General features: G+C 74.5%; 58 protein-coding genes, 2 tRNA genes and 1 pseudogene (2 of these 61 cut by a window edge). 35 read left to right on the top strand and 26 right to left on the bottom strand.

All coding sequences use genetic code 11. The annotated features are described in order from the left end of the window. From ACL02T_RS24755 to ACL02T_RS24765, 3 genes are all read right to left on the bottom strand, one after another. Positions 1-388 carry the 5' portion of a DsbA family protein gene (locus ACL02T_RS24755; protein ID WP_412833155.1) on the bottom strand. It extends 308 nt beyond the left edge of the window, so the window shows 388 of its 696 coding nt (coding positions 1-388); its start codon is at positions 386-388; the stop codon falls past the left edge of the window. After that, on the bottom strand, positions 388-912 hold the full coding sequence (locus tag ACL02T_RS24760; protein ID WP_412833156.1) for a MauE/DoxX family redox-associated membrane protein: 525 nt from the start codon (positions 910-912) through the stop codon (positions 388-390). Before ACL02T_RS24760 ends, ACL02T_RS24755 begins: the two co-directional genes overlap by 1 nt. 179 nt (positions 913-1,091) lie before the next feature. After that, a complete protein-coding gene (locus ACL02T_RS24765; RefSeq protein WP_412833157.1) occupies positions 1,092-1,934 on the bottom strand; it encodes a zf-HC2 domain-containing protein in 843 nt (280 codons plus the stop codon). Between the two features lie 66 nt (positions 1,935-2,000). Between ACL02T_RS24765 and ACL02T_RS24770 the strand changes: the two genes are divergently transcribed. Both ACL02T_RS24770 and ACL02T_RS24775 read left to right on the top strand, forming a co-directional pair. Beyond that, positions 2,001-2,567, top strand: a complete 567-nt coding sequence (locus ACL02T_RS24770) for a sigma-70 family RNA polymerase sigma factor (RefSeq protein ID WP_412833158.1) — start codon at positions 2,001-2,003, stop codon at positions 2,565-2,567. Between the two features lie 100 nt (positions 2,568-2,667). Then, positions 2,668-4,908, top strand: a complete 2,241-nt coding sequence (locus ACL02T_RS24775; RefSeq protein WP_412833159.1) for a heavy metal translocating P-type ATPase — start codon at positions 2,668-2,670, stop codon at positions 4,906-4,908. 41 nt (positions 4,909-4,949) lie between these two features. Here the strand turns inward: ACL02T_RS24775 and ACL02T_RS24780 are convergent, their stop codons facing one another. Then, the gene (locus tag ACL02T_RS24780) at positions 4,950-6,965 is read right to left on the bottom strand and encodes a cytochrome c oxidase assembly protein (protein ID WP_412833160.1); all 2,016 of its coding nucleotides are present in this window, start codon (positions 6,963-6,965) and stop codon (positions 4,950-4,952) included. A 257-nt stretch (positions 6,966-7,222) separates the two neighbouring features. On the opposite strand from ACL02T_RS24780, the gene ACL02T_RS24785 reads away from it, so the two are divergent. Continuing rightward, the gene (locus ACL02T_RS24785) at positions 7,223-7,453 is read left to right on the top strand and encodes a hypothetical protein (RefSeq protein WP_412833161.1); all 231 of its coding nucleotides are present in this window, start codon (positions 7,223-7,225) and stop codon (positions 7,451-7,453) included. 129 nt (positions 7,454-7,582) lie between these two features. Here ACL02T_RS24785 and ACL02T_RS24790 read toward each other — a convergent pair. The 3 genes and pseudogenes from ACL02T_RS24790 to ACL02T_RS24800 form a co-directional block, all read right to left on the bottom strand. After that, positions 7,583-7,756, bottom strand: a pseudogene (locus ACL02T_RS24790) (cytochrome ubiquinol oxidase subunit I); the annotation flags it as partial. Continuing rightward, positions 7,753-7,902, bottom strand: coding sequence for a hypothetical protein (locus tag ACL02T_RS24795; RefSeq protein WP_412833162.1), 150 nt, complete (start codon positions 7,900-7,902; stop codon positions 7,753-7,755). The pseudogene ACL02T_RS24790 and the gene ACL02T_RS24795, both read right to left, overlap by 4 nt. 44 nt (positions 7,903-7,946) lie before the next feature. Then, a complete protein-coding gene (locus ACL02T_RS24800) occupies positions 7,947-8,159 on the bottom strand; it encodes a hypothetical protein (protein WP_412833163.1) in 213 nt (70 codons plus the stop codon). A 223-nt stretch (positions 8,160-8,382) separates the two neighbouring features. On the opposite strand from ACL02T_RS24800, the gene ACL02T_RS24805 reads away from it, so the two are divergent. The 3 genes from ACL02T_RS24805 (at position 8,383) to ACL02T_RS24815 (ending at position 12,009) form a co-directional block, all read left to right on the top strand. Then, positions 8,383-8,631 (top strand): hypothetical protein, encoded by a 249-nt coding sequence (locus ACL02T_RS24805; protein WP_412833164.1) that lies wholly within the window; start codon positions 8,383-8,385, stop codon positions 8,629-8,631. 64 nt (positions 8,632-8,695) lie between these two features. Further along, positions 8,696-9,991, top strand: coding sequence for an ATP-grasp domain-containing protein (locus tag ACL02T_RS24810; RefSeq protein WP_412833165.1), 1,296 nt, complete (start codon positions 8,696-8,698; stop codon positions 9,989-9,991). Next, the gene (locus ACL02T_RS24815; RefSeq protein WP_412833166.1) at positions 9,988-12,009 is read left to right on the top strand and encodes a CocE/NonD family hydrolase; all 2,022 of its coding nucleotides are present in this window, start codon (positions 9,988-9,990) and stop codon (positions 12,007-12,009) included. The genes ACL02T_RS24810 and ACL02T_RS24815 overlap by 4 nt, the downstream gene beginning before the upstream one ends. Before the next feature lie 124 nt (positions 12,010-12,133). Here the strand turns inward: ACL02T_RS24815 and mftD are convergent, their stop codons facing one another. Both mftD and ACL02T_RS24825 read right to left on the bottom strand, forming a co-directional pair. Then, entirely contained in the window at positions 12,134-13,348 is a 1,215-nt protein-coding gene (gene mftD / locus ACL02T_RS24820) for a pre-mycofactocin synthase MftD (protein ID WP_412833167.1), read from the bottom strand. Positions 13,349-13,357: 9 nt separating this feature from the next. Beyond that, entirely contained in the window at positions 13,358-14,182 is an 825-nt protein-coding gene (locus ACL02T_RS24825) for a mycofactocin-coupled SDR family oxidoreductase (RefSeq protein ID WP_412833168.1), read from the bottom strand. 197 nt (positions 14,183-14,379) lie between these two features. Between ACL02T_RS24825 and ACL02T_RS24830 the strand changes: the two genes are divergently transcribed. The 11 genes from ACL02T_RS24830 to ACL02T_RS24880 all read left to right on the top strand — a co-directional run bounded on the left by ACL02T_RS24830 (position 14,380) and on the right by ACL02T_RS24880 (position 27,770). Further along, entirely contained in the window at positions 14,380-17,007 is a 2,628-nt protein-coding gene (locus tag ACL02T_RS24830; protein ID WP_412833169.1) for an MFS transporter, read from the top strand. A 175-nt stretch (positions 17,008-17,182) separates the two neighbouring features. After that, a complete protein-coding gene (locus ACL02T_RS24835; protein WP_412833170.1) occupies positions 17,183-17,485 on the top strand; it encodes an aspartyl protease family protein in 303 nt (100 codons plus the stop codon). Beyond that, entirely contained in the window at positions 17,482-17,940 is a 459-nt protein-coding gene (locus tag ACL02T_RS24840; RefSeq protein WP_412833171.1) for a universal stress protein, read from the top strand. Before ACL02T_RS24835 ends, ACL02T_RS24840 begins: the two co-directional genes overlap by 4 nt. A 161-nt stretch (positions 17,941-18,101) precedes the next feature. Further along, on the top strand, positions 18,102-18,905 hold the full coding sequence (locus ACL02T_RS24845; protein ID WP_412833172.1) for an acetate uptake transporter: 804 nt from the start codon (positions 18,102-18,104) through the stop codon (positions 18,903-18,905). 48 nt (positions 18,906-18,953) lie between these two features. Then, positions 18,954-19,391, top strand: a complete 438-nt coding sequence (locus ACL02T_RS24850; RefSeq protein WP_412833173.1) for a hypothetical protein — start codon at positions 18,954-18,956, stop codon at positions 19,389-19,391. 38 nt (positions 19,392-19,429) lie between these two features. Further along, positions 19,430-20,281, top strand: a complete 852-nt coding sequence (locus tag ACL02T_RS24855) for a universal stress protein (RefSeq protein WP_412833174.1) — start codon at positions 19,430-19,432, stop codon at positions 20,279-20,281. 74 nt (positions 20,282-20,355) lie between these two features. Then, a complete protein-coding gene (locus ACL02T_RS24860; protein ID WP_412833175.1) occupies positions 20,356-20,520 on the top strand; it encodes a hypothetical protein in 165 nt (54 codons plus the stop codon). A gap of 90 nt (positions 20,521-20,610) precedes the next feature. Continuing rightward, positions 20,611-21,576 (top strand): DUF389 domain-containing protein, encoded by a 966-nt coding sequence (locus ACL02T_RS24865; RefSeq protein WP_412833176.1) that lies wholly within the window; start codon positions 20,611-20,613, stop codon positions 21,574-21,576. Between the two features lie 110 nt (positions 21,577-21,686). Continuing rightward, entirely contained in the window at positions 21,687-22,589 is a 903-nt protein-coding gene (locus ACL02T_RS24870) for an MBL fold metallo-hydrolase (RefSeq protein ID WP_412833177.1), read from the top strand. A 123-nt stretch (positions 22,590-22,712) separates the two neighbouring features. Next, positions 22,713-23,189: a hypothetical protein gene (locus ACL02T_RS24875; RefSeq protein ID WP_412833178.1), complete on the top strand. Its 477-nt coding sequence runs from the start codon at positions 22,713-22,715 to the stop codon at positions 23,187-23,189. Positions 23,190-23,324: 135 nt separating this feature from the next. Next, positions 23,325-27,770, top strand: a complete 4,446-nt coding sequence (locus ACL02T_RS24880) for a cation-translocating P-type ATPase (protein WP_412833179.1) — start codon at positions 23,325-23,327, stop codon at positions 27,768-27,770. A gap of 283 nt (positions 27,771-28,053) precedes the next feature. Here ACL02T_RS24880 and ACL02T_RS24885 read toward each other — a convergent pair whose 3' ends face one another. After that, positions 28,054-28,257, bottom strand: coding sequence for a cold-shock protein (locus tag ACL02T_RS24885; protein WP_412833180.1), 204 nt, complete (start codon positions 28,255-28,257; stop codon positions 28,054-28,056). A gap of 282 nt (positions 28,258-28,539) precedes the next feature. Between ACL02T_RS24885 and ACL02T_RS24890 the strand changes: the two genes are divergently transcribed. Both ACL02T_RS24890 and ACL02T_RS24895 read left to right on the top strand, forming a co-directional pair. Then, positions 28,540-28,740 (top strand): cold-shock protein, encoded by a 201-nt coding sequence (locus ACL02T_RS24890; protein WP_412833181.1) that lies wholly within the window; start codon positions 28,540-28,542, stop codon positions 28,738-28,740. Positions 28,741-28,826: 86 nt separating this feature from the next. After that, positions 28,827-29,534 carry a class I SAM-dependent methyltransferase gene (locus ACL02T_RS24895; protein ID WP_412833182.1) on the top strand — a complete coding sequence of 236 codons (708 nt, stop codon included), beginning with the start codon at positions 28,827-28,829 and terminating at the stop codon, positions 29,532-29,534. Positions 29,535-29,649: 115 nt separating this feature from the next. Here ACL02T_RS24895 and ACL02T_RS24900 read toward each other — a convergent pair whose 3' ends face one another. Further along, on the bottom strand, positions 29,650-30,489 hold the full coding sequence (locus ACL02T_RS24900; protein ID WP_412833183.1) for a helix-turn-helix transcriptional regulator: 840 nt from the start codon (positions 30,487-30,489) through the stop codon (positions 29,650-29,652). A 244-nt stretch (positions 30,490-30,733) separates the two neighbouring features. Here ACL02T_RS24900 and ACL02T_RS24905 point away from each other — a divergent pair, with 244 nt between their 5' ends. After that, entirely contained in the window at positions 30,734-31,714 is a 981-nt protein-coding gene (locus ACL02T_RS24905) for an SDR family oxidoreductase (protein ID WP_412833184.1), read from the top strand. 110 nt (positions 31,715-31,824) lie between these two features. On the opposite strand, the gene ACL02T_RS24910 is transcribed toward ACL02T_RS24905, so the two are convergent. Then, positions 31,825-32,163, bottom strand: coding sequence for a hypothetical protein (locus ACL02T_RS24910; protein ID WP_412833185.1), 339 nt, complete (start codon positions 32,161-32,163; stop codon positions 31,825-31,827). A gap of 311 nt (positions 32,164-32,474) precedes the next feature. On the opposite strand from ACL02T_RS24910, the gene ACL02T_RS24915 reads away from it, so the two are divergent. Next, positions 32,475-32,759, top strand: coding sequence for a lipopolysaccharide assembly protein LapA domain-containing protein (locus ACL02T_RS24915; RefSeq protein WP_412833186.1), 285 nt, complete (start codon positions 32,475-32,477; stop codon positions 32,757-32,759). 167 nt (positions 32,760-32,926) lie between these two features. Here ACL02T_RS24915 and ACL02T_RS24920 read toward each other — a convergent pair whose 3' ends face one another. The 3 genes from ACL02T_RS24920 to ACL02T_RS24930 form a co-directional block, all read right to left on the bottom strand. Continuing rightward, positions 32,927-33,193, bottom strand: a complete 267-nt coding sequence (locus ACL02T_RS24920) for a DUF7144 family membrane protein (protein WP_412833187.1) — start codon at positions 33,191-33,193, stop codon at positions 32,927-32,929. Positions 33,194-33,340: 147 nt separating this feature from the next. Beyond that, positions 33,341-33,835, bottom strand: coding sequence for a GNAT family N-acetyltransferase (locus ACL02T_RS24925; RefSeq protein WP_412833188.1), 495 nt, complete (start codon positions 33,833-33,835; stop codon positions 33,341-33,343). Positions 33,836-33,861: 26 nt separating this feature from the next. Continuing rightward, a complete protein-coding gene (locus ACL02T_RS24930; protein WP_412833189.1) occupies positions 33,862-34,068 on the bottom strand; it encodes a hypothetical protein in 207 nt (68 codons plus the stop codon). Positions 34,069-34,077: 9 nt separating this feature from the next. On the opposite strand from ACL02T_RS24930, the gene ACL02T_RS24935 reads away from it, so the two are divergent. Together ACL02T_RS24935 and ACL02T_RS24940 are read left to right on the top strand one after the other, a co-directional pair. Continuing rightward, a complete protein-coding gene (locus ACL02T_RS24935; protein WP_412833190.1) occupies positions 34,078-34,338 on the top strand; it encodes a hypothetical protein in 261 nt (86 codons plus the stop codon). Positions 34,339-34,809: 471 nt separating this feature from the next. Beyond that, a complete protein-coding gene (locus tag ACL02T_RS24940; protein ID WP_412833191.1) occupies positions 34,810-34,986 on the top strand; it encodes a hypothetical protein in 177 nt (58 codons plus the stop codon). Between the two features lie 221 nt (positions 34,987-35,207). Here ACL02T_RS24940 and ACL02T_RS24945 read toward each other — a convergent pair whose 3' ends face one another. Beyond that, positions 35,208-35,405 (bottom strand): hypothetical protein, encoded by a 198-nt coding sequence (locus ACL02T_RS24945; protein ID WP_412833192.1) that lies wholly within the window; start codon positions 35,403-35,405, stop codon positions 35,208-35,210. 1,190 nt (positions 35,406-36,595) lie between these two features. Between ACL02T_RS24945 and ACL02T_RS24950 the strand changes: the two genes are divergently transcribed. Continuing rightward, complete coding sequence (locus ACL02T_RS24950; RefSeq protein ID WP_412833193.1) at positions 36,596-36,805, top strand: hypothetical protein; 210 nt, start codon at positions 36,596-36,598, stop codon at positions 36,803-36,805. A 784-nt stretch (positions 36,806-37,589) separates the two neighbouring features. Here the strand turns inward: ACL02T_RS24950 and ACL02T_RS24955 are convergent. After that, positions 37,590-38,093, bottom strand: a complete 504-nt coding sequence (locus ACL02T_RS24955; protein WP_412833194.1) for a prevent-host-death protein — start codon at positions 38,091-38,093, stop codon at positions 37,590-37,592. A 285-nt stretch (positions 38,094-38,378) separates the two neighbouring features. Beyond that, positions 38,379-38,451, bottom strand: a tRNA-Arg gene (locus tag ACL02T_RS24960). A 215-nt stretch (positions 38,452-38,666) separates the two neighbouring features. Here ACL02T_RS24960 and ACL02T_RS24965 point away from each other — a divergent pair. The 3 genes from ACL02T_RS24965 (at position 38,667) to ACL02T_RS24975 (ending at position 42,077) form a co-directional block, all read left to right on the top strand. Further along, positions 38,667-39,848, top strand: coding sequence for an MFS transporter (locus ACL02T_RS24965; protein WP_412833195.1), 1,182 nt, complete (start codon positions 38,667-38,669; stop codon positions 39,846-39,848). Between the two features lie 100 nt (positions 39,849-39,948). Beyond that, entirely contained in the window at positions 39,949-40,647 is a 699-nt protein-coding gene (locus tag ACL02T_RS24970) for a response regulator transcription factor (protein ID WP_412833196.1), read from the top strand. Further along, positions 40,644-42,077 (top strand): sensor histidine kinase, encoded by a 1,434-nt coding sequence (locus ACL02T_RS24975; RefSeq protein WP_412833197.1) that lies wholly within the window; start codon positions 40,644-40,646, stop codon positions 42,075-42,077. The genes ACL02T_RS24970 and ACL02T_RS24975 overlap by 4 nt, the downstream gene beginning before the upstream one ends. Positions 42,078-42,138: 61 nt before the next feature. Here the strand turns inward: ACL02T_RS24975 and ACL02T_RS24980 are convergent, their stop codons facing one another. Continuing rightward, entirely contained in the window at positions 42,139-42,798 is a 660-nt protein-coding gene (locus ACL02T_RS24980) for an SRPBCC family protein (RefSeq protein ID WP_412833198.1), read from the bottom strand. Then, a complete protein-coding gene (locus tag ACL02T_RS24985; RefSeq protein WP_412833199.1) occupies positions 42,795-43,400 on the bottom strand; it encodes an ArsR/SmtB family transcription factor in 606 nt (201 codons plus the stop codon). The genes ACL02T_RS24980 and ACL02T_RS24985 overlap by 4 nt, the downstream gene beginning before the upstream one ends. 140 nt (positions 43,401-43,540) lie before the next feature. Here ACL02T_RS24985 and ACL02T_RS24990 point away from each other — a divergent pair, with 140 nt between their 5' ends. Continuing rightward, positions 43,541-44,950, top strand: a complete 1,410-nt coding sequence (locus ACL02T_RS24990) for a S1C family serine protease (RefSeq protein WP_412833200.1) — start codon at positions 43,541-43,543, stop codon at positions 44,948-44,950. A 242-nt stretch (positions 44,951-45,192) separates the two neighbouring features. Beyond that, on the top strand, positions 45,193-45,684 hold the full coding sequence (locus ACL02T_RS24995; RefSeq protein ID WP_372463029.1) for a MogA/MoaB family molybdenum cofactor biosynthesis protein: 492 nt from the start codon (positions 45,193-45,195) through the stop codon (positions 45,682-45,684). 80 nt (positions 45,685-45,764) lie between these two features. Here the strand turns inward: ACL02T_RS24995 and ACL02T_RS25000 are convergent, their stop codons facing one another. Then, on the bottom strand, positions 45,765-46,274 hold the full coding sequence (locus ACL02T_RS25000) for an Rv0909 family putative TA system antitoxin (protein WP_412833201.1): 510 nt from the start codon (positions 46,272-46,274) through the stop codon (positions 45,765-45,767). A 94-nt stretch (positions 46,275-46,368) separates the two neighbouring features. Here ACL02T_RS25000 and ACL02T_RS25005 point away from each other — a divergent pair, with 94 nt between their 5' ends. Next, positions 46,369-46,536 (top strand): hypothetical protein, encoded by a 168-nt coding sequence (locus ACL02T_RS25005; protein ID WP_412833202.1) that lies wholly within the window; start codon positions 46,369-46,371, stop codon positions 46,534-46,536. Between the two features lie 42 nt (positions 46,537-46,578). Here the strand turns inward: ACL02T_RS25005 and mscL are convergent, their stop codons facing one another. The 4 genes from mscL to ACL02T_RS25025 form a co-directional block, all read right to left on the bottom strand. Continuing rightward, positions 46,579-46,998: a large conductance mechanosensitive channel protein MscL gene (gene mscL, locus ACL02T_RS25010; protein WP_412833203.1), complete on the bottom strand. Its 420-nt coding sequence runs from the start codon at positions 46,996-46,998 to the stop codon at positions 46,579-46,581. 46 nt (positions 46,999-47,044) lie between these two features. Beyond that, positions 47,045-47,743 carry an SAF domain-containing protein gene (locus tag ACL02T_RS25015; protein ID WP_412833204.1) on the bottom strand — a complete coding sequence of 233 codons (699 nt, stop codon included), beginning with the start codon at positions 47,741-47,743 and terminating at the stop codon, positions 47,045-47,047. A gap of 97 nt (positions 47,744-47,840) precedes the next feature. Next, positions 47,841-48,167, bottom strand: coding sequence for an FmdB family zinc ribbon protein (locus ACL02T_RS25020; RefSeq protein ID WP_412833205.1), 327 nt, complete (start codon positions 48,165-48,167; stop codon positions 47,841-47,843). Between the two features lie 51 nt (positions 48,168-48,218). After that, complete coding sequence (locus ACL02T_RS25025; RefSeq protein ID WP_412833206.1) at positions 48,219-48,815, bottom strand: 5-formyltetrahydrofolate cyclo-ligase; 597 nt, start codon at positions 48,813-48,815, stop codon at positions 48,219-48,221. Positions 48,816-48,849: 34 nt separating this feature from the next. Between ACL02T_RS25025 and ACL02T_RS25030 the strand changes: the two genes are divergently transcribed. From ACL02T_RS25030 to ACL02T_RS25050, 5 genes are all read left to right on the top strand, one after another. Continuing rightward, positions 48,850-49,737 carry a UTP--glucose-1-phosphate uridylyltransferase gene (locus ACL02T_RS25030; protein WP_412833207.1) on the top strand — a complete coding sequence of 296 codons (888 nt, stop codon included), beginning with the start codon at positions 48,850-48,852 and terminating at the stop codon, positions 49,735-49,737. Between the two features lie 4 nt (positions 49,738-49,741). Next, entirely contained in the window at positions 49,742-50,971 is a 1,230-nt protein-coding gene (gene glp / locus ACL02T_RS25035) for a molybdotransferase-like divisome protein Glp (RefSeq protein ID WP_412833208.1), read from the top strand. 6 nt (positions 50,972-50,977) lie between these two features. Further along, positions 50,978-51,640: a GNAT family N-acetyltransferase gene (locus ACL02T_RS25040; protein WP_412833209.1), complete on the top strand. Its 663-nt coding sequence runs from the start codon at positions 50,978-50,980 to the stop codon at positions 51,638-51,640. Between the two features lie 242 nt (positions 51,641-51,882). Continuing rightward, on the top strand, positions 51,883-53,292 hold the full coding sequence (gene sepX / locus ACL02T_RS25045) for a divisome protein SepX/GlpR (protein ID WP_412833210.1): 1,410 nt from the start codon (positions 51,883-51,885) through the stop codon (positions 53,290-53,292). A gap of 45 nt (positions 53,293-53,337) precedes the next feature. Then, a tRNA-Ala gene (locus ACL02T_RS25050) sits at positions 53,338-53,413 on the top strand. A 475-nt stretch (positions 53,414-53,888) separates the two neighbouring features. Here the strand turns inward: ACL02T_RS25050 and ACL02T_RS25055 are convergent. After that, positions 53,889-55,134 carry the 3' portion of an FAD-binding oxidoreductase gene (locus ACL02T_RS25055; protein ID WP_412833211.1) on the bottom strand. Its footprint extends 125 nt past the window's final position, so the window shows 1,246 of its 1,371 coding nt (coding positions 126-1,371); its start codon lies beyond the right edge, outside the window; its stop codon occupies positions 53,889-53,891.

Consider the following 55,134-nt stretch of genomic DNA (forward strand, 5'->3'; position numbering starts at 1 on the left):
CGGAGGAGGAGCGCGTCGAGTACTCGGTGGAGGAGAAGCGGTTCAGGAAGGCGACCGGGTGGTAGACGACCTTGGCCTCGCCCGCGTCGACGAGCCGGTCGATGGTGGGGCCGACCTGCTCCTCGTACTGCTTGCAGGCCGGGCACTGGAAGTCGACGTAGAGGTCGATCGTGGCGGGCGCCGCGGCCTGCCCGACGGTGATCCCGGTCTCGCTCCCGCCCGCGGGCACGGCGACCTCGCCCGCCGACCGCTGCGCGGAGTACACGGCGTAGCCGATGCCGCCCGCGAAGAGCACGAGCACGACGACGGCCACGATCACCCACGGCGAGGGGCCCCGCCGGGCGGTCACGGGGTTCTTCCGGCGCCGGGTGGCGGATCCGGAGGGCATCAGATCGTCTCCTTCCGGGTTGCGAGGAACCCGTCGAGGGCGAGCCGGCCGGGTGGCCGGGCCGCGAGGAACAGGGCGAGGAGCAGCAGGGCGCCGTCCCGGGCGAGCTCCCACCCGTAGGCGGGGTCCTCCCCGGCGGCCAGCTCGCCGCCGGAGCCGAAGCAGCCGCAGTCGATGCGCAGTCCGCGGGCCCAGGCCGAGGCGATCCCGACCACGAACGCGGCCATCAGCAGGGCGGACACGACCGCGGACGCCCGCACACCCAGGCCCACCACCAGGAGGAGCCCCAGCACGATCTCGACCAGCGGCAGGCCGGCGCCGACGATCTGCGCGGCGAGGTCGGGCAGCAACCGGTAGGCGCGGACGGCCCGGACGGACTCGTCGAGCGCCGTGACCTTGGCGGCGCCCGCCGCGATCCAGACGCCGCCGAGCACGAGCCGCGCGAGCAGGGCGACCCACGGGAGCCGGGACGGTTCGGGGGAACGCGTCGCGGCGTGGCGCGGCGCGGGTGCGTCGGTGCTCATCGGGAGGCAGGTCGTCGCGCGGCCGTCCGCGGTTCCCGCGAATCCGTCGACCGCCCGGTCCGGTGAGGCGAGCGGCGCCCACGGGGGGATCCGGTGCGGTGTCCGCGGGGCGGGACATCACGACGGGTGCCCGCCGGGGCGGGACCCGACGCCGATCGGCGAACGCCCGACGGGGGAGGTCAGGCGGTCCGTCGCGCGGTCGGTTCGAGCCCGCGGCGGTCGTCCCGGCCCGCGTCCCGGCCGGCCGTCCGGCGCGCGTCGCCGGGTCCCTCGGCGGCCGAGGGGTCGTCCGACGGCGTCCGGCCCGGCTCGCTCGAGCCACCGCCGTCGCCCCGGACGAGGACGCGGTGGGCGACGAGCAGGACCAGCCCGGCCACCACGAGGACGTGGCCGAGCAGCCGCGCCGGGTCGACCCGGCCCGCCACCAGGTCCGGGACGCTCAGCGCGGTGAGCACCCCCACGAAGGCGGCGATCATCGAGACCAGCGCCGGCGCCGGGCGCGCGCCGCCGAGCGCGACCCAGGCGAACGCGACCCCCAGCGCGAGGTTCCACGCCGCGCTCTCGTGCGAGAAGTGGGCCACGGAGGCTCCGGCGAGCTCCAGGCCGTGGTGCTCGCTCCCCGTCGCGGCCACGATGCCCGAGACCGCGAGCCCGAGCTGGCCGAGCGCGAGGGCGCCGAGGGCCGCCCGGACGACGTCCAGCCCACGCCGTCCCCGCCCGCCCGGGCCGGCCCCGCTCGGCTCCCGTGCGTCCGGACCGGACCCGGTCGCGGGGCCGTCCGGTGCGGGGCCGGGGCCGACCGCGCCGCCGGCGTCCCACGCGTCGAGCAGCGCCGCCGACAGGTCGGGTGTCTCCACCGCGAGCCGGGTCCGGGCCGTCCTCGTGACGTGCGCGGCCCGGTCGGCGTAGGCGCGGCAGCCGGCGCAGACCGCGAGGTGGTCGTCCACGGTCGCGGACTCGCCCGGCAGATCCTCCCCGTCCAGCCGGGCCGAGATCGCCTCGCGGCACTCGTCGCAGCGCATGCGAGAAGGGTCGCCCGGTCCGGGCTCGTGGTTCCCGGTGGGTTCACCGGGACTACCGTGGACCGGGTGGCGGCACGGGAGGACGACGAACGGGTCACCGCCTGGGCGTTGGCCGCGGGCCGGGGCGACCGGGCGGCGCTGGCCTCGTTCATCCGCGCCACCCAGCGTGACGTGCAGCGCTTCGTCGCCCACCTCAGCGGCCCCGAGCTGGCCGAGGACCTCGCGCAGGAGACCTACCTGCGGGCGTTCACGGCGCTGCCGCGGTTCGCGGGGGAGGCGCCCGCCCGTGCCTGGCTGCTCGCCATCGCGCGCCGGGTCGCGGCGGACGACGTGCGCCGGGCGCGCCGTAGGCCACGGACGGACGCGGTCCCCGAGTGGGAGGACCTGGGCGGCCTGCCCGGGCTCGCGCAGCGGCCCGCCGAGGGCGAGGTGCTGTTGCGTGCGCTGGTCGCGGCGCTGGACCCGGACCGGCGGGAGGCGTTCGTGCTCACCCAGATGCTCGGCCTCGGGTACGCCGAGGCGGCGCAGGTCTGCGGCTGCCCGATCGGTACCATCCGGTCCCGGGTCGCGCGGGCCCGCGAGGACCTCGCCGCGGCGCTGGAGGCGCGGCCGCGTCGGCGGCGCGAGGCCTGAGTTCTTCGACCCGCGGTAGAAGCAACCCGGCGGCGTGTCTATCGTCGCGACCGTCCGGCCCGCTCGAACTCCGTGGCGGCGACCGGTTCCTGGAGACACCATGACGACCACGACCCCGGACGCGCGAACCGCCGACCGGACCGTGGAGCTCGCGATCGGCGGGATGACCTGCGCGGCCTGCGTCGGGCGGGTGGAGCGCAAGCTCGGCAAGATCGGGGGCGTGCGGGCAGCGGTGAACCTGGCCACCGAACGCGCCCTGGTCAGCGCGCCGGCAGGGGTGGACGACGCCCGCCTGGTCGAGACCGTGGAGAAGGCCGGGTACTCGGCGCGGGTCGTCGAGCCGGAGGCGGACCTCGAACCCGAGGGCCCCGACACCCTGCGGGCCCTGCGCAGGCGGCTGACCGTCGCCCTGGTGCTGTTCGTGCCGCTCGCGGACCTCTCGCTGGCGATGTCGCTGGTCCCGTCGCTGCGCTTCCCGTACTGGCAGCTCGTCGTCGCCCTGCTGGCCCTGCCGGTCGTCGGCTGGGCCGCCTGGCCCTTCCACGCCGCGGCGGCCCGTAACCTGCGCCACGGCACCACCTCGATGGACACCCTCGTCTCGCTCGGGGTGCTGGCGGCGACCGCGTGGTCGCTGGTCGGGCTCGTCACGACGGCCGGGCAGCCCCCGGTCGCCGCCGGGTGGGAGGCCGTGCTGCACCCCGCCGGCCCGCTGTACCTGGAGGTCGCGGCCGGGGTGACGGCGTTCGTGCTGGCCGGGCGGTACTTCGAGGCTCGGGCCCGTCGCCGCGCCGGCGGCGTGATGCGCGCGCTCGCGCTGCTGCGCCCGGACGAGGTGACCCTCCTCGAGGGCGGCGCCGACGACGCCGCCGGCGCCACCGAGCGCCGGGTCCCGGCCGGCCTGCTGCGCGTCGGGGACCGGTTCGTGGTGCGGCCCGGGGAGCGGATCGCGGTCGACGGCACAGTCACGTCCGGGGTCGCGGCCGTCGACACCAGTGCGATGACCGGTGAGCCGGTGCCCGTCGAGGCGGCCCCCGGGGACGCCGTCCTCGGCGGCACGATCGCCACCGGCGGACGGCTCGTGGTGCGCGCCGACGTGGTCGGGGCGGACACCCGCCTCGGCCGGATGATCGCCGCCGTCGAGCGCGCGCAGGCGGAGAAGTCCGCCACCCAGCGGCTGGTGGACCGGATCTCCTCGGTGTTCGTGCCCGTGGTGCTGCTGATCGCGGCCGGCACGCTCACCGGATGGCTGCTCGCGGGAGGGGGGACCCAGCAGGCTCTCGCCGCCGCCGTGGCCGTCGTGATCATCGCCTGCCCGTGCGCGCTCGGGCTGGCCACACCGACCGCGTTGATGGTGGCTTCGGGGCGTGGCGCGGAACTCGGCATCTTCGTGAAGGGGCATCGGGCCCTCGAGACCGTGCGGGCGGTCGACACGGTCGTGCTGGACAAGACCGGCACCCTCACCGAGGGCCGGATGCGGGTGGCCGCGGTGGCCTGCGCCGCCGACGTCGACGAGGCGGACCTGGTGCGGCGGGCCGGTGCCGTCGAGCGGGCGTCCGAGCACGCGATCGCGCGGGCCATCGCGGAGCACGCCGTCGAGGCCGGCGGCGGCGCCCTGCCCGAGGTCGTGGACTTCGCCGCCGAGCCGGGCCTGGGAGCCCGGGGCGTGGTCGAGGGTGTCGACGTCGCCGTGGGCCGGCCCGGCGCCCTGCCCCCGGAGCTGGCGGGTCCCGTCGCGGAGTGGGAGCGGGCCGGCCGGACCGTCGTCACCGTGACGGTCGCGGATGCGGTCGCCGGGACGTTCGCGCTCGTGGACCCGGTACCGGAGGCGTCCCGACGCGCCGTCGAGGGACTGCGCGCCCGCGGGCTGCGGCCGGTCCTGCTCACCGGCGACTCGCAGGCCGCGGCCCGGGCCGTCGCCGAGGCGGTCGGGATCGACGAGGTCCACGCGCGGGTCCTGCCGGACGACAAGGTCGGCCTGGTCGCCCGGCTGCGCGCGGACGGTCGCGTGGTCGCCATGGTGGGCGACGGGGTGAACGACGCCGCCGCCCTGGCCGAGGCCGACCTCGGGATCGCCGTGGGGTCGGGTACGGACGTCGCGCTGGAGGCCGCCGACCTCGTGCTGGTCCGGGACGACCTGCGCGGGCTGGTCTCCGCGATCGACCTCGCCCGCTCCACCCTGCGGACGATCCGCGGGAACCTGGTGTGGGCCTTCGGCTACAACGTGGCCGCCCTCCCGCTCGCCGCGGCGGGACTGCTCAACCCGCTGCTGGCCGGGGCGGCGATGGCGCTGTCCTCGCTGCTCGTCGTGACCAACAGCCTGCGGCTGCGCAACGCCGGATAGCCGACCGCGACCCGGAGGGGCGGCGCCTGCTCAGCGCCTGCTCAGCGCCGGCCCTGGGCGAGCCGGGCGAGCATCTCGTTGTAGGCGCGCAGCTCCGCGTCGTCGTCGCGGTCGGCGCGGCGATCGTGCCGGGCCGCGTCCCGCTCGTCCTCCCGCGACCACTGCGTGAGCAGTGCGAGCACGACCAGCAGCATCGGCACCTCCCCGGTCGCCCAGGCGATCCCGCCGCCGACCTTCTGGTCGGCCAGCAGGTCCGGCAGCCAGGGCAGGGCGAGCGAGCGGTAGAAGTTGCCGCCCAGCAGCTCGTCCGTGCTCATCAGGGCGATGCCGAAGAAGGCGTGGAAGGGCATCGCGGCGAGCAGCACGGCCAGCCTGCCCAGGTGCGGCAGCCGGACCGGTGCGCGATCCACCCCGATCAGCGGCCAGAAGAACAGGTAGCCGACGGCCAGGAAGTGGATGTTCATCAACTGGTGCGCCCAGTGGAAGCGCAGCGCCGCCTCGAACAGCCCGGTGAAGTACAGCAGGTAGAACGACCCGACGAACAGCGCCAGCGTGACCAGCGGATGCGTGAGCACCCGCGCGACCGGTGACTCGACCGCGGCGACGACCCACTCCCGCGGACCCGGGGGCCTGCCGCGACCGGCCGGGCGCAGCGCCCGGAGCGCGAGCGTGACCGGGCCGCCCAGCGCGAGCAGCACCGGACCCAGCATGTTCAGCGACATGTGGCTGATCATGTGGACGCTGAACATCCCGGGGGAGAACCGGCCGATCCCCGACGACGTCGACAGCTCCACCACGATCCAGCCGCAGACCCAGGCGAGCGTGCGGCCCCGCGCCCAGGTGTCGCCGCGGGCGCGGAGCAGCCGGACGGCGTGCACGTAGAGCAGGACCGCCGCGACCGCGACCAGGGTGAACAGGATGTTGATCCGCCAGTCGAGCAACGCCCGCAGCGCCGTGAACGGCTCGGGCAGGTCGTAGCCGACCAGGACCTCGCCCTCGGTGTCCGTGCGGACCAGGAACCGCGGCGGCACGGCGTGCGCCATCGCGCCGGCAGCCACCACCACGAGCCCGCTCAGCGCGGCGAGCGGGACCAGCCCCCGCCGGCGGCGCGCGACGACGGCCCAGCCGGCCGCGAGCCCGGCGGCGAGCCCCGCCTCGACGAGCTGCCAGCGCCCCCACGCGGTGCCGGTGACCGATCCCGGGATCGCCAGCAGCAGCCCGAGGACGAGGGTGGACAACAGCCAGGTCACCCCGCCCGCGGTCAGCAGGCCCCGTGCCCGACGCCAGAGCGCGCCGTCGAGCGACCCGCCGTGCCGTCGGTGCAGGACGAGCGCGGTGAGCACACCGAGCCACACGGCCAGCCCGACCGCCTGCAGCGCACCCGCGTCGGTGGCCCAGTCGTGGCCGCGGCCGACGGCGGCCTGGCCGACGGCGGGCGGGGGCAGCAGCGACACGGCCGCGACCGCGGCCAGCACCGCCGCGACCCGCCAGCTCACCGTCCAGATGCACGCGAGCGCCACCACGCAGAACCCGAGGCCGGTGAGGAACCAGCCCATCGGCTCCTCGAGCGCGGCGAACGTGCCGAGCAGGTCGCGGCCGGTCAGCACCTCGGCCAGGGCGGCCCCGGACAGGTCGGCCGCGGTCGCGACGGCGAGCAGCAGCCCACCGACGCCGGCCGCCGCCGCGGTCCACCCGGCCCGGCGGACCGCGCGGTAGCCGTCGGCCGACACCGCGCCCGCCAGGGTGCCCGACGCGTTCGCCGGGCTGAGGAAGGCGGCGTAGAGCAGCGAGCCCAGGGCGACCGCCGAGCTCACGGTCACCACCGTGCGCAGGGCGGCGACCAGGACCTGGACGCCGGTCGAGGCGACCGGGATCCCCAGCCTCGGGTACATGCCGGTGTCGAGCAGGTTCGCCGCGACGGCGAGCGCGGCGAGCACGACGACGGCGCCCACCCCCACGACGGTCGTCCGCCGGCGCACCGTCGTCCTGCGGGCGGGGCCCGCCGCCCCGGCGCGGTCGCCGTCCTGCACGTGTTCCTCCTCGACGCGGGCGCTCACCGGACCCATCATCCTGCTCGGCGCCGCCGTTCCGGCCGCTGCCCCCGCCCGGGTGGGCGACGTCACCGCAGAAGCGGTCGCCGTCGGGCCCACGGGTTCCCCGCACGCACGATTCGGCTCGGACGCAGGTGGTACTCGGCCTGCACGGCGCCGCACGGGTCCCGGCCCGGCGCGGCGGCCGTGGACCGGACCCGGGTGCTCGGACGTCCGGGTACGGGTGCCGACCAGAGTTCCGTCGACGAGGAGGCGAGGAAGCCGTGACGACGAGCGAGGGTGGCGAGGTCACCGGCACCAAGGACAAGAGCTACAACCTCATCTGGTTCACCGAGCAGTGCCTCAGCAACGCCCTGCGCCTGGAGACCTACATCGCCGACGCCGAGCGGGACGGCGACAGCGAGCTCGCCGAGTTCTTCCGGCGCGCCCAGGGCGAGAGCCGCAAGGGCGCCGAGCAGGCCAAGCAGATGCTCGGGCAGCGCCTGTCCGGCTGAGGAGACGAGACCGGCGGCCGCGTACGCGTTCCCGCGTGCGCGGCCGCTCCTTCGTCCGCGGCCCCCGCCGCACGTCCGGCCGGGCGGCGGTGAGCCGTCGGGTCAGCGCCGGGGGCGGGTGACCCAGCCGAGCAGCGCCATCGCCCCACCGGCCAGGAAGAAGCCGAACGACGTGACCAGGTACAGGATCGAAATGTCCTTGGGGTCCGTCGTGCGGAGCATGTGGGTCATGCGGGAGCCGCGGACCTCCCGGCGCGCGGGGTAGGGGCGGGTCTCGATCGGGCGAGGAGCGGTCGCGGTCATGGACACCCCTGTGCGGTGACGGCGGGCGGCGGCGACACCGATCCTTCCCCCGCTGCCGCGAACTCTTCGCGTTGCCGCGAAACGAGAATCTGCTCCGCCACCTTCCGGAGCAGCTCCTCGCCCGCGAAGATCGGGATGTCGCCCATGACCGCCGGGCCACCGCGTCGCCGGGACGCGCGGGTACCGAGGATCAGGCGCCGGCGTGCAGGCGCTGCCGCAGACGCTCCCGGGCGAGACGGTGCACGAGCTCGGGCAGCGACCCACCCGGCACCTGGCCGCGCAGATCGCTCTCGGCACGGCGCACCTCGGCCTGGACGAGCCAGGTGGGGACGATCTCCGCGAACTCCTCGGCGAGCGGCTGCGGCTTCGGGTGGCGTAGGGTCTGTACGTCGTCCGTCCTCATTGCGTCCCTTCCGGCCGGTCGTCCGGGGTCCCGCGACCGCGGGCCACACTCCGGCGAGGCCCCACCGACGGTAGTGAGGGTCGAGACCGGCTGTCCCGCAACGTCACCTGACGGTCGCCTTGCGGTCGCCTTGCGGTCGCCGACGGGCGGGTCGGGCGCCGGGGGCGGCCCGCGTGCGGGACCGGCCCGGATTCGACCGGGCGCGAGCGGGTACGGACCGTTCGTGGGTGTCGGTCTGTGCACGGTGTTCGGCCACAGGTTCCGCTTCTCCGCCCGCGCGGAGACGCTCGAGTGGACGTGCGCGCGGGGCTGCGGTGCCGGTGGGTCGAAGACGTACGCCGACGCCGACGCCGCCCGGCGCTACGCCGCGGCTTTCGACAAGGAGGACCGCGCCGACCTCGGCCGACGTGCGCCGCTCGGCCTGCTCCCGCTGCGGTTCGCCGCGCGCCGGGCCCGAGGTCCACGTCGCTGATCGCGCCGTCCGGGGCCCACCGGGCCCGGAGAGCCAGGGTCCACGGGACCCGGGAGGAGTCGCCGTGCCGACGAACGTCCTCGTCCTGGGGATGGACGAGCACAACCGGCAGGTTCTCGAGGCCATGCCCGACGCCGACGCATACCGCTTCCACGCCCTGCTCGGCGCCGAGGAGCTGATCCTGCAGGAGGACATCCCGTTCGCCGAGCTGCTCGACGCGGCGCAGCGCCGTGTCGAGGAGTTCCCGGGGACGGTCGACGCGATCATCGGCTTCTGGGACTTCCCGGTCAGCACGATGGTGCCGATCCTGTGCGAGCGCGCCGGACTGGCGTGGACCAGCCTGGAGTCGGTGGTCAAGTGCGAGCACAAGTACTGGAGCCGGATCGAGCAGCAGGCGGTGATCGACGAGTACCCCCCGTTCGGCCTGCTCGACCTGGGCGACGGGGAACCACGACTGCCGGAGGGGGTCGGGTACCCGGCGTGGGTCAAGCCGGTGAAGTCCGTGTCCTCCGAGCTGGCCTACCGGGTCGCCGACGCCGACGAGCTGCGGGAGGCCGCGGCGCGGATCCGCGCGGGGATCGGGCGCATGGGCGAGCCGTTCGGATACGTGCTGGGCATGCTCGACCCACCACCGGCGGTCGCCGAGGCCGGCGGTGACGCCGCATTGGCGGAAGAGGCCGCCACCGGGGTCCAGGTGACGGTGGAGGGCTACGCGTTCGGCGGCGAGGTCCGTGTCTACGGGGTCGTCGACTCCGTGACCTGGCGGGACACCCCGAGCTTCGCGCGCTACCGCTACCCGTCGACCCTGCCCGACGCCGTCACCGACCGGATGGCCGACGTCTCCCGCAGGGTGATCGAGCGGGTCGGGCTGGACGGCAGCACGTTCAACATCGAGTTCTTCTGGGACGCCGAGCGTGACGCGCTCACCCTGCTCGAGGTGAACCCACGGCATTCGCAGTCGCACGCCGAGCTGTTCGCGGATGTCGACGGGCTGCCCAACCACCACGCCCTGCTGCAGATCGCCCTCGGCCGCGATCCCGCCCCGCCGCGTCGGGAGGGTCCGTACGCGATCGCGTCGAAGTGGTTCGTGCGCCGGTCGGCCGACGCGGTGGTGCGCCGGGTCCCGACCGGGGACGAGATCGCCGCGGTCGAGCGGGAGGTGCCGGGGTGCTCGGTCGACGTCGTCGTCGAGCCGGGGGACCGGCTCTCGGCCCTGCACGACCAGGACGGCTACTCCTACGCCTACGCCCACGTGCACGTCGGCGGGAGTGACGACGACGAGATCACGGACAAGTACGAGCGGTGTGTCGCCGGACTGCCGTTCGAGTTCGACGACGTCGGGGAGGAACGCAGGCCGTGAGGATCGTCGAGGACTTCCCGCACGAGGTCGTCTCCGAGGAGGTGCGCGTCCCGCTCCCGGACGGGATCACGCTGGCCGGCCGCGTGTGGCGGCCGGCGGACTCGGACGCCGAGCCGGTGCCCGCCGTGCTGGAGTTCATCCCGTACCGGCAGCGGGACCTCACCGCGGTGCGCGACTCGATGCACCATCCCTACTTCGCCGGGCACGGCATCGCCGGTGTCCGGGTCGACCTGCGCGGCAGCGGTGACTCCGACGGGGTGCTGACCGGGGAGTACCTCGAGCAGGAGCTGCGCGACGCCGAGGAGGTGCTCGCCTGGCTCGCGGGCAGGCCATGGTGTTCGGGACGCACCGGCATGATGGGGATCTCGTGGGGCGGGTTCAACGCCCTGCAGGTCGCCGCCCGCCGCCCGCCGGGGCTGGGAGCGATCGTCACGGCCTCCTCGACCGACGACCGGTACGCCGACGACGTGCACTACATGGGCGGCTGCCTGCTCACCGACAATCTCTCGTGGGCGTCGACGATGTTCGCCTACAACTCCTGCCCGCCCGATCCCGAGGTGGTGGGGGACCGCTGGCGGGACATGTGGCTCGACCGGCTGCGCGGCAGCGGGTTGTGGCTCGAGGACTGGCTGCGCCACCAGCGGCGCGACGAGTTCTGGGAGCACGGGTCGGTCTGCGAGGACTTCTCGGCGATCGAGTGCCCGGTGCTGGCGGTCAGCGGCTGGGCCGACGGCTACTCCAACTCGGTGTTCCGGCTGCTCGAGGGGCTCGAGGCGCCCCGCAGGGGGCTGGTGGGGCCGTGGTCGCACAAGTACCCGCACCTCGGGCAGCCCGGCCCCGCGGTCGGGTTCCTGCAGGAGGTCGTGGCCTGGTGGGACCACTGGCTGCGCGACGCCGACAACGGGGCGATGGACGGGCCGATGCTGCGGATCTGGATGCAGGACAGCGTCCCCCCGTCCACCGCCTACGTCGAGCGCCCCGGCCGGTGGGTCGGGGAGGCGAGCTGGCCCTCACCGCGGATCGACCTGGCGCGGTACCCGCTCGGGGCGAACCGCCTCCTCGAGGCGGGTGCCGCACCGTCGCCGCCCGCCGAGCTCACCGTCTCCTCTCCGCTGTCGGTGGGCCAGTACGCCGGGAAGTGGTGCTCCTACAACGCGCCGCCCGACCTGCCCTACGACCAGCGTGAGGAGGACGGCGGTTCGCTGGTCTTCGACGGCGAGCCGCTCGTCGGCCGGAGGGAGATCCTCGGGTCCCCGGTCGTGGAGCTGGAGATCACGGTCGACCGCCCGGTGGCGATGCTCGCGGCCCGGCTCTCCGACGTCGACCCGGACGGGCGGGCCACCCGGATCAGCTACGGCCTGCTGAACCTGACCCACCGCGGCAGCCACGAGGAACCGGAGGTCCTCCTGCCCGGCGAGCGCTGCCGCGTCGCGGTGCAGCTCAACGCCATGGCCCAGTCCCTCGCGCCGGGCCACCGGCTGCGGCTGGCCCTGTCGACGTCGTACTGGCCGCTGGCCTGGCCGCCGCCGGAGCCGGTCCGGCTGACCGTGCACCCCGAGCACAGCCGGCTGGTCCTCCCGCTGCGGCCGGACGGGCCGGACGAGCAGCAGGTGCCGGCGTTCGGCGAGCCCGAGGCGGCCGCGCCCCTCGCCACGACGCTGCTGGAGGCCGGGCGGGAACGGTGGGCGGTGACCCGTGACCTGATCGGCTACGAGTCCGCGCTCGAGGTGGTGAAGGATCTCGGCGTGGTGCGCTTCGACGGGATCGGTCTCGAGGTCACCCGGCGGGCCGACGAGCGGTACGGCTGGACCGCCGACGACGTCGACTCGGTCCGCGGCGAGACGACCTGGACCATGGGGTTCCGCCGCGGCGACTGGCGGGTCGAGACCGTCGGCCGGACCGTGCTCACCTCCACCCCCACCGACTTCCACCTCTACGCCCAGCTCGACGCGTACGAGGGTGCCGAGCGGGTGTTCGCGCACAGCTGGCGGGAGACCGTCCCGCGCGACCACGTCTGAGGCAGAGGGACGGATCCCGTCGCGGAGACCCGAGCGCCGTGACCACGGGGGTCGACGCAGAACGCCCGGCCCCGGCCGCGGGCGGCGCCGGTGACGAACGCGGCCTGTCCCGTGAGCGAGGCGCTCACGCGGTCCGGGGCCGCGGGGTCTGTGCGGCCGGGTAGGGGCGGGGTCCGCCGGTGAAGTCCGAGGGCACCATGATGTCGTCCGGGGTGAGCCCGGACAGCGAGGCGTGCCCGAGCCCGAACAGTGCCTCGTCGACGCCGCTGCGCAGGATGTCGAGGACGTTCTTCACCCCGGCCTGCCCGTTCGCGGCGAGGCCCCACAGGTAGGGCCGCCCGATCATGACGGCCCGGGCGCCGAGGGCGATGGCCTTGACGACGTCGGTCCCGCGGCGGACACCGCCGTCGAGCAGGACCTCGATCTCGCCCCCGACCTCGTCGGCGACGGCGGGCAGGACCCGGATGCTGCCCGGGGCCCCGTCGAGGTTGTTGCCCCCGTGGTTGGACACCGAGATCGCGTCGGCGCCGATGTCGACGGCCTTGCGGGCGTCGGTGGGGCGGGTGACGCCCTTGACCATGAGGGGACCGCCCCACCGCTCGCGCAGCCACCGCAGGTCCTCCCAGGTGGGCGGCGGGGTCTGCATCCACTCGCCGTAGGCCTGGAAGAAGCTCGGGGGGTCCTCGCCGGGGTCGGCCATGTTGGGCACGGTGAGCTCGGGCAGCCTGCGGTGGCGCAGCCACCCGAGCATGTAGCGGGGCCTGCGGATGCCCTCCGGGGCGAACTGCGCCATGGCCTTGAGGTCGAGACGCTCGGGGATCGGCGGGCTGTCCCAGTCCCGGCGGCTGTCGAACACCCAGTCGAGGGTCACGATCAGCGCCTTCGCCCCGGCGGCGCGGGCCCGGTCGACCCGGCGGGCGATGCGGTCGCGGTCGCCGACCCAGTAGGTCTGGAAGAAGGTCTGCGGGTTGGCCTCGGCCACGTCCTCGATCGCGCGGCTGCCGAACGAGCTCAGGCCCATCACCGTGCCGGCGTCGGCGGCGGCACGGGCGGCGGCGACCTCGGCCTCGGGGTGCACGGCCTGCACGCCGGTGGGGGAGAGCAGGACGGGCATCGACACGTCCTGCCCGAGCACGGTGGTGGCCTGGTCGCGCTCCGGCGGCTGGTCGCCGACCTGCGGCCGGAACCCGAGCTCGTCGAACGCGCGGCTGTTGTCGGTCATGGTGATGCCCTGCTCGGCGCCCGCGAGCAGGGCCCCGTACACCGAGGGCGGGAGCCGCTTGCGCGCTCTGCGCTGGGCCTCCGCGACGGTCTCGAACCAGGTGCTGGTGCTGGCCATCGGGGCTCCTTACTTGACCATGAAACCGGCGTCGACGGGCAGGGTGACGCCGGTGACGTAGCGGGCCTGGTCGGACACGAGCCAGGCGATCGCGTTGCTGATGTCGATCGGTTCGACGGCCTCGACGTCGAGCAGGTTCGTCAGCGCCGCCCCGACTTCCGGGGACTGGCCGAGGAACTCCTGCATCGCGTCGTTGTCGATCATCGGCGTGTGCACGCCGGTCGGGTGGACCGAGTTGACCCGGATCCGGTGCGGCGCGAGCCAGTTGGCCCACGTGCGCATCAGGCCGACGACGCCGTGCTTGGCGGCGACGTAGCCCTCCATGGCGCCGGAGCCGTTGCCGCCCCGCCCGGACAGTCCCTGGGTGGAGCTGGTCACCACGATCGAGCCGCCCTCGCCCTGCTCGATCATGCGCGGAGCGGCGGCCTGCACCGTGTGCCGGACACCGGCGAGGTTGGTCGCGACGGTGTCGTCGAAGGCGGCGAGCGGGTCGTCCTCCCGGGCCGAGTGCGGGGCGATCCCGGCGTTGGCGAGAACGATGTCGACCCGGCCGAGCTCGGCGATCCCGTCGCCGATCGCCTCGGTGACCGCGGCGGCGTCGCGGACGTCGGCCTGGCGGGCGACGATCCGTCGGTCGAGCTTCTCGACCTCGGCGGCGGTCTCGGCGAGGTCCTCCTCGGTGGCCAGCGGGTACGGGACGCTGTCGATCTGGCGGCAGATGTCGACGGCGACGATGTCCGCGCCCTCCTCGGCGAGCCGGACCGCGTGGCTGCGGCCCTGTCCGCGTGCGGCACCGGTGATCACGGCGACCTTGCCCTCGAGCGTGCCCGTCATCGATCCTCCTTCGTCGGTTGAGGGGTGTCGGGTGGACGCCCGACGCCCCGGCGGTACCCGGCGCGGCCCTGCCGAAAGAGACCTGCGGGTGATCGAAAGGGCGTCGTAAGGTTCGCCCGATTCGTCGGTTATGCGTAGATCCGGTCGTCAGAAAGTCGCAACGTTCGATGTTCTCCGGCCCGGGTAGCTCGAGGACCATGAGCGACGGCGTGCAGACGGGAACGATCGAGACCCGTGTTCCCGCGCGACTGGACCGGTTGCCCTGGTCGCGCTTCCACTGGCGCGTGCTGATCGGCCTGGGCACCGTGTGGATCCTCGACGGGCTCGAGGTCACCATGGTCGGCGCCGTCGCCGCCCGGCTCACGGAGCCCGGCAGCGGGATCGCGATCACCCCGGCGCAGATCGGCCTCGCCGCCGCCATCTACATCGTCGGAGCGTGCACCGGGGCGCTGTTCTTCGGTCAGCTGACCGACCGATTCGGCCGCAAGAAGCTCTTCCTGATCACGCTGCTGGTCTACATCGTGGCCACTGTGGCCACGGCGTTCGCCTTCGCGCCGTGGTACTTCTTCCTCTGCCGGTTCTTCACCGGCGCCGGCATCGGCGGGGAGTACGCGGCCATCAACTCCGCGATCGACGAGCTGATCCCCGCCCGCGTGCGCGGCCGGGCGGACCTGGTCATCAACGGCACCTACTGGCTGGGTTCGGCCGCCGGCTCGGCGCTCGCGGTGCTGCTGCTGTCCTCCCTGCTGCCCGTGAACCTCGGCTGGCGCGTCGCGTTCGGCCTCGGCGCGGTGCTCGGGTTCGTGATCCTGATCGTGCGCCGGCACGTGCCGGAGAGTCCACGGTGGCTGTTCATCCACGGCCGGGAGGACGAGGCCGAGCGGATCGTCGACGGGGTCGAGCAGGAGGTCGTCGAGGAGACCGACCAGCAGCTCGACGAGCCGGACAAGAGCATCACGGTCCGGCAGCGCACGACCATCCCGTTCCGGGAGATCGCCCGCACCGCGTTCCGGATCTACCCGAAGCGGGCCCTGCTCTGCCTGGCCCTGTTCGTGGGGCAGGCGTTCATCTACAACGGCATCACCTTCAACCTCGGGACGCTGGTCACCGGCTACTACGGCGTCGCCGCCGGGTTCGCCCCGGTGTTCCTGATCGTGTACGCGGTGGGGAACTTCCTGGGCCCGGTCACGCTCGGCCGGTTGTTCGACACGGTGGGCCGCAAGGCGATGATCTCGGGCACCTATCTCGGGTCGGCCCTGCTCGCCATCGTCCTGACCTGGGTGTTCTACAGCCAGTTCGGGGGGCAGTGGGTCTTCCTCGCCGCGCTGGTCGCGACCTTCTTCGTCGCCTCGGCCGGTGCGAGTGCGGCGTACCTGACGGTCAGCGAGATCTTCCCGATGGAGACCCGGGCGCTCGCGATCGCCTTCTTCTACGCCCTCGGCACCGGCCTCGGCGGGATCGTCGGTCCGCTGCTGTTCGGCTCGTTCATCGACTCCGGCAGCCGTGGGCTCGTGGCGATCGGCTTCCTCGTCGCCGCCGGGGTCATGGCCCTGGGCGGGGTGGCAGAGCTGGTGTTCGGGGTGCGCGCGGAGCAGTCCGCGCTGGAGGACATCGCGCAGCCGCTCACGGCGGACGAGGGTGGCCAGGAGGGCCCCGACCAGGACGGCCCCGACCAGGACGGCGCCGGGCAGGACGGCCCCGGGCAGGAGGGCGCCGGGCAGGACGGGGCGGAGAAGGACGGCGCCGGCACCGAGGTGAGCCGCCTGCGCGAGGAGGCGGAGTACACCCGGGCCGCGGCCGCGGAGCACCGCGCCGCCGCGGCGGCCGCCCGGACCGGTGGGCGCGACGGGCGGGTCGACGACGACCGCGTGCGGACCGAGGAGGCGCTGGCCGAGATCGGGGATCTGCGGGCCGCCGAGCTCGACGCCATCGCCGACGCCCGCGAGCTGCTCCGGAGCGACGGGCGGGACGACGGATCGACCGCGCTGCTGGAGGCCCGGGTGGGCGAGCAGCGGGCACGCTCCCTGTCGGAGCGTCAGGCGGCCGTGGGGGCGGCGGACGAGGAGACCGCCCGGCGACATGCCGAACTGGCCGACGCGGCCGCCGCCCGGGCCGACGCCGCCCGGGCCCGAGTGCGCGCCGTGCAGGAGCGCGGTACCGCCGAGGACGAGCGTGCGGCGGGCGACGGCGCCGCCGAGGAGCGGTGCCGCACGCTGGCCGGGCGGTTCGACGCCGAGGCCCAGGCGCACGACGCCAGGTCCGCCTGGTTCCGGGCGCGTGCGGCAGGAGACAGCGAGGCGGTCGCCGAGGCGGAGGCCGAGGCGGAGCGCGCCGAGCGCGAGGCCGACGCCGCGCGGGAGCGGGCGGCGGCCGCCGAGCACCGGGAGCGGGGTGCCGGGTTCGCCGGCGAGACGGCCGAGGAGGAACGGGCTGCCCAGGAGCGCGCCGAGGCCGCCGAGCGTCGCGCCCGCGAGCGCGACGCGGAGCAGCGCATCCGCGAGCGGATCGAGGCCCGGCGCAGCCGGGACCGCCGGGGGCCCCGGCGCTGGCGTCCCGGTCCCAGCGCGAGCCTCAGCGGCGCCCGGTTCGGTGGAACGCCGTTCGATCGCGAGACGGAGGCACAACGCGCCCTGGACCGCGAGATCGCGGCGATCGGCCGGGCGCTGGCCGACCGGGGGACGACGAGCCGGGCCGAGCTCGGCGAGCTGGTCGGCGCCCGGTACTGGGGACCGGGACGCTTTCCCGCGGCGCTGCGCGTCGCGGTCGACGAGGGCGTGGCCCGCCGGGTGGGGCGGAACGCCTTCGCGCCGGGCGACACCACGTGAGCCCGCGAACCCGCCCCCGGGGACCCGATGCCCTCCTCGCGACCGCCCTGCTCGCGACGGCGTCGCTGCTGACCGGGTGCGTCGTCACCGGACAGGTGGGCACGGAGCCGGCGCCGGGGCCGCCGTCGGCGCGTGCGGGCCGGGCGGGCGCACGGTCCCGCTCCGCGTGGTGGGCATGGCCGGGTCGACGCTCGCCCTGACCGAGATGCGGTTGCAGGGGCAGGGCCCCTTCCTCTTCGCCCTGGACACGGGCGCGTCGAGCAGCGTGGTCGACGTCGACGTCGCCGACCGCATCGGGCTCGCCCGCACCGGGTCGACCCGGACGGTGACCGGCGTCGTCGGGCAGGGCGACGTGGCCCTCGCCCGGCGCCCACGCCATCGGGCCGAACTGACGGTCTCCTTGCGGTCCGCGCGCGGTCGGTCCCTGCCGGGCCCGCCGGGTATGCCCGGTTCGCGACAGGAAGGAGTACCCCGATGACGACGACACTCGTGACCGTCGGCGTCGACCTCGGTGCGGAGTCGCGGGAGGCGGTGCGCTGGGCGGCCCGCTACTCGGAGGCGATGGGGGCCAGGCTCCGCGCCGTGACGGTGTGGGAGGTGCGGGCACGGCCCGTCGGCCCGGGCCAGATGATGACCCCGGCGACCGACCTGATCCCGCCGGAGGACATGCAGTCCTCGGCCGCGGACCGGCTCGACGAGGTGCTGGGCGAGAGCCTCGATGCGGAGCAGACCCGGGAGGTCGAGAAGCACGTCGTTCCCGGCGACCCGGCCACCGTGCTGCTGGAGCGCTCCGCGGACGCAGAGGTCCTGGTGCTCGGCAACGGGCACCACGGCGCGCTCGGCGGAGCACTCACCGGCTCCGTGGCGCTGCACTGCCTCCACCACGCCGAGTGCCCGGTGGTCCTCGTGCCGGCCCCGCAGGGCCGGGGCTGACATCGCGCGCTCGGACCGGGCCGCCCACGGGCGTCGTCCGGTCGGCGCCCCGTGCGCCGGAGCGTTGCACGGTCGTCAGGTTTTCGTCAGGTGGACCGGCGTTTGTCCTGCGCCTGCGGTGTGACCCACCGAGCGGATGCCGTCGACCTGGAGGAGGACGAATGCGCACACGTCACGAGACGGACCCGCTGCTCGGGGGCCAGGACGGGCGGACCGGTCACCCCGGGCCGGCCCCGGCGGGCCGGCACGCGGAGAACGTCGACCTGTCCGAGAAACAGGTCTGGGAGGACCGCAGCCGCATCGTCCTGACGCCGGTGGCCGCGCCCTCGGTCCTGGGCCTGTTCGCGTTCGGGGCCGCGACACTGATGGTCGCCTCGCTGCTCGCGGGCTGGTGGGGGACCCCGGTGACCGACACACCGGTCATCGCGCCGTTCGCGCTGTTCTTCGGCGGGCTGGCCCAGCTGCTGGCCGGGATGTGGTCCTACCGGGCCCGGGACACGCTGGCGACCGCCATGCACGGCACGTGGGGCGCGTTCTGGCTGGGTTGGGGCCTGCTGGTGCTGCTCGGCACGACGGGCGTGGTGCCCGCGAGCGCGCTCGAGTCCCGGGCGTTCGGCTTCTGGTTCATCGGCCTCGCGGTGATCACGATCTTCGGCGCGCTGGCGGCGATGGCCGAGAGCGTCGCCCTGTTCGTCGTGCTGGGGCTGCTGGCCGCCGGCTCGACGCTGCTCGCGGTCGGGCTCGTCGCGCCGGTCGCGTGGGCGGTCACGGCCGGCGGCTGGGTGCTGGTGTTCTCCGCGGGCGCGGCGTTCTACGTGGGCGGGGCGATGCTGCTCGCCGCGACGGCGGGCCGCACGGTCCTGCCGCTGGGCAAGTTCAGCGCCGCCGCCAACATCCCCGGGCGCAAGCCGAACGATCCCGTCGAGTACGGCGAGGGGATGCCCGGCGCGAAGGTGGGCCAGTGACCGTTGGTGTGAGCGTGCCGACGGGCTGGCCGTGACGAAGGAGTTCCGGTGACGACGTTGCCGGGGTCGCGGGTGGAACCGGTCGAGCCGGTGCCCACCCCCGGCCCGCGGCGTGTGGTGGCGCTGGGCACGGACCTGGCGCGCGCGGCCTGGGGAACGGCGTCGCTGCTGAGGCCGCAGACGGTGGCCTCGGTCTGCGGCGCCCCGGCGACCCGCCGGGCCCGGGCCGTGGCCCGCGTGCTCGGCGCCCGTCACCTCGTCCAGCTCGGCGTGGCCACCGCCCTGCCGGTCCGGGCCTGCCGGACCGCCGGCGCCGTGGTCGACGGCGCGCACGCGGCGAGCTGCCTCGGCCTGGCCGCGGCCTCGCGGTCCTGGCGCCGGGCGGCACTCACCGACGCGGCGGTGGCGACCGTGTTCGCCGCCCTGGGCGTGGCGCGCCGGCGCGCGATCCGTCCGGAGGGCCCGCCGGACCTGCTGAACCCGTGAGGAACGCGCCCGTCGACAGTTCCCGGACGGAGGAGCCCGTGAGTACGGAGACCGAGGGCAGCGGTGCGGAGGTCGTCGTCGGGGTGGACGGCACGCCCGCCTCCCGGTCCGCGTTGCGCTGGGCCCTGGACCGGGCCGACCGGCGCGGTGGCGCGGTGCTCGCCGTCACCGTGGCCGACACGCCGCCACCGCCGGTGGGCGCCGGAGGCGCTGCCGCGCTGCCGCCGCAGGACCTGACCGCGGCGGCCGCGGCCGAGCTCGAGGGCATGGTCACCGAGGAGGCGGCCGGGCGATCCGCCCCGGTACGGACGAGGGTGCTCACCGGCGACCCGGTGACGGGCCTGGCCGAGCAGGCCCGCTCTGCGCGGCTGCTGGTGCTGGGCAACCGCGGCGGCGAGCGACTGGGCGGAGTGGTCGGATCCGTGGGCCGCAGCTGTGGCAGGCAGGTCGACTGCCCGACCGCCCGGGTGCCCGCGGACGGCGGGCGGGGCGCCGAGCCGGTCCTCGTGGTCGGCATGGAAGGTACGGAGCATTCCCGCGCCGCGTTGCGCTGGGCGGTCGGGGAGGCCGGGCCCGCCGAGCGCGTCGAAGCCGTCGCCGTGCAGTACGAACCGTTCCCGCACGGAGGCGGGCAGGCCGACCCGGACTTCGAGGAGGACGCCCACCGCGCGGTCGCCGGTGCCCTCGAGGGTGTGCCGGCGCCGGCCACCGTCGACGTGGTGGCCCTGCGCGGCGCGCCGTCCGAGGTCCTGCTGGCCCGTGCGGTCGACCGGCAGGCGCTCGTGCTGGGCAACGCGCAGCGCCCGGCCCTGGGCGACGCGGTGGTGGGCTCGGTCATGGGCCCCTGCCTGCGCCACGCGGTCGGGCCGGTCGTCCTCGTCCCCGGCTGAGCGGTGGCCGGTCGTGCCCGGGGTGTGCGGCGTCGATCCGTGAGGCCGCCCGCCGGGCCCGGCGCTGGTGGTGGGTGCTGCGGCCGTCGTCGGACCACGCCCCGCTGGTGGGCTGGGCCGCCTCCGAGGAGGCGGCGTGGGCGGACATGCTCGGCCTGACCCCGAGGCCCGCCGGTCGTGGCGACGAGCCGGGCGCCGACGGCCACGGCGGCCACGCCGACGTCATTCGGAACGGATGACCCGGCGCCCTCGGCCGGCGGGCAGCATGTCGGCATGGGCGTGACCTGCCGGGGCTCCCGATGACAGCGGACCCGACCTCCGTACCCGGCGTGACGGGGGCGGACGTCGACCGGATGGTCGACCGGCTGTTCGTGGACACCCACCGGAAGACGACGGCGTTCTGGGCGCTGCTGACCCTGGCCGCGGTGATCGCCGGAGCCGGTGTGGTCGCCGACTCGACGGCGACGGTGATCGGGGCGATGATCGTGGCCCCGCTGATGACCCCGATCCTGGGTACCGCCCTGGCCGTCGTCCTCGGCGATCGGCGCCGCACCGTTCGCGGGATCACGCTGATCGTGCTGGGCGCCGCGGCGGTGGTGGCGATCGCCTACGTGCTCGGCCTGCTGGTGCCCGAGCCCGTCGTCGCCCCGAACAACTCCCAGGTCGCCGGGCGGGTCAGCCCGCACCTCGTCGACCTCGTCGCCGCCCTCGCCACCGGTGTGGTCGGGGCGTTCGCCCTGGTCCGCTCCGACGTCTCCGACGCGCTGCCGGGCGTGGCGATCGCGATCTCGCTGGTGCCGCCGCTGGCCGTGGTCGGGATGACCCTGGAGTCGGGGGCGCCGCGCCAGGCGCTCGGCGCCTTCCTGCTGTTCGCCACCAACGTCGCGGCCATCGTGGCCACGGGCACGCTGGTGCTGCTCGCCTACCGGATCCGCGCCGTCGCCGAGGCCGCCGGCCGCCCGGTCGCGCGGATCGGGCCGCGGACGCTGGTGGTCGTGTTCGGCTTCCTCGTCCTGGTGACGGTGCCGCTGACGATCGGCAGCCTGCACGCCCTCACCGAGAACACCACCGTGGCCGGGATCCGGCCGGTGGCCGAACGCTGGGCGTCGGCGAGCTCCTGGCAGATCGTGGGTGTGAGCAGCACGGAGAAGGGGATCCGGATCGACGCCGTGGGGCCGCCGCCGACGGTCGACGTCGGGTCCCTGCGCCGCGATCTCGACGCCGCCGGCTTCGCCGACGTCCCGGTCGAGGTGTCGCTCGTGGTCGGCGGCATCCGCGAGCTGCCGGCGCAGTGAGGAGGGCCGTCCGGCGCGCCGCGGCACCCCGCCTCGTCCTGCCGGAATTGACGCGGAGTGCGGCACCGGGCAGAACTGGGGGAGCCGACGGTGCGCGACGGGAGGCGTCGATGGGGACGACGGGTTGGACACCCGAGGAGTACGGGCGGGTGACGTTGTTGCGGGCGGCGAACGGTGGTGGGTACCCCTACGGGAACTCACTGCTGGTCCGCGGCAGTGCGGGCACGCTCCTCGTGGACCCCTCGCTCGCGCTGATCGAGCAGGACGACCGTCCGGACGCCGACGCCGTGGTGGTCAGTCACGCCCACGAGGACCACCTGGTGGCGATCGACGCGTTCGACGCCCCCGTCCACGTGCACACCGCCGACCTGCCCGCGGTCCGCGACACACAGGTGCTGCTCGCCGGCTACGGCCTTCCCGCGGACGCGACCGCCGAGTTCGCCGACTCCCTCACCACGGAGTTCCGGGTCCGCAGCCGGCCGGACGCCGTGCCGGTGCCGGACGGGCACCGGTTCGACCTCGGCGACCGCACGGCGACCGTCGTGCACCTGCCCGGGCACACCGCCGGGCACTGCGGGCTGCTGGTCGAGCCGGACGGCTTCCTCTACATCGCCGACATCGACCTGACCTCGTTCGGGCCCTACTACGGGGACCGGGTGAGCAGCCTCGAGGGTTTCGAGCGGTCGATCGAGCTCTGCGGGTCCGTGGACGCGCGGTGGTTCGGGACGTTCCACCAGAAGGGCGTGATCGAGGGCGCGGCGGAGTTCCGCGACCGGCTGCGGGCCTATCGGGAGGTGATCGGGCGGCGGGACGCGGCGCTCACCGAGTTCCTCACCGAGCCGCGGACCCTCGCCGAGGTCGTCGACCACCGGTTCGTCTACCGGCCCCACGTCGAGGCGCCGTACGTGGAGACCGTCGAGGCGCGGACCGCCGAGCAGCACCTCGCCCGGCTGGTCCGCACGGGGGCCGTCACACAGGTGGAGTCCGGGCGTTACCGCGCCGTGCCGGGCTGAGGGTCGGCCTGCGGACATTCGGGTGGCAGCGCCGGACGGCCCGCACTCTCCTGCTCACCGGTGGTTTGCTGGACGGCCCCAGGGGACGAGGGACAGGCGGCGGCGAGCGCGGTGAGGTGAATCGTGGCGGGTAGGAGCAGGCAGGCGGAGAAGGACGCGGGCGCGCGCGAGGACCAGGCGACCGGGACGCCGGGTGACGGCGGTACGTCGACGCAGACCGAGCAGGTCCGCCCGGACGAGCCCGCGGAGGGGCGGTTCGAGGGGCACCGGTCGGCGACGGTGAACCTGCCGTTCGTGACGGCCCAGTTCCGTGCGCCGGACCTGCACGCGCCGAGGCGTGAGGACCTCGAGGCCATGGGGCAGGGAGCCCGGTCGCTGTTGCCGTCGGGCAGGTCGCTGCTGTTCCTCGGCGGTCTCGCGGCGACGGCCGTGGCCGGGGTGATCGAGTGGCCGGTGGCGGCGGCCATCGGGATCGGGAGCGTGCTCGCGAGCCGGGGCCAGGCGGACGTGACCCCCCGTGGAGGCCAGGAGAAGCCGGTGCGGGCCGAGACGGCGACCGGCGCCGGAGAGCGCGGCGGAGACGAGGACACCACGACCTGAACTGCCCGATCCTGTCCGACCGGCCAGGGACGGGGGTTCCGACCTGGCCGCGGCCGTGACGGCGCACGCACGGTCCGCCCCCGGCAGGCGGCCCGGGTGCGTCGCCGGGGTCGCCGTGGCCGTGGGAGTCCCCTCTTGTTGCAGCGCATGGTCGACCTGGCCGCCGTGGCCACGGGAACGGTCGTGGGCACCGTCGTGGGTGCCGCGAACGGCGTGGCCGAGGTGGTCTCGGCAGCGGGCAACGGGACCGACTCCGGAGCACCGGAGCGGATCCACCTGCCCGTTCGTGGGGTCCACACCGACGCCGCAACGGCGGCCGGTGTCGAGCAGGCGCTCGATCGGCACCCGGCGGTGCGTCGTGCCGAGGTGAATGCCGTCCTCGGTTCCGTGATGGTCGAGTTCGATCCGGAACGGATCCGGGCGGGCGAGGTGGCCGGCCTCGTCCGGGCCGTCGAGAAGGAACGCGGGCTCGCGGGGGCACCGCGTCCCGAGCGGGACCATCCCGGGCACCCGGGCCGGGCGTTGCGGGAGGCGGCCCTGCTGGGACTGCACTCCGCCGGCCTGGCCTACACCGTCCTGGGGCGCGCGGTGCCGGTCCTGCCGGTGACGCTCCCGGGCGCGGCCCTCGCGTTGATCGACTCGACCCCGCGGCTGCGGGGGTTGCTGGCCGCCGCCGTCGGCGAGCCGTCGACGGACGTGGTGCTGAGCGGCGTCACGGCGCTGTCCAACGCCGCGGGGAAGCGGCCGATCGGCCTGGCAGTCGACGCCTGTCAGCGCTACACCCTCCATCGCGAGGCCGTGGCCGACCGGCAGGTCTGGACGATGTGGGAGGGCCTGCTCGGTGCCAGGGAGGGCGGTCACCGGGCCGCGCCGGTTCCGGTGCGGCCCCGCCCCGTGCCCCTGCCGCGGGGACCGGTGGAGACGGTGAGCGAGTGGGCCACCGGACTCGCCCTCGGCGGCGGCCTGCTGTTGGCGCTGGCCGGGCCGTCCCGGCTGGCGAGCACCGCGCTGACCGCGGGCGTCCCGAAGGCGGCACAGGTGGGTCGGCAGGCGTTCGCCGCGCGGGTGGGCCGAGACCTGGCCGGGCGGGGGAGCCTGGTCCTCGACCCTGCCGCGCTGCGGCGACTCGACCGGGTCGACACTATCGTGCTCGACGCCGACGTGCTGTGCACCGGCGGCCACGTGGTCGACGAGGTCGTTCCGGTGCGGGAGCCGACCGACGCCGAGACGTCCGAACTCGTCGAGCGCGTGTACGACCTGGTCGACCTGCGCCGGCCGGCCCGACGGCGGGCCCGTGAGGGGTGGTCGCTGGGTCCCGTGGACGACCCCCGGACGCTGACGCCGCAGGCGCGCGAGGTCGCGTCGACCCTGCGCCGGCGCGCCCCGTTCGTCCTGGCCCTGCGCCGCGGCGACGAGATCCTGGCGCTCGTCGGTGTGGGGGAGGAGCTGGATCCGTACGCGGAGGCGGTGATCGCTGCGGCCGGCCGTGCGGGGCTGGTGCTGGTGGCAGGCTCCCGGGAGCTGGCCCGCCGGCTGGACGCGGACGGCGAGGTGGGCGGCGGAGCGGAGTTGGCCGGCACGGTCGCCCGTCTGCAGAGCGAGGGCCACGTCGTCGCACTGGTCAGCCGCCGCGGCGCCGCACTCGGGGCCGCCGACGTGGGCGTCGGGTTCGTGCCGGGGCAGGGGACGAGTCCGCCCTGGACGGCGGACGTGGTGTGCCGCACGGCGGCGGAGGTGTGCCTGGTGCTCGACGCCGTCGAGCCCGCCGGGCGGACGAGCCGCCGGTCCGCGCAGCTCGCGATCTCCGGCTCGGCCCTGGGTGGGGCCTTGGCGTTGCTCGGCCTGCCGGGCGGTGCCGGCGGGCGGGCTGCGGTGGCCGTGCACACCGCGGCCCTGCTCGCGCTGGGGTACGGGACGTGGTGCGGGTCCGGGCCCGGGCGACGACCGCAGCCGGTCCCCTCGGACCGGACCCCGTGGCACGCGATGTCGGTCGGTGCGGTGCTCGAGGCCCTCGGCGGCTCGCGCAACGGCCTGTCCGAGCAGGAGGCGCAGCGCCGCCGACGTGACCGGCCGGTGCGGACGAACCTGACCGAGGTCGGTGTGGTCCGGGCCTCGGTGGAGGAGCTGGCCAACCCGGTCACCCCGGTACTGGGAGCCGGGGCCGGGATCTCCGCCGTGACCGGATCACTGCTGGATCCGCTGCTGATCCTCGGGGTGCTCGCAGTGAACGGACTGATCGGCGGGGTGCAGCGGGTCGGTGCGCAGCGGGCGCTGCGCACCCTGCAGCGCAGCAGCGCCGTCCGGGTCCGGGTACGTCGCCGCGGGGGGGAGGCCGAGTGCCGGAGCGAGGAGCTCGTCCGCGGTGACGTGGTCCGGTTGCAGGCCGGCGACGCGGTGCCCGCCGACTGCCGGATCCTGTCCGCGCAGGATCTCGAGGTCGACGAGTCCTCACTCAGCGGGGAGTCGGTGCCCGTGCCGAAGTCGGCCCGGGCCAGTAGCGCACGCACCCTGGCCGACCGCCACTCCATGCTCTACGAGGGCACCGTCGTCGCGGCCGGGCGCTGCGACGCCGCCGTCGTCGCGACCGGGGAGTCCACCGAGGTCGGCCGGAGCCTGCGCCGCGGCGCCGAGGAGGCGCCACCGACCGGGGTCGAGATCAGGCTGCGGGAGCTGACCGGGCGGGTCCTGCCCGTCACGATCGGGGCCGGCGTGCTGGTGATCGCGATCGACCTGCTCCGTCGGCGTCCCCTGATGGCCGCGCTGACCCGTGCGGTCGGTCTGGCCGTGGCCGCGGTGCCGGAGGGGCTGCCCTTCGTGGCCACCGTGGCGGAGTTGGCCGCGGCGCGTCGGCTCTCGGCCCGGGGTGCCCTGGTCCGCAACTCCTCGACGATCGAGGCACTCGGCCGGGTCACCGCGTTGTGCTTCGACAAGACCGGCACGCTCACCGAGGGGCGGATCAGCCTCCGTCAGGTCTCCGACGGCACCGTCGCCTCGGCCGTGGACGACCCGTTGCCCGGGGGGCTGCGCGACGTCGTCGCCGCGGCCGTGCGGGCCAGCCCGTTCCGGGCCGGGTCCCGAGAGGTCGCCCATCAGACCGACCGGGCCGTCCTGCGCGGTGCGGAACGACTCGAGATCACCGCGGAGAACGGCCATGCGGTCGTCGAGCTGCTCGACGAGCTCCCCTTCGAGACCCACCGGGGCTACCACGCCACGCTCTGGCGAGGGCGCACCCACAGCCGGATCAGCATCAAGGGCGCCCCGGAGGTCGTTCTCCCGCTCTGCACGAAACGGGTTCGCGACGGCCGCACGACACCCCTGGACGACACCGGCCGCGCCGGGATCGACGCCGAGGTGGAGCGACTGGCCCGGGAGGGACACCGGGTGCTCGCCGTCGCCCAGCGTCGGGTGTCCGGCCGTGACCGGCTCACCGAGGACGACGTCGTCGGGCTGGAGTTCCGCGGCCTGGTCGGCCTGGTCGACCCCGTCCGGCCCACCGCCGCGAGCTCGGTGGCGACCCTGCGTGGGGCCGGGGTCCAGGTCGCGATGATCACCGGCGACCACCCCAGCACGGCTCGGTCCATCGCGGCCGAGCTCGACCTGCTCGACGGCCGCGGTGTGCTGACCGGCGCCGACCTCGACCGGCTCGACGACGCGCGGCTCGCCGAGGCGCTACCGGGCACCGCGGTCTACGCCCGGGTCACCCCCGCGCAGAAGGCCCGGATCGTCCGTCTGCTCCAGCAGAACGGGCACGCGGTCGCCGTCACCGGCGACGGGGCCAACGACGCGCCCGCGATCCGGCTCGCCGACGTCGGGATCGCCCTCGGCGAGCGGGCCACCCCGGCCGCGCGCGAGGCGGCCGACGTGGTGATCACCGACGACCGTATCGAGACCCTGACCGACGCCGTCGTGGAGGGCCGCGGGATGTGGACGTCGGTCCGGGACGCCCTCTCGATCCTGCTCGGCGGCAACCTCGGCGAGGTCGCCTACACCCTCGGCACGGGGATCATCGGCGGCCCGGGCGCGCTCAACGCCCGGCAGTTGCTGCTGGTCAACCTGCTCACCGACGTCCTGCCGGCCATGGCCGTCGCCGTCCGGCCGCCCCCCGACGTCAGCGCGGAAGCGCTGCTCGCCGCCGGCCCCGAGCGCTCCCTGGGTCGCTCGCTGACCCGCGACATCGCCGTCCGCGCGAGCATCACCGCACTGTCCGCCGGCATCGCGTGGCTCCTCGCGCGCCCGATGAGCACGCCCGGTCAGGCGGGCACCACCGGGCTCGTCGCGCTCGTCGGGGCGCAGCTCGGCCAGACCCTCGCCGTGCGGGGGCGCACGCCGCTGGTCGCGCTGGCCGTGGCCGCCTCGCTCGCGGTGCTCGCGGTCGTCGTCCAGGTGCCCGGCCTCAGCCACGTGGTCGGCTCCCGCCCGCTCCTGCCGCATCAGTGGGCGGTGGCGGTGGCCGCCGGGGTCGCCGCCACCGTCGCCCAGCTGCTCGCCCAGCGCCTCGCCGACCGCGCGGACGCGAGGTCGTCACCCACCGGTCATCCGGCGTCCAACCCGACTGTCCCGGACGGTCATCACGACCGGTGACGCTCGAGCCTCCTCGTCGGAAGGTGGACATGATGAGCGAGATCCTCACCGCCGTGCTGGTGGCCACCGCGGCGGCCCTCCTGGAGCGGATCGCCGTCCGCGTCGCCCGCAGTCTGTGGGGCGCCTTCCGCCCGGCGGCGGCGTAGCCGGCCGCCGTGGCGCCGACGACACCGGCGTGATCACGTCGGCCCGGTAGCGTCGTCCCCCGCGAGTTCCGGTCCGGGGACGACGGGAGCCCGTCTCCCCGAGGGGCGACGGGCTCCTGCCGCGTGCCGGTGTCGGATCAGACGGAGCGGACCCCGGTGGCCTGCGGCCCCTTCTTGCCCTGCCCGACCTCGAACTCCACCCGCTGACCCTCGTCGAGGCTGCGGTAGCCGCTGCTGTCGATCTCCGAGTAGTGGACGAAGACGTCTGCGCCGCCGCCGTCCTGCTCGATGAAACCGAAACCCTTCTCGGCGTTGAACCACTTCACGGTGCCCTGTGGCATGTCACTGCTCCTCGCAGGTCCTGGACCACCCGCAGGGTGCGGGGCCCGGCCGACCCTGATGGGCGGGTCCCGCCGTCACGGTGAGGACGGGGCCGCGACCCATCGCTTCCGTTTCCGCGAGCGTGCAGGACACGGACCTCGAAAACCGAACGACCGTGGGCACCCTACTGCGCGACGCGCCCGCCGGGACAGGGCGCGTAAGGTCGGCACCTCAGCAGTTGTCGAGGCGCGTCGCCCGGGTCGCCCGATGAGTCCTCACAGCCGGGGCGCAGGGAGCCGGAGATGGCGACTGGGATCGTCAGGTGGTTCGACCCCCAGCAGGGGAGTGGCCTCATCGTCCTCGACGACGGCCGGGAGGTCCCCGTGCGTCGCGACCAGATCGACGGCGGGGGGAGCCAGAGCCTGCGCGAGGGCGACCGGGTGGAGTTCGACCTGCACGAGTCGGGGTCCGGGCTCGTCGTGTCCGGGGTCTACCGACTCTGACCGCTCCGCGCCCGGGGCGCGACCCGGGCGGCGCGCGTGCCGCCGTTCCCGAACGCGGGTCGCCCCGCGAGAGATCCGAGGCCTTCATGCCCTCCGCCACCAGCGGATTCACCCTGTACGGGGACGTCCCCGGGAGCGGTGCCCCGTCCGGCCTGTCCGGGGTCAGCCACAGCACGGTCGACCTCCCGACCGGGCGGATCGAGCTCGTGCACCCGCGGGGTGTGCTGGAGCAGATCTACGAGCAGAACTTCGGCCAGGGCGGGACGGAGCCGCCCTACTGGGCGCAGCCGTGGCCGAGCGGGATCGAACTCGCCGACGCCGTGGCGCGCGCGAACGTCACCGGCGCGCGGGTGCTCGAGCTCGGCTGCGGCCTGGCCCTGCCGAGCCTCGCCGCGGCGCAGGGCGGCGCCCGGGTCCTGGCCACCGACCAGGCACCCGGCGCACTGGCCTTCGCGGCCCACAACGCTCGCCGCAACCGGATCCGGCTCGAGGTGGCGCAGTGCGACTGGTCGGATCCCTGGTCGGCGATCGCGGGTGCTCCCTGGGACCTCGTCCTGGCTGCCGACGTGCTGTACCACCACGACCGGCTCGACGCCCTCGGCGCACTGCTGCCCCGGCTCGTCTGCGGCACGGGCGAGGTCTGGCTCGCCGATCAGGGACGGCCGCCCGCCCGTGACTTCCTCGCGGCGTGCGAGCGGTGGGCGACCGTCAGCACGAGCGACACCGCCCACTCCGAGGTGAGCGTGCACCGGCTCCGCCGGCACACCGCGACCGGCCGGCACGGCCTCGGCTGATCGGGCGTCGCCGACCGCGGTCTCGCCGCGGGGCCCGACGAGTCGTGCTCGCCCGTCCACGCCGCTCGACGTGAGCCGGCGGCGGCACTGCCGGTGGGATCCGGTCGCCCTCGGCTCAGGGAAGGGCCTGGCTGCCGATCACGGACAGGAGTTGCAGCTTCTCGTGGCTCTCGCTGCCCGGCACCGCGGTGTAGACGAGCAGCAGGTGCGACTGCTGCGGGTCGAGCAACGTCTGGCAATGGAGTTCCAGCACGCCGAGCTCGGGGTGCACGAAGCGTTTGGTGTCGTGGGGGCGGATGCCGATCTCGTGGTCGTCCCACAGGCTGCGGAACTCCTCGCTCCGGTCGAGCAGGAGATCGGCGAGGTGCGCCGCCCGGGACCCGGGCCCGCGCAGGGTGACGAGTTCGCGCAGGCCCGAGGCGTACATCCGGGAGAGGAAGGCGTGCTGCTCGGGCGCATAGAGCCGGCGGGTGGCCGGATCGGTGAACCACCGGTAGCCGAGGCTGCGGGCGGGTCCGGTGAATCGGGTGGTGTCGCCCGTGAGGGCGACCCCCAGCGGGCTCTGGCGCAGGGTCTCCGCGAGCTCGGTGACGATCTCCGCGGGGGTGTCGTCGAGGCGGTCGAGGATGCGGAGCAGCCCGGGACCGACGTGCTCGCCGTCCGCACCCCGCGCCGGTGGACCGCACCCGGCGAGCCGGAACAGGTGGTCGCGCTCGTCGAGCGAGAGGTGCAGGCCCTGCGCGATCGAGGCGAGCATCTGCGCGGACGGCTGCGGTCCACGCTCGCGCTCGAGTCGCGCGTAGTAGTCGGTCGACATGTGGCAGAGGGCGGCGACCTCCTCGCGCCGCAGCCCGCTGGTCCTGCGGCGTGGCCCACGCGGCAGACCGACGTCCTCGGGCTGCAGCGCTTCCCGGCGGAGCCGGAGGAACTCCGCCAGTCCGGTCCGATCGATCATGTCCTCCCCGCCCTCGCTGGTGCTGCTCGTTTCTACCGCCCGCCCCGGGATTCAGCCACGGACCGTCGAACCCCCCTTCACGCGCAGGAGCGGCCGCGTCAGCCACGGATCGAGAGGCCGTGGATGTCGCTCCGGCGACGGGCCAGCCTCGGTGGCACACGACCACCACATCTGCGGAGGAGGGCCCCGGTGGCCGCCGAATCCGGTGGATGCACGCCCGCGACGACCTCCCGGGAGACCCGCCATGCCACGCACCCCTGACATCACCGTCCCCGACCTCTCCGGGAAGCGCATCGTCGTCACCGGCGCCAGCGACGGCGTCGGCCTCGGCCTCGCCACGAGACTCGCCGCCGCCGGGGCCGAACTGGTCCTGCCCGTCCGCAACCCGCACAAGGGGGAGGCGGCCCTCGCCACGATCCGGCAGCGGACCCCCGCCGCGAACGTGTCGCTGCGCGCACTCGACCTGTCCTCGCTCGGCTCCGTCGCAGCCCTCGGCGAGACGCTGCGCAACGAGGGGACACCGATCCACATCCTGATCAACAACGCCGGCGTCATGACCCCACCGGACCGCCGGACCACCGCCGACGGGTTCGAGCTGCAGTTCGGCACCAACCACCTGGGCCACGTCGCCCTCGTCGCGCACCTGCTGCCGCTGTTGCGGGCCGGGCGCGCCCGGGTGACCTCGCAGATCAGCGTGGCGGCGAGAGCGGGCGCCCTCAACTGGGACGATCTGAGCTGGGAACGCTCGTACCACGCCGGCCGCGCCTACAGCCAGTCGAAGATCGCGTTCGGGCTGTTCGGTCTCGAACTCGACCGACGCAGCCGGACGGGCGGATGGGGCATCACCAGCAACCTCTCCCACCCCGGAGTCGCACCGACGAATCTGCTCGCCGCCCATCCCGAGATGGGACGCGACCGGGACACCCCTCGCGTGCGCCTGATCCGGGGACTGTCCGAGCGGGGCATCCTCCTCGGGACGGTCGAGACGGCGTTGCTCCCCGCCCTCCACGCCGCGACCTCCCCCGACGCCCGGGGCGGACGGCTGTACGGGCCGAACGGGCTCGGGAACCTCGGCGGCGCCCCCGCCGAGCAGAGGCTCTACCGCCCGCTCCGCAGCCCCGAGGACGCCGCGCGCGTCTGGCGCGTCTCCGAGGAGCTGACGTCGGTGTCGTTCCCGACGTCCGGGCCGGGCGGGCCGCCCTCCGTGAACGACGTCGTCGCGTAGCCGAACCCCGAGCCCCGGTTCCCGCAGAGGGCGGAGGCGGATTCCGCCGCGGACCGCCGCTCAGAGAGGCCTCGACCGCGGCGCCACGCTGCCACGGGCGGGCCCCAGGCTCATGCCTCCTCGAGCGCTTCCCCGAAGTCCCGCAGAAGGCGCAGGTGCCGTTGACGGGAGAGCAGATGCCCCACGCCGATCGCAGCGGCGACCGGCCACTCCAGGATTCCGACGGCGGCCAAGGTCGCCAGCCCACCGATCCAGGCGAGCGAGTCGGCGGCGGGCAGCCGAACGGTGCCCAGGCCCGGAATCTCGACCCTGACCGAGTTGTCCTGCACGTTCCTCTCGATCGCGCGCAACAGCTCGCCGTGGCCGACCCGGATGGCAGGTGAATCGGCGGCGGCCCCGGCCGCCCGCGGTTCCTGCGCTGCGCCGGCCGGTGTGGCGGTCGTGGACATGGCGGTCCTCCTCGTCGAGACCGCGGGCGGACCCGGTGGGATGGTGAAGGCCGATCCTGCCGCCGTCGGACGTCCGGGACATCGTCCACTCCAGGTGAGGTGGTGGTCGGGGCAGCAGGCAGTTCCAGGCCCGGAGAGGGCGGATCCGTGCCCCCGGCAGGGTGGCCTGCTGGGGGGCTTGGGCGCCGGCGGGCGGAGCACCCGGCCTCGTCGGAGCACTTCGGGACGGGAGACCTATGGCCCTGTCGCCCACCTGCCCTGCGTTCGACGCTGCCGGGGAACGCGGGCTGCAGAGCGAAGTGGAGAGGGTCATGGTCGAGCAGACGAGCGCCGGCGGGACGACCGGTGCCGCGGGCGGGCACGACGGTGGCCGGCTGAGTGGCGGCGTGATCGCGACACTCGTCGGCGTAGGGCTACTCCTGGTCTTCATGATCCAGAACACGGCGCCGATCACCCTGCGCTTCCTCTTCTGGAGCTGGTCCTGGCCGCTGTGGTTGTTCACCCTGCTCACCGCTCTGCTGGGAGCGTTGGTGTGGTTCGGCCTCGGTGTCCTGCGCCGCCACCGGCGCCGAGCGGATCGCCGGGCGGGCCGCTGAGGTACGGCCGGGACGTGACGCCACCGCCTCAGCCGGCGTCGGCCTCGACGATCTCCTCTGATCTCGCTCAGCGGCTGCAGGTCGACCTGCGGCCCCGCGGCGAGGGTCCGCAGGCGAGGTGCTCGTAGGCAGGAAAGCGCCCTGGCCGGCAGCCGTCGGCGACTCCTTCAGCCGCGTGCCTCCTGCGGTCGGTAGACCGACAGGGCCCAGATGACGGCGATGTCCAGCGCGATCAGCAGTATCGACCACCACGGGGAGTAGGGCAGGAACAGGAAGTTCGCGATCAGGTTCAGGCTCGCCACCAGGATGCCGATGGCGCGGGCCCAGAGCTGCCCGACGATCACTCCGCAGCCCGCGGCGGCGACCAGCACGCCGAGGATCAGATGGATCCACCCCGAGGTGGTCAGGTCGAGGGCGTAGACATGGCCCTGCACGTCGAGGGCTCCGACCAGGGGGATGTAGCTCGCGGCGCCGCGTCCGCGGAGCGAGCGGCGTCACCGTGATCGTGCTGCGGCAGCCGCTCGCCTGCGTGTGGTGTGGAGGTGGGACCGAAGTGCACGTCGGTGGTCGGTCCCGCGGGATCACCGGGCCGGCGTCGTGCGGCCCGGAGGGGGCAGCGGCAGTCGCAGGACGATCTCGCCGTCGTCGTCGATCTCACCGGTCGGCTCGAAGCCGAACCTCCGGTAGAACGGACCCGGGTTGCCCGGTCCGGTCTCGTAGCTGGTCAGCAGTTCGTCGGCGCCTTCTGCCCGCACGAGGTCGGCGATCTGGGTGAGCACCTCGCGGCCGATCCCGCGGCCCTGATGGTGCCGGTCGATGAGCAAGCGCCACAGGAAGAAGCGCCCGTAGGGCCCACCGTCCGGTGGGTTCCACGAGAGCATGACGAAGCCGACGGGCTCGTCACCGACGTACACGGCCCGAGCCCAGGGGTGCGCCTCCGGCTCCGCGGCCGCGTCCTCGAGCGACTCGGCGACGGAGGCGACGAACCGTCGCTGCTTGCGCCGCACGCGGAGGGCGCGCACGGCCTTTCGGTTGTCATCGGTGATCTCCCGCAACTGCACGTGTGGGGACGTCACACCGCACCCCCTTCTGAGCCGGCGGCTCACGCTCGACGGGTCCGCGCCGGGTGGTCGTTGCGGGCAATGGTCACCTGCCCGGGGGGGGGCGACGCCGGGCACGAGGTGTCGATGATGCGCCGCGTGGCTTCGGCGTCCCCCTCGAGGGACAGGGTCGGGTTCTGCACGACCGCGACGGTGTGGCTGACCTGTGTGAGCAGGTCGGAGACCTGCTGCCAACCGGACCCGTCCACGAACCCCTCATGAACGAGAACGACGTGCTTCCGAGCGCCTGCATCCACTTCGACAACCCCTTCTCCACGGGGCTCCCTGGTCCAGGCCGGGACGTGGCCGGATGCCGCGAGGAGCAGCGTGTGGCGATTCCGGTAGCTCGGATATCGCGCGAGCATCTCGTCGATCACTTCCTGGGGAGGGTCGGCCCTGCTGATGACGTGGTCGAAGTCGGCTCGGCGTTGGTCGAGGCTGTCGAACCCATGGCTCGCTCCCGCCGTCGTGAGGCCTGAAGGCCCCGCGGCCCGTACGGAACGTCCCGAGCGGCGACCAATCCTCCGGCGCTGGTTCGCGATGGCATCGCCCGACACAGGTGAACCGCTCGGCCGAGGTGCTGATCTGCGCCTGTCCGTGGTCGCGTCGGCTTCGGGAAGGGCGGGCCCGGCACCTCGCCCTGTGACGGCGGCGGAGTGTCCATCGAAGGGTTCGTCGGCGGCACCTCCCGCCATTCCCGGTCGCGAGACAGCGTCACATGCCCGATGTCAGGTTCGGGGGCCGCAGTCGCGCGACGACATCTTCTGTTTGGTCAGGGTTCACGTCACAGTCGGCCTGGGCAGGACGCACGGGTCGATGCAATGCCACGGGTCGATGTGATGCTCGGTCAGGCGAGGTGACAGTCGTGGCGGGTAGGACTAGGCAGGCGGAGAAGGGCCCGCTCGAGGCTGCCTTCGGGCACGTCGTTGCTGTTCTTCGGTGGTCTCGCGGTGACGGCAGTGGCCGGGGTGATCGAGTGGCCCGTCGCGGTGGCCATCGGGGTCGGCAGCGCGCTGGCGAGTGGAGGTGGGGCGGACGTGACCCCTCGCGAGGCGCAGGAGTCGCCGGTGCGGGCGGAGACCGGTGATCCGACCGACGCCGGCACCGGAAGGGGCGCAGCGTCCTGACAGAAGCGTTCTGATGCGGTTCGACGGTCCCGTCGGGGCCGGAGACCTCCGACGTGGCGCGTTCACAGAGGGGCCACGCGACTGCTTCCTGCCGGCGCGCCGGCCTGTCGAGGACGGACCCGCCGATGATCGTGCAGCCGAAGGACGCAGGCGACAACGACCGCCGCTGTTGAGCGCCTGAGAAGGCAGGGACGGAGACGAACGGCGACGCCCGCCGGGAATCACCCAGGGAGGGGCACGTAGTGGCGGTAGCGCCAGGCTCCGGTGACGTCCGGGAGCTCCTCGACGCGTCTGTACACCGCGCCGCTACCGGAGCTCGAGTCCGTCCAGAACAGGCTGGGGAGCGGGATGGACATGTAGCCGTACCGGACGACCTGCCCGCGAGCCGGGCCGTCCTCGAACCGAACGTTCACCGCCATGTACTGAGTGTGCGCACGCCCGAGGCGGCAAAGCTACGCAAACCTGGCCGAGTCGACAGGCTGCCCGCCCGCTCCTGCACGAGGCCCGGGAGGCCGCGAAGCGGTTGCGCTCTGTCCTGGAGGCCGCCGAACCCGACGGCTTCGCCAAGTAGGCGACGCGGCTGTGCAGGCGGGTCAAGGACGGCAGTCGACCCTCGGGGACCATCACGACGCCGCGTCGCGCGCCCACCGTCACGCCGGCAGCAGGATCCGCAGGCCGGGCATGGCCGCTGCGATCAGCAGGGCCATCGTCAAAAAGGGCCCCGAGCATCGAGCACTCCGGCGATCATCGGCGACGCGCGGCTCGAGTGCGCCCGCACCAGCGGTGCTGGATCTCGTGGGCACCGAGCACGTCGTGCGGCTCGCGGTCGCCCGGCCCGCGGTCACCGGACTCCGCCGTGCGGATCAGCATCCGGGCGCGACGAGTGAGTCCGCGGCGCACGAGCGGACGAGCCGGACTCGGTCTCGCGCTGCACGGGTGGGCTGGGACCCGACCACCCGTCGACGATACGGGTGGCCGACGGTGCACCAGTGGCGCCGGCCCGGGCGGTGGGGGTCCAGCTGCCGGTGCGCGTACGCGATGAGGTCGAGTACCCGGCTCGAGCTCGACGAACACCGGCTCCAGGTCCGCATGGGCGCTCGGCGAGCCGGATCGGCTGGTGGAGCTGACCGAGGCCGCCGACCCGCGGGCTGTAGTGGGTCTCCAGGGAGTCGATGCCCTCGAGCCGCAGCTGCGCCCCGCCGTGGTGTTGGTGCGCACGGCGATCCCGGCCTCGGTGAACGCGGCGGGATCGTCGGGGTGGAAGCGGGCGGAGTCCCCGTCCGGGGCGGCGCCGACGATCCGGAAACCGCCCTTGATCAGCGTCAGTGGCACGGGTTCACGCTCCTCCGATCCAGCGGGCCGGGCGAGCCCGAGCCCGGCTCGGCGAAGAGTCGCCCCCGCAGGCGTCGGGTCGGGGAACGGGTCCTTCGAGCGGGTGAACAGCGTGCCACGACGATCACGGCACCCCGTGCCGCTGGGCCGATGGGCAGCGAGCAGGACGAGGGCGAGACCGCCATCCGGAGCAGCGGGGCGAGTCGTCACGGGCTGTTCATCGACTCGTCCCACGTCCGGCCGCCCACGGTGGTGACCGTGCGGGAGAACCGGAGGAGTGGAACGTGTACTGACTCCGGGGGAGACGCGGGCCGAGGCGGCTGCGATGTTGCTGGGCCGGCTCGAGGATCTCGTCGTCGCCTACGCCTCGGTGTCCGCCGACGAGCGGCAGGACGTGCTGAGCAGGGACGCGGACCGGATCACCGGTGAGGTCGCCCGGTATCTGCAGGCGGCGCGGCACCAGATCACCGCATCGCCGCACCGCTGAGGACGGGGACGTCGGGTCGGCTTCCGGATCACCGGAGCCCCGAGCGGAGCCAACGCAGCTGCTGGGCGTCGACGGCCTCGTACTCCGGGGGCAGCAGGTAGATCGTGCGCGGTCAGATTCCGAGCGCCTTGCCGAGGACCTCGTGGACGTAGGTGTTGGCGCCCGGCGAACGCGTGGGTGCCGGGGGCTTCAGTTGATCCGCTGGCGCCAGGCTCGGGCGACGGTTGCCGCGGCGTCGGCTGCGGACACGGTCAGTCGGATCTGGGCTCCCAGATCTCGCTCCCACTGTGCCTGGTCCGGCACCGTTGCGTAGTCGTGGGGACCGGGACGGTGATTGGTCGGCCCGAGACGTGCGTAGAGCCCGGCGGCTTCGACATCGAGGTGACCGTTCCACGAGTCGTCCCGTGAGTCGTCGTGGCCACGTGGATCCGCTACCTGGTCTGGTTCGGGTGGCTTGTGTGCACTTGCTCCAGGAACACCGTGTGCTCGTGGACGTAGTACCAGATGCGTGCCGTGCCGCTTGCCGTTGGCTTGTGCTGCCAGCGCTCGTAGGTCTCGCCGTCGCGTCGGATCGTGGCGAGGTCGCCCTTGAGCGGGTAGGTCCTCGGTGTCTTGGTCAGAGGTGTACGGGTGAGGAGATTTCACGTATCGGCCATGGAGTTGCGGATGGTCGCGACGAGGTCTCGCCACCCCTTCTGTGCGTCTGTGGTGGCGTATCGGATCTCGTACTCGATCTTCTTCGGTGGGCGAGGGACCAGCCCGCCCCTCCTGGCTGCCGACACGATCAGGGACGCTCCACGGTTTCGGCAGCTTCGTCGTCGTCGAGCCATTGGGGCTCGGCGCGCCCGAGGCCGGCGGCGATGGCCGTGGCTGTCTCCTTCCAGGAGGTGAGTTCGGCGATCGCCAGGTGTGGCTGGTCGGTGGAGAAGGACGCGCGTGCGGCGTCGACGAGGTTCTGCGCGCAGGTGTCCCGGTCCGCCGGTGAGAGCGCGAGCATCCACGGGTACACCTTGGCCATCCGCTCGGCGAGTGAGCCGCTGTCGTCGAGGGCGACGGTGATGAGCTGTGCGGCGAACTGCAGCAGACGCGCGCGACCGTCGGCCTCGCGCTGGGACATGAGTACCAGTGACTCGCCGTCGCGGCGCGTCACGGTGACGGGGTGGTCCTCGGCCTCGGCGAAGACTTCGGCCGAGTGCTTGCTCAGGTCTGAGGAGCGCCGCGTGGCGGTAGGGAGGTCTGCTGCGGTAGCCACTGCCTCAGGATATTCGGAACGCGTTCGGAAGTCCACTGCGATCAGCTTGCTCGCAGAGGCGCAGGACGCCCCTCCGGTGGACCCAAGCGGTCGGTCAGGGGTGGGGTGGGGTGAGCCGCCGAACTGGGCGGGCGGATCCCCGGCCCGATCGACGATCTGGTGTTGCCCGCGGACCCGCGGATGTCGGGGCCGCCGAACATCCCTGCGGGTGCGTCGGTACGGGTGCTCACCCAGCAGGGAGGGTCCCTCGGGGGCCAGCAGACTCGCTCCCATCCCGCTCCCACACTCGGGAACAAGATCGACCGCACCCATGCCGACCTGCGCCCCCGGCAGGATTCGAACCTGCGACACCCGCTTTAGGAGAGCGGTGCTCTATCCCCTGAGCTACGAGGGCCTGGCGGAAGCCTACCGTGCGGCCCTCGCCGTTCCCGTTGCCGTCGGCCTCGGGGGCCGGCGCGACTCGACCGCTCGCGACGAGGCGAGGGCGAGCGGACCGGGAGGCCGGTGCACGGCCGAGGCGCCTGCGCGGGTGACCCGTCGAACACCCGGTCCGGCGCGTTCGAGGCCTAGGCTGGTAGTTCGGCATTCGAGGTGCGTAAGGGGGTTGCCGTGCGGTCGGTGCGTGTCGCGCTGCTCGCGCTGGCATTGGGGGCGTTCGCCCTCGGCACGGGCGAGTTCACCGTCATGGGGCTGCTCCCCGAGGTGGCCGGCGACCTGCAGGTGTCGATCCCGGAGGCCGGGCATCTCGTCTCGGCGTACGCGATCGGGGTGGTGGTCGGGGCGCCGCTGCTGATCGCGGCCGCGACCCGGTTGCCGCGCCGCCGGGCGCTGATCGTGCTGATCGGCCTGTACGGAGTGGCGCACCTGCTGTCCGCAGTCGCCCCGGGCTACCACCTCGTGATGCTCGGACGGTTCCTGTCCGGCCTGCCGCACGGCGCGTACTTCGGCATCGCGGCGATCGTCGCGGGCTCGCTCGCCGCGCCGGACCGCCGAGCCCGCGCCATGGCGATGATGTTCGCGGGCCTGACCGTCGCGAACATCGTCGGCGTCCCGCTCTCGACCTTGCTCGGCCAGCTGGTCGGCTGGCGGTGGACCTTCGCGACGGTCGGGGTGATCGGGCTGGCCGCGGCGGTCCTCATCCGGTGCGTGGTGCCCGACGTCCGGCCCGAGGGTGGGCGGCCCCGGCTCGCGGACGAACTGCGCGCGCTCACCCGGCGCCCGGTCTGGCTGACGCTGCTCATCGCGGTCCTCGGCGGGGCGACGCTCTTCGCCAGCTACAGCTATGTCGCCCCCATGCTCACCGACGTGGCGGGCTATCCGGCCGCCGCGATCACGCTGCTGCTCGCGATGTTCGGCGTGGGGATGACCGTGGGCAACGCCCTCGGCGCGCGGCTCGCCGACATCGACCCGATGCGGGCGATCCGCGGCGTGCTGGCCGCCGACGCGGTCGTCGCGCTGGCGCTCGTCCCGGCCATGCGCCACCCGGTCAGCGCGGCGATCGTGCTCTTCCTGTTCGCCGTCACGACCTTCTCGCTGATCCCCTCCGCCCAGCTGCGGATCATCGACGGCGCCGCGGGCGCCCCGCACATGGCCGCGGGCTCGATGCACGCCGCGTTCAACCTGGCCAACGCGCTCGGCGCGTGGCTGGGTGGGGTGGCCATTGCGCTGGGCTTCGGCCTGACCTCGCCCAACGTCGTCGCCGCGCTGCTCGCGCTGGCGGGCTTCGGCGTCGCGACGGTGTCGGCGGTCGTCGAGCGGCGCAGCGCGCGGCGGGAGCCGGTCGCCGCCTGAGGGTCGCGCCCCGCGCCGGCGGCCGTGCGGTCGTCGCACCGGACGAGCCTCACGAAGCCCTCTCAGACGCCTCTCAGAACGCCGCGCGAGACTGGCGACCATGCGAATTCTCGTCGTCGACGACGACCGTGCGGTGCGCGAGTCGCTGCGCCGCTCACTGGCCTTCAACGGCTACCAGGTCGATCTCGCGAGCGACGGGCTGGCCGCGCTCGAGGCCGTCGACGCGCAGCGTCCCGACGCGATGGTGCTCGACGTGATGATGCCGCGGCTGGACGGCCTCGAGGTCTGCCGGCGCATGCGCGCGGCCGGCGACGAGCTGCCGATCCTGGTGCTGACCGCGCGCGACGCGGTGTCCGACCGGGTCGCGGGTCTCGACGCGGGGGCCGACGACTACCTGCCGAAGCCCTTCGCCCTGGAGGAGCTGCTGGCCCGGCTGCGCGCCCTGCTGCGCCGCCGGACCGTCGACGACATCGCCGCCGCCGCGGGCCAGTCGCCGGTGCTCGAGTTCGCCGACCTCTCGCTGGACCCGGAAACCCGCGAGGTCCGCCGCGGCGAGCGGTCGATCAGCCTGACCCGCACCGAGTTCTCCCTGCTGGAGCTGCTGCTCTCGCACCCGCGCCGGGTGCTGACCCGCGCCCAGATCCTCGAGCAGGTCTGGGGCTACGACTTTCCGACCACGGGCAACGCGCTCGAGGTCTACATCGGTTACCTGCGGCGCAAGACCGAGGCCGAGGGCGAGTCGAGGTTGATCCACACCGTCCGTGGCGTCGGCTACGTGCTGCGCGAGACGCCGCCGTGAGCGACGGCGTGTCCTGGCCGTCGGCCCGGGAACGGCTCGACCGGGTCAGCCTGCGCGCCCGGATCGGGATCCTGGCGGCAGCGGTGGCAGCCGGCGCCGTCGTGCTGGTGTCGCTGGCCGCGTTCTTCATCGTGCGGCAGAGCATCCTCGAGACCCTGGACGACAACCTCTACCAACGCGCTGCTGCGGCGGCGCAGAGCGAGCTCGCCAAGCCCGAGCTGATCTCGACGATCCCGCCGGAGGTCCTGGGCGCCGGGGACATCCGCGTCGCCCTGCTCTACGCCTCGGGCTTCGCCCAGTCCGCCGAGGGCCCGGCCTCCGCACCGCCGCTGAGCGACGCCGAGCTCGACGTCGCGCGCGGCGAGGAGGAGGAGTCGGTCCGGACGGCGGCCGGCTACCGGGTCGTCGCGGTCGATGCCGGCGAGGGCCGGGCGCTCGTGATCGCGCAGAAGCTCGACTCCACCCAGACCGTGCTCTCCCAGCTGGCCACGGCGCTGCCGGTGATCGGCGGTATCGGCGTGGTGCTGGCCGCCTTCGCCGGCGTGGCGGTGGCCCGGGCGGGCCTGCGGCCGGTACAGCGGCTCACGGCTGCGGCCGAGCGGGTCACGGCGACGGGGGAGCTGCGCCCGATCCCGGTGAGCGGCTCCGACGAGCTGGCCCGCCTCACCCAGAGCTTCAACGAGATGCTCGGTGCGCTGGCGGCGTCGCAGGAGCAGCAACGCCGGCTCGTCGCCGATGCCGGCCACGAGCTCCGCACCCCGCTGACCTCGCTGCGGACGAACCTCGAGCTGCTCGCCGCGGCCTCGGAGCCCGGGGCTCCGGTCCTGCCGGCCGAGGACCGCAAGGAGATGCTCGCCGACGTCCGGGCGCAGGTCGAGGAGCTCACCCAGCTGATCGGTGACCTCACCGAGCTGGCCCGGGAGGACAGGGCGGCCGTCACCCGCGAGCCGGTGGAGCTGACCGACGTCGTCGAGCGCGCGCTCGAGCGGGTCCGGCGGCGGGCCGGAGACATCGGCTTCGACGTCACGCTGGTGCCGTGGACGCTGATCGGCGACGCCACCGCGCTGGAGCGGGCGGTGCTGAACCTGCTGGACAACGCCGTCAAGTGGAGTCCGCCGACGGGTACCGTGCGGCTGCGGATGGTGCCCCTCGACGACTGGACGATGGTCGTCGAGGTCGCCGACTCGGGCCCCGGGATCGCCGAGGCCGATCTGCCGCACGTCTTCGAGCGCTTCTACCGGGCCGACACGTCCCGCACGATGCCGGGCTCCGGGCTCGGGCTGGCGATCGTGCGGCAGGTGGCGGTGCGGCACGGCGGCGCGGCCTGGGCGGGCCGGGCCCCCGAGGGCGGGGCGCTGCTCGCGTTGCGGCTGCCCGGACGCCGCGGGGACGTCCTGCCCCCGGAGGAGCACGCAGCCGGGAGGGCCTGATGTGCTGGCCGGGGAGCCGCTCGGCTCCCGGTCGCACGCAGGCGGAGAACGCGCGGGCGGCTCAGCCCTGGACGGTCCCGGCGAACCACCGCGTCCACTCCGCGGCCTTCGCTCGCGCGTCGACCCCGGGCGTGTAGTCGTGGTCCCCGACGGCGACCGGCATCCCGAGCAGCGACCGCTCGTGGAAGCGGACCAGCGAGTCGGCGGTCCGGACGCCGAGGTGGTGGTCGGTGCGCTTGTCGACCACTCCCGGCACGCCGAGGACCTCGACCACGTCGCCTTCCGCGGGGTCGCCGAGGGCGGCGAGGATGCGCTTCCACGCGTCGGGCACGTTCGGCGCCTCGGCCTCGACGTACACCGCAGGGCGGCCGGGGAAGTGCCGGACGTACTCGCCGAGGGTGAAGAGGTACAGGTCCCAGCCGAAGCCGGTCATCGTCTCGAACTCGTCGCCCCAGTCGTCCTCGGCCATGCCACTGTGGACGAACCGGAGCACCGTGCTGCCGCCGTCGCGCGCCTCGAGGACGTACTCGATCGCCTGGGTCCCGAAGCGCTGCTCCAGCCGGCGCGGGGCGTCCTCGTCGATCTCCGCGCCGGACTCCGCGGGATCGGGGCCGGCCATGAACCAGCCCGCCTGGCCCTCGGGCGTCGCGATCGCGCGCCAGACCTCCTCGGGGCTCGCGGACAGGACCACCTCGCGGCGGATCTCGAACGGGCGGCTCACGGCGGCTCCTCGGCATCGGGATCGGTGTCGGGCAGGGCGGGATGGAGGGCGACGACGACGCGGTGCGGGCGTCCCCCGGGCGCGGCGGCGTCGTGGTAGCGGGCGACCAGCGAGCTGACGGCCTCGCCGAGCTCGCGGGCGAACGCCGCGCGGTCGGCGGCGGTGGCGAACCGGATCTCGCCGTCGATGGCGAACGTGGCGACGCGCTTGCGCCCGGCGCGGGTGACGAGCGTGCCGACCTCGCGGAGCAGCCGCGCGGCCAGGGCGAGCAGCCACTGCGCGGAGAGCCGGTCCGGCTCGCGCCCCGGGTCGGGCGCGACCAGCGCCCAGGCCTGCGGGGACACGACGTAGGCGCTCGCGGTGGCCCGCAGCACCCGCTCGGTCATGTTCCCCTTGCGTCGCTCCTCGACGAGCTCGACGAGGCCGTGCGTCTCCAGCGCCCGGAGGTGATAGTTCACCTTCTGCCTGGTCAAGCCGAGTTCGGCGGCGAGCGAGGTGGCCGAACCGGGCTCCCGCAACGCACGCAGCAGCCGGGCGCGGACGGGGTCCAGGGCGATCGCGGCGGTCGCCCCCTCCTGGATCACCGCGGTCCGGTTCGGCACCGCCGTACGGTGACACCGAAAACAAATGTTGTCAAGGAAGGAAGAGTTGTCGGGCTCGCCGGGGATGGTCGCTCCGGTCCCGCCTACCCTGTCGCCCCGCGGCCACGGACGCGCCGACGGAGCGAGGAGCACGGAACCGGATGACCGACGACGAGCGCTCCGGCCACGGGGCCGGCGGCGGGCGGCACTCCGCCGCGCGCACGCCCGACGAGAACGCCGGCGGGAGCGCGGTCCCCCCGCCCGCCCCGGGCGATCCGGGGGAGCCGACGCCGCCCCAGGGGTTGCCGGCGATCGACCCGCTGACCGACACCGGACGGCACGCGCTGATCGAGCCGGGCGAGGTCGCCCCACCGCCCTCCGGCCCGGCCCCCGTCGAGGCGGCGGGGCCGGTCGGGGATCCGCCCGTCGTCGTCGAGCCGTCCGCCGGTCCGGCGCCCCGGGCGTCGCAGGCCGACGCCGCACCTCCCGCTCCCCGGTCGCGGGCCGCACGCCTGCGGCGGTACGTCCCGCTGGCGGCCGCGGCCGTCGTGCTGGCGCTCCTCGCCGGACTGGCCGGGGGCTGGATCGGCTGGACGCTCGCCGGGCGGAGCGTGTCCGACGGCGCGCTCGCCCGGCCCCTGCCCCGGGCGGATCCGGCCTCGGCGCAGCTCACCCCGGTCGAGGCGGTGGCCGAGAAGGTGCTGCCGAGCGTCGTGCTGTTCAAGGTCGAGGGCGGCGGGCCCGGCGAGGACGAGGGCTCCGGCATCGTGCTGAGCCCGGACGGCCTCGTGCTCACCAACGACCACGTGGTCTCGGCCGCGGCGGCGGGCGGCACGATCACCGCCCTGCTGCCGGACGGTCGCGCCTTCACCGGCCGGATCACCGGCCGGGACTCCGGCTCCGACCTCGCCCTCGTCCGCCTCGACGGGGCGGCCGGGCTCGCCCCGGCCGAGCTGGGGAACTCGGACTCGCTGCGGGTCGGGCAGCAGGTCGTGGCGATCGGCGCGCCGCTCGGCCTCGACGGCACCGTGACCACCGGCATCGTCAGCGCGCTCGACCGGGCGGTCAGCGTCGGCGGCGACCAGGGCGGGCAGGCGACCGTCCTCAACGCGGTCCAGCACGACGCCCCGATCAACCCGGGCAACTCCGGGGGCCCGCTGCTGGACCTGCAGGGCCGCGTGGTCGGGGTCAACTCGGCGATCGCCAGCACCGCGGGCAACCAGGGCGGGTCGATCGGTGTCGGGTTCTCCATCCCGGTCAACCAGGCACGGCGCGTCGCCGACGAGCTGAACCGCACCGGCCGCGCCACCCGTGCGGTCCTGGGCGTCACGGTGACCGGCGTCGGACAGCCCGCGAGCGGCGGTGCCGTCGTCGGGCAGGTCACCCCGGGCGGCCCCGCCGCTGCGGCCGGGATCCACCCCGGGGACGTCGTGCTCCGCGTCGCCGACCGGCCCATCGCCGACGGCGACGAGCTGGTGGCCGCGATCCGCGACCACGAGCCCGGTGAGCAGGTCGGACTCACGCTCGCAGACCGTGAGGTCACCGTCACCCTGGCGGGCGAGCCGAGCTAGGTACCGCCGGGGGAGTGGTGAGTGTCAACCGGCGCAGATCCGGTCCGGGAGCGGCACGGAGACCGCATCTCGGGTCATGATGGTGGTGTCCGTGTCGTGGTGCCCCGCGACGCGGTCACAGGGCCCGCGTCGGTGCCGGCACCCCCTCCCAGCGCCGGCGCGGTCCCGCCGTCCCCGACGCCACCGGACCCGCCACCCGAGGCGCCCGCTGGTGCCGGGCCCACTACGGTGAGCACATGGAGATGGCGACCCCGCAGCTCGGCCGTGCCCTCGTGGTGATCGTGGACGACCGGGTCAGCCATGGCGAGACCCAGGACCGCACCGGCCCGCTCGTCGCGGAGCTGCTCGAGGAGGCCGGCTTCGTGGTCGACGGCGCGGTGACCGTCCCGGGCGAGGCCGTCGCGATCCGCAACGCGCTGAACACCGCCGTGATCGGCGGCGTCGACCTCGTGATCACCGTCGGTGGCACCGGGGTGTCGCCGCGTGACGTCACCGCTGACGCCACCGCGGGCGTGCTCGACCGCCCGATCCCGGGCATCGCCGAGGCGCTGCGGGCCTCCGGGCTCGCCGCCGGCGCCGTCGATGCCGGGCTGTCCCGCGGGCTGGTCGGCATCTCCGGCAGCACCCTCGTGGTGAACCTGGCCTCCTCGCGGGCGGCGGTGCGGGACGGCATGGCCACGCTCTCGCCGCTGGTCACGCACGTGATCAGCGAGCTGTCGAGCCTCGACGCCTGAGCGCCTCCCCGGAAGGCGCCTCCCCGGAAGGCGCCTCCCCGGAAGGCGCCTCCCGGGGGGCGCCTCCCGGGGACGAGTGGTCAGACGGACGGGGTTGTGCCGCTGCCCGGCTTGGGTCCGGGGGTCTCCGGGTCGGCGGCGTCCGGCGTCGGGGCGGGCGTCGTGCTCGGCCCGGCCGTCGAGCTCGGTCCCGCCGCCGTGCTCGGCCCCGTGGTCGCCGTGGGCGTCGGCGAGGGCGTGGTCGTCGGGGTCGTCGGCCCCGGGGTCGCGGTCGGCCCGGCCGCCGTGGACCCGTCGCCCGGGGCGGAGTGCTTGAGGGCGTCGCCGACCCTGCCCTTCACCGAGCCGATCTTGTCGCTGTACTTGTGGCCGGTGGCGTCGTCGACCTTCTGTGCCGCCTTCTCCACCAACGGCCCGGCCTTCTCCCGCGCCTGGTCGGCGTAGGGGCCGGCCTTCTCCTTGGCCTTCGCGACGTACGGCGCTGCCTTCTCGGCCGCCTTGTCGAGGTACGGCCCGGCCTTCTCCTGCGCCTGGTGCAGGTACGGCTTGGCCTTGTCGAGCAGTTCCTTGGTCTTGTCCTGCCAGTCCATGGGTCTCCCCTCGCTGTTCGCCACCCGGTCATCCGGCGTCCACGGCCCATGGTGGCACCGACCCGGTCCGCTGTTGGGCTGGCAGCATGGGGGAATGGCAGAACTGCCGGATCGGGTGCGTCGCCGGCTCGCGGAGGTCTTCGGCGACACGATGCCCGACGTGACCCGGGACGAGCTCGACGACCCGCGCCCGGCGGACCGGGAGCGGGACGAGGAGTGGTACCGGGCCAACCGTCCGCCGCACCACGAACGGGAGAGGTAGCCGCTCGCGTTCCTGGTGGACCGTGCGACCCCGCTCGGCCGGTCAGGCCTGGTGGCGGCCGTTGCTGCTGGAGTTGGCCTGGGTCTTGAGCAGATCGCGGATCTCGGCGAGCAGTTCGACGTCCGTCGGCTCCGCGGGACCCGGCTCCTCACCCCGCTTGCGGCGGCCCCTGATCGACTGGATCGGCAGCACGAAGACGAAGTAGACGATCGCCGCCACGATCAGGAAGTTGATCGCCGCCGCGATGACCTCGGAAAAGTTGATCAAGGTGCTGGGCTTGTCGGCCTGCAGCTGGATGCCGAGCGCCGGCACGTCCGGCGGCGTGATGGCGTTGAGCAGCGGCTGGATGATGCTGCCGGTGAACGCCGTGACGATCGCGGTGAAGGCGGCGCCGATGACCACCGCGACCGCGAGGTCGACGACGTTGCCGCGCAGGATGAAGTCCTTGAAGCCCTTGAGCACGGTTCCCCTCCGGTGACCGACGGATCCTGGTGCGTGATCACTACCGTCAGCGGAGGGTAACGGCGACCTGATCGGTGAGCGAGGCGGCCGCCACCCGCGCGGCGAGCGCGCGCGGCAACGCGACCAGGGCCGAACGGCCGCGGGGGCTGCTCCCGGCGGAGGTCCCGCCTGGCTCCAGCACGGTCAGGACCACCGCGGAGTCGGCCAGCACGGTCGGTTCGCCGCCCTCGGGTGCGGCTGCGACGACGTCGACCCGGACACCGGGGGTGAGCAACGCGACCACGTCGGGGTCGGCGAGGCGGACCGGCACGGCCGCCGCGTCGGGGATGCCCGTGGCGGCCGCGGCCAACAGGTTCCCGGCCAGCCGGAGATCGGTGACCGGTTCGCCGGCGCGCAGGGCGCCGGCCAGGACGCGGCCCTCCGCCGCGGCCGCGTCGACGGCACCGGCGGGCACGAGCTCGACCGGCCAGGTCGTGACGGTCAGGTCCGCCGGGGCGACGACGCTCCCGGGCGCCAGGTCACGGGCGGCCACCACGACCTCGGCACCCTGGCCGTCCGCGGGCGAGAGGGCGAGCACGACGGCGACGGCCCCGAGCGCTCCCGCGAGACAGCGGCGCACGAGCACGGCCCGTCGCCAGCCGGCCCGGCCGAGGAACGCGGCCACCGCCTCGACCGGACCGGACGAACCGGTGGGGCCGCGGGTGGGCCCGCCCGCCGTGCCGTTCCGGGTGCGTCGCTCTGCCATGGCCGCGACGCTAGGCCGGGAGCCTCCCGGCCCCCGGCCTGATCGCGGATCTGTGGATGAACGGGGCGGGGTGTGGACAACGTCCGCCCCGCGGGGGTCAGGAGGCGGCCGCGGCGGGGGCGCTGGTGGACGATGTGCCGGAGTCGGACTTCGCCGGACCCGATCCCGAGTCCGACTTCGCCGACGAGGACTCCGCGGAGGAGCTCGACCCGTCCGCGGAGTTCGAGGAGCTCACGCTGCTCGACCCGGACCGGCTGTCGGTCCGGTAGAAGCCACTGCCCTTGAACACGATCCCGACCGAGGAGAAGACCTTGCGCAGCGGGCCGGCGCAGACCGGGCACGTGGTGAGCGCGTCGTCCGAGAAGGACTGCACGGCCTCGAACCGGTGGTCGCAAGCGGTACAGGCGTACTGGTAGGTCGGCACGTGATCCTCCGGAAACTGGCACTCAGTCTGAGTGAGTGCCAATATAACCCGTCAGGGCCGCCCGTTGTTCCCCGTCGCCACCGTTCCGGGAGTCGGCAGCACCACACCCGTGACCGGGCGGTCGTGCGGATCGGCGGGCACCTCGTCGAGCAGCTCGCCGTCGTGCAGCAGCGCCACCACCGGCACGCCCGGGGGCACGGCGCCGAGCGTGCGGTCGTAGTAGCCGCCGCCCCGGCCCAACCGGCGCCCGCTGCGGTCCACGGCGAGCGCCGGCACGAGGACCAGCACCGCCGTGCGCACGGCGGCCGGCCCGAGCCGCGGTGTGACGGGCTCGCGCAGCCCGAGGGGGCCGGGGCCGAGGGAGCCGGGACCGGTGTACGCGGCCCAGTCGAGCGGCCCGGGTCGCGGCGGGACCACCGGCAGCAGCACGGAGCGGCCCGCCGCGCGCAGCCCGTCGAGCACCGCGACCGAGCCCGGTTCGGTGCCGACCGGCAGGTACGCACACACCGGACCGTCGCGCAGCTCCTGCGCCAGCTCCAGCACGTGGCCGCGCAGCTCCTCCGCCGCGGTGGCGCGCTGCCGCGCGGTGAGCGCCCGCCGCGCGCCCAGCACCCGGGTCCGCAGCACGTGCTTTTCCTGCTCCGCCACCCGGCCACGCTAGCGGCGCCGATAGGCTCGCCGGATGAGCCAGCCCTCCGTCCTGCGCTCGGCCGTCGTCCCCGCCGCCGGTCTGGGCACGCGTTTCCTCCCGACCACCAAGGCCGTGCCGAAGGAACTGCTGCCGGTCGTCGACACCCCCGGCGTCGAGCTGATCGCCGCCGAGGCCGCCGAGGCGGGGGCGCAGCAGCTGCTGATCGTCACCTCCCCGGGCAAGGAGTCCGTCGCCGGGTACTTCGAGGCGGCACCCGACCTGGAGAAGACGCTCGAGGCCCGCGGCAAGGAGCCGCTGCTGGAGAAGGTCCGGCGCGCGCCGGGGCTGATCGAGGTCAAGACGGTCTACCAGTACGAGCCCAAGGGTCTCGGGCACGCCGTGGCCCAGGCCGAGCAGGCCCTCGCGGAGGACGAGCAGGCGATCGCGGTCCTGCTGCCGGACGATCTCGTCCTGCCCACCGGTGTCCTCAACCGGATGATCGAGGTGCGCGCCGAGAAGGGCGGCAGCGTCCTGTGCGCCTTCGACATCCCGAAGGAGGAGATCTCGCCCTACGGCGTGTTCGACGTCAGCGACACCGGCGACCCGGACGTCAAGCAGGTGCACGGCATGGTGGAGAAGCCCTCCGCCGAGGAGGCGCCCTCGACCTTCGCCGCCGCCGGGCGGTACGTGCTGGACCGGGCGATCTTCGACGCGCTCCGCCGGATCGAGCCCGGGGCGGGCGGCGAGCTGCAGCTCACCGACGCCGTACAGCTCCTGATCGACGAGGGCCACCCGGTCCACATCGTGGTCCACCGGGGCGGCCGGCACGACCTCGGCAACCCGGGCGGCTACGTCCGCGCGTTCGTCGACTTCGCCCTCCGGCACCCGGATTACGGCGCGTCCCTGCAGACCTGGCTGCGGGAGCGCCTGGAAAACTGACGCCGTGCGGAGTGTCGACGAGCAGCTCAAACGGGTCCTGGAGATCGCGGTCCGGCCCGCGCCCGTGCGCGTGGCGATCTCCGACGCCCAGGGTCTGCGCAGCGCCGAGGAGGTCGTCGCCTCCCGGGCCCTGCCCGGCTTCGACCAGGCCGCGATCGACGGCTACGCGGTGCGCAGCGTCGACGTGATCGGCGGCAGCGAGGGCGAGCCCGTCGGACTGCCGGTGGTGGGCGAGATCCCGGCCGGGTCACGTCAGCCGTTGCGCCTGCAACCCGGCCAGGCCGTGCGGGTCAGCGCGGGGGCACCGCTGCCGACGCTCGCCGACGCCGTCCTGCCCGTCGCACACACGGACGGAGGGTCCGCGCGCCTGCAGGTCAGCCGCGGAATCCCGTCCGCGGCGTTCGTGCGCCGGGTGGGCGAGGACATCCAGCCGGGCGACGTCGCCGTGCGCCGCAACGACGTGATCCGCGCCGCCCAGGTCGCGCTCCTCGCGGCCGCCGGCCGGGACAAGGTGCTGGTCCATCCGCGCCCCCGGGTCTCGGTCGTCACGATGGGCGACGAGCTGGTCGACGTCTCGCGTCCGGCCTCTGCCGGACACGTGCCGGACGTCTGCTCCTCCGCGCTGGCGGCCGCGGCCCGGGAGGCGGGCGCCGAGCTCCCGCGCCCGCCGCGGCTGGTCCGCTGCGACGCGCGCGAGCTGCGGTCCGCCGTGGAGGACCTGCTGCCGTTCAGCGAGATCGTGGTGGTGTGCGGCGGCGCCGGCGGCAACGCGGGCGCCGAGGCGAAGGCGGCGTTCACCGGACTGGGCGAGATCGACACGACCCGGGTCGCGATGGTGCCGGGGTCGTCGCAGGCGTTCGGCCGGCTCGGGCGGGACGCGGTGCCCACCTTCCTGTTCCCGTCCAGCCCGGCCACCGCGCTGGTGCTGTTCGAGGTGTTCGTCCGGCCGCTGATCCGGCTGGGTCTCGGCATGCCCGACCCCTACCGCCGGGTGGTCTCCGCGCGCCTGACCTCACCCGTGTCCTCGCCCGAGGGGCGGCGCTCCTACCTGCGCGGGCGGCTGCTCCGCGAGGTCGCCTCGGGGGACTACCTCGTGCAGCCCCTCGCCACCGGCGGCACGCACCTGCTGGCCACCCTCGCCGAGTCCAACGGACTGATCACACTGCCCGAGGCGACCACGGACGTCACGGTGGACGAGCGTGTCGACGTCAGCCTGCTGTCCGTGCGCAGGTAGCGCGCGGTGGCCCATACGCTGTCCGAGTACGGCGGGCGCCACCCGGGTTGGCCGGCGCGGCTCGGGCCGCTGACCGTCGCGGGCGGCCGGGTGGAGCTGCGTCCGGTGAAGCTCTCGGACGGCGCCGCCTGGTCCGAGATCCGCATCCGCGACCAGCAGCACCTCGTCCAGTGGGAGCCGTCGACCCCCGGCGGGTGGGCCCGGCGCAACTCGCCGGGGGAGTGGCCCGGCCGGTGGTGGCTGCTGCGGTCGGCCGCCCGGCGCGGCGCCGCGCTGCCCTTCGCGATCACCCTGGACGGCCGGCTGGTCGGCCAGGTCATGATCGGCAACGTGGTGCGCGAGCCGCTGCTCTCGGCCTACGTCGGCTACTGGTGCGACGCCCGGGTCACGAACAAGGGGGTCACGACCGCCGCCGTCGCGCTGGCCGTCGACCACTGCTTCGGGTCCGTGGGGCTGCACCGGTTGGAGGCGACCGTGCGTCCGGAGAACGGACCCAGCCTGCGGGTGCTGACCAAGCTCGGCTTCCGCGAGGAGGGGCTCTTCCGGCGCTACCTCGACGTCGACGGGGCCTGGCGGGACCATCTCTGCTTCGCGCAGACCGTCGAGGAACTGCCCCCCGGAGGCCTCGTGGCGCGGTTGGTCTCGGAGGGCCGGGCCTCGCGGGCCTGACCTCGCCGAACGGGTGGCCGAGGGCCACTTCGGGGCGATGCTTCGTCGCGGGTGGTAGTCACGTGTGCACCAATTGCCACACCCGCCCCGGGGGAATCGACGAACCGGTGGGCGATGACGGCGCGTCGTTCGCCGAATCCCGCGTCCGTGCTCACTACCGTGGGGACTCCGGGCGTGATCTTGGCTCCGGACACCGGAGGGGATCGCGTCTCGACTGCGCCGTTCGGGGGGAGGAAGCAGCCGTGCCCAGCTCGCTGATCTTCGCGGGTCTCGTGGTGATGTGGCTGCTGATCCTCGTCCCGGCGGTCGCGCGACGTCAGCAGGAGGTCGTGCGGCCCAGTCCGGCCGCGCTCTCCGGCCGGGTGCTCGCGCGGCCCGTGCGGCACCGGAGTCTGGAGGTGTACGGGATGGACACGGACGACGAGCGCGCCGGAGGCACTCTCGCGACGAGCACCGAACCCGGCCCGGGGACCCGCGTGCCCGCCGCCCGCGAGGCCGCCCCCGACGAGCGGGACGAGCCCGGCGGGCCCGAGGCGGACCGGGACGACGCCGAGGGCCGGGCCGACGTCGACGATCTCGACGCCGAGCGCGACCTCGACGAGCGCGGGGTGAGCGCGGACGAGTACGACGAGGACGACCGGTACGACGTCGCCGAGCCCGACCTCGCCCGGCTGGCCGGCGACGGGCGTGACCTCGTCGGGCGTGACCTCGTCGGGCGAGACGAGCGTGACCTCGACGAGCGACACCTCGACGAGGACGACCTCGACGGATCCGTCGTGGGCGATCCGGCCGAGGGCGACGCGGCCGCGGGCTACGACGAGTGGGACGAGGGGGACCGGCACCGCGAGGGTGGGGGCGCCGACCCGGGCGGGCACGAGCCCCGGCCGGACGACGAGGCCGACGACCGGCGCTGGGAGCGCCCGCCGGCGGCGTTCCGTCCCGGCCGCGGCGGGTTCGACCCCGAGGCCGCCGCCCTCGCCGCCCGCGCCCGCTACGCCTTCCGACAGCGCGTCGTGGTCGGCCTGCTCGTCCTGGCCGTGGTCACGGCCGGTGCCGCCCTGCTGGTGCTGCCCGCCCTCTGGTGGGTGCACGGCCTGGTCGATCTCGCACTCGTCGGGTACCTGGTCTACCTGCGCCGCCAGGTGCGGATGGAGGAGGCGATCCGCGCCCGTCGGGCCGCCCGGATGGCCGGCACCCGGCGCCCGCAGGCCGCCGACGACCCCGCCCTCGACGAGTGGGCCCGCCGCGGCCGCGAGGCGGCGTCCGGGCACCGCGACGAGTCCGCGGAGGCGCGCGGCCGCGCCGAGGCCGCCGAGGACGAGGACGACGGGCTCGGCGGCCCGGTCGACCCGGGGTACGCCGCCGAGGCCGACGAGGACTGGACCGCCGACGACGGCGAGCCGGACCGCGTCCGCGGCACCGGGGAGCCCGTCGGGGTGCTTCCGGCGAAGCGTCGGACGGTCGACGGGGACGCCGACGCCGAGACCGGCTTCGAGCCCGCCCTGCCGCGCCTCCAGCCGGCCCCTCCGCCCCCACTGCCCGCAGGGACGCAGCTGGTCGACGTCGACGAGGACGACGACGAGGTGCCGCTCGACACCCCCGCGGGCCTGCGCGGCGCCGCAGGGGCATACCGCCGTGCGGCCGGTGAATGACGGCTGATATGGTTCCTCCTGCACGGCCGGAAGGCCTGCAGGCCTGGGGCTGTAGCGCAGTTGGTAGCGCGTCTCGTTCGCATCGAGAAGGTCAGGGGTTCGATTCCCCTCAGCTCCACCAAGAGGGATTCTGTGTTTGCCAATGACCCCTGCGGGAGGCGCGGGCTGCGCGCGTGAGCAGTTGACGCGGCACCCGTGAGCTGACCGTTTTGCCCGGCTGAGGCGTCTCCAGGACCAAGGCCCGTACGTGGCTCGCCTCGTCTCTGCGATGCTGCCTGCACGAGGTCCGAGGGGTCCGGAACCCTTTCACTTCGAGGTCCTGGCAGTCGAGCCCCGAGCTGCCAGGGCCGCCGATCGGTCCGGCGGGCCCGAGGCCGCAGCGAGCACCGCCAGGCCCCCGGGGGCCGGGTGCGCGGGGACGGCCTCGACCGCTCATGGGCTGGTCCCCCCTCCACGGGCGGTCGAGACCGTCAGATGGTGCGTCGCGCTCGGTAGCGCCTTCGTTACCGATGGTCCGGCAACAGGAGATCCGCGGCGGTGCCGCGATACCCGGCCGACGTGGCTCACCCCAGGGCAAGGCCGGCGAACGCCCGCCGTCAGGCCGGTGGGATGTTCTGGTTCAGGTGGAACAGGTTGCCGGGGTCGTAGGTGGCCTTGACCTGGCGGAGCCGTTGGTAGGTGGGGCCGTAGTTCTCCGGGGCGCGGGCCGCGTCGTCGGGGCCCATGAAGTTGATGTACCCGCCCTCGGTGCCCGCGTAGGGGTGCACGGCGGCGTAGTAGTCCCGGACCCACGCGATGTTGGCGTCGTCGTCGGTGGGCGGGTCCCAGAACGCGCCGATGACCATGGCGTACCGCGCGTCGCGGTGACCGAATGCCGTGTCCTGGGCGCCGACCCGCGCTGCAGCGCCGTTGATGGGGTAGAGGTGCATCGTCGAGGCGACCGTCGGCGTCCGAGGGCCGTGCTCGACGTGCGTGGCGATGGCCTCATCGGGCAGCTCGCGCACGAAGTCGGCCTTCCAGTACTGCCGGATGCCCTTGTGGAACAGCCCGTCGAAGGCCGCGTTGAGCGCGGGGTAGGGCATCGGCCCGACCAGTTCGGCTTTGACCTCGGCGACGTCGCGGAAGGGTTTGATCGCCTGCTCGCCGTCTTCCGGCCGCCCGCTCCAGCAGGTGACCATGGCGCAGAACACGTCGCCGTGGCGGTCCTCGGGGATGAACGGCAGTGGCGGGGCCAGCTGCCAGCCGAAGAACGCGCCGAGCTGCTCGGGGGCCTGCTGGATGTAGTCGTCGTACGCCCGCATCACGGCCGGGGCATCGGCGACCTCGTACAGCAGGGGGCCGCCGTAGATCGTCTCGACATCGTGCAGGGCGAGCTCGAGGGCGGTGACCACGCCGAAGTTGCCGCTACCGCCGCGCAGCGCCCACAGCAGGTCCTCGTGCTGGTCCTGGCTGACCAGGCGGAGGCGGCCGTCGGCGGTGACCACCTCGGCACCGACCAGGTTGTCGCACGACAGGCCGCAGCCACGGGTCAGATAGCCGATGCCGCCGCCCAGCGTCAGGCCGCCCACCCCGGTGGTGGAGATGATGCCGCCGGTCGTGGCCAGGCCATAGGCGTGGGTGGCGTGGTTGAAGTCTCCCCAGGTGGCGCCGCCGCCGACGCGGGCCGTCTTCTTGATCGGGTCGACGAACACGTTGTTGAGCGGCGCCAGGTCGAGCACGACGCCGCCGTCGCACGTCCCGAACCCGGGCGCGCTGTGCCCGCCACCGCGCACCGCGAGGTCCAGGCCGGCCTCGCGGGCGTAGTTCACCACGGCGGCGGCGTCGGCGGCCGAGGTTGCCCGC

It is taken from the genome of Pseudonocardia oceanicola (genome assembly GCF_047200735.1).
GTDB lineage: Bacteria > Actinomycetota > Actinomycetes > Mycobacteriales > Pseudonocardiaceae > Pseudonocardia.

Excerpts from the sequence above, each read along its gene's own strand:
- ACL02T_RS24990 (WP_412833200.1), top strand. The coding sequence starts at position 43,541 with ATGACCGACGACGAGCGCTCCGGCCACGGGGCCGGCGGCGGGCGGCAC.
- ACL02T_RS25005 (WP_412833202.1), top strand. The coding sequence starts at position 46,369 with ATGGCAGAACTGCCGGATCGGGTGCGTCGCCGGCTCGCGGAGGTCTTC.
- ACL02T_RS24825 (WP_412833168.1), bottom strand. The coding sequence starts at position 14,182 with ATGACGGGCACGCTCGAGGGCAAGGTCGCCGTGATCACCGGTGCCGCA.
- ACL02T_RS24830 (WP_412833169.1), top strand. The coding sequence starts at position 14,380 with ATGAGCGACGGCGTGCAGACGGGAACGATCGAGACCCGTGTTCCCGCG.
- ACL02T_RS25000 (WP_412833201.1), bottom strand. The coding sequence starts at position 46,274 with ATGGACTGGCAGGACAAGACCAAGGAACTGCTCGACAAGGCCAAGCCG.
- ACL02T_RS24775 (WP_412833159.1), top strand. The coding sequence starts at position 2,668 with ATGACGACCACGACCCCGGACGCGCGAACCGCCGACCGGACCGTGGAG.
- ACL02T_RS24765 (WP_412833157.1), bottom strand. The coding sequence starts at position 1,934 with ATGCGCTGCGACGAGTGCCGCGAGGCGATCTCGGCCCGGCTGGACGGG.
- ACL02T_RS24795 (WP_412833162.1), bottom strand. The coding sequence starts at position 7,902 with ATGGGCGACATCCCGATCTTCGCGGGCGAGGAGCTGCTCCGGAAGGTG.
- ACL02T_RS24915 (WP_412833186.1), top strand. The coding sequence starts at position 32,475 with ATGGTCGAGCAGACGAGCGCCGGCGGGACGACCGGTGCCGCGGGCGGG.
- ACL02T_RS24845 (WP_412833172.1), top strand. The coding sequence starts at position 18,102 with ATGCGCACACGTCACGAGACGGACCCGCTGCTCGGGGGCCAGGACGGG.
- ACL02T_RS24935 (WP_412833190.1), top strand. The coding sequence starts at position 34,078 with ATGAACGAGAACGACGTGCTTCCGAGCGCCTGCATCCACTTCGACAAC.
- ACL02T_RS24760 (WP_412833156.1), bottom strand. The coding sequence starts at position 912 with ATGAGCACCGACGCACCCGCGCCGCGCCACGCCGCGACGCGTTCCCCC.
- ACL02T_RS24890 (WP_412833181.1), top strand. The coding sequence starts at position 28,540 with ATGGCGACTGGGATCGTCAGGTGGTTCGACCCCCAGCAGGGGAGTGGC.
- ACL02T_RS24970 (WP_412833196.1), top strand. The coding sequence starts at position 39,949 with ATGCGAATTCTCGTCGTCGACGACGACCGTGCGGTGCGCGAGTCGCTG.
- ACL02T_RS25015 (WP_412833204.1), bottom strand. The coding sequence starts at position 47,743 with ATGGCAGAGCGACGCACCCGGAACGGCACGGCGGGCGGGCCCACCCGC.
- ACL02T_RS24905 (WP_412833184.1), top strand. The coding sequence starts at position 30,734 with ATGCCACGCACCCCTGACATCACCGTCCCCGACCTCTCCGGGAAGCGC.
- ACL02T_RS24900 (WP_412833183.1), bottom strand. The coding sequence starts at position 30,489 with ATGATCGATCGGACCGGACTGGCGGAGTTCCTCCGGCTCCGCCGGGAA.
- ACL02T_RS24895 (WP_412833182.1), top strand. The coding sequence starts at position 28,827 with ATGCCCTCCGCCACCAGCGGATTCACCCTGTACGGGGACGTCCCCGGG.
- ACL02T_RS24840 (WP_412833171.1), top strand. The coding sequence starts at position 17,482 with ATGACGACGACACTCGTGACCGTCGGCGTCGACCTCGGTGCGGAGTCG.
- ACL02T_RS24995 (WP_372463029.1), top strand. The coding sequence starts at position 45,193 with ATGGCGACCCCGCAGCTCGGCCGTGCCCTCGTGGTGATCGTGGACGAC.
- ACL02T_RS24910 (WP_412833185.1), bottom strand. The coding sequence starts at position 32,163 with ATGTCCACGACCGCCACACCGGCCGGCGCAGCGCAGGAACCGCGGGCG.
- ACL02T_RS24800 (WP_412833163.1), bottom strand. The coding sequence starts at position 8,159 with ATGAGGACGGACGACGTACAGACCCTACGCCACCCGAAGCCGCAGCCG.
- mftD (WP_412833167.1), bottom strand. The coding sequence starts at position 13,348 with ATGGCCAGCACCAGCACCTGGTTCGAGACCGTCGCGGAGGCCCAGCGC.
- ACL02T_RS25030 (WP_412833207.1), top strand. The coding sequence starts at position 48,850 with ATGAGCCAGCCCTCCGTCCTGCGCTCGGCCGTCGTCCCCGCCGCCGGT.
- ACL02T_RS24835 (WP_412833170.1), top strand. The coding sequence starts at position 17,183 with ATGGCCGGGTCGACGCTCGCCCTGACCGAGATGCGGTTGCAGGGGCAG.
- ACL02T_RS24870 (WP_412833177.1), top strand. The coding sequence starts at position 21,687 with ATGGGGACGACGGGTTGGACACCCGAGGAGTACGGGCGGGTGACGTTG.
- ACL02T_RS24885 (WP_412833180.1), bottom strand. The coding sequence starts at position 28,257 with ATGCCACAGGGCACCGTGAAGTGGTTCAACGCCGAGAAGGGTTTCGGT.
- ACL02T_RS24945 (WP_412833192.1), bottom strand. The coding sequence starts at position 35,405 with ATGGCGGTGAACGTTCGGTTCGAGGACGGCCCGGCTCGCGGGCAGGTC.